At 65.2% G+C, this 56,169-nt stretch carries 53 protein-coding genes and 1 tRNA gene (1 of these 54 only partly in view); 16 read left to right on the top strand and 38 right to left on the bottom strand.

Annotated features, from left to right (window positions below; translation table 11 throughout):
- The 4 genes in view from BJ122_RS09910 to phnG are tightly spaced (at most 2 nt apart) and all read right to left on the bottom strand, a layout consistent with a single transcriptional unit that may run on beyond the window.
- Positions 1–306, bottom strand: partial view of an alpha-D-ribose 1-methylphosphonate 5-phosphate C-P-lyase PhnJ gene (locus tag BJ122_RS09910; RefSeq protein ID WP_027279483.1) — the beginning only. It extends 576 nt beyond the left edge of the window; 306 of the gene's 882 nt are visible here — the first part of the coding sequence; the start codon lies at positions 304–306; its stop codon lies beyond the left edge, outside the window.
- Positions 303–1,409: a carbon-phosphorus lyase complex subunit gene (locus BJ122_RS09905; RefSeq protein ID WP_110780889.1), complete on the bottom strand. Its 1,107-nt coding sequence runs from the start codon at positions 1,407–1,409 to the stop codon at positions 303–305. The genes BJ122_RS09910 and BJ122_RS09905 overlap by 4 nt, the downstream gene beginning before the upstream one ends.
- Positions 1,409–2,020, bottom strand: coding sequence for a phosphonate C-P lyase system protein PhnH (gene phnH, locus BJ122_RS09900; protein WP_110780888.1), 612 nt, complete (start codon positions 2,018–2,020; stop codon positions 1,409–1,411). The genes BJ122_RS09905 and phnH overlap by 1 nt, the downstream gene beginning before the upstream one ends.
- A 2-nt stretch (positions 2,021–2,022) precedes the next feature.
- Positions 2,023–2,481, bottom strand: a complete 459-nt coding sequence (gene phnG / locus BJ122_RS09895; RefSeq protein ID WP_245407683.1) for a phosphonate C-P lyase system protein PhnG — start codon at positions 2,479–2,481, stop codon at positions 2,023–2,025.
- Positions 2,482–2,592: 111 nt separating this feature from the next.
- Here phnG and phnF point away from each other — a divergent pair, with 111 nt between their 5' ends.
- The gene (gene phnF / locus BJ122_RS09890) at positions 2,593–3,321 is read left to right on the top strand and encodes a phosphonate metabolism transcriptional regulator PhnF (RefSeq protein WP_110780954.1); all 729 of its coding nucleotides are present in this window, start codon (positions 2,593–2,595) and stop codon (positions 3,319–3,321) included.
- A 42-nt stretch (positions 3,322–3,363) separates the two neighbouring features.
- Here phnF and phnE (BJ122_RS09885) read toward each other — a convergent pair whose 3' ends face one another.
- From phnE (BJ122_RS09885) to phnC, 4 genes are all read right to left on the bottom strand, one after another.
- The gene (gene phnE, locus BJ122_RS09885) at positions 3,364–4,230 is read right to left on the bottom strand and encodes a phosphonate ABC transporter, permease protein PhnE (protein WP_110780886.1); all 867 of its coding nucleotides are present in this window, start codon (positions 4,228–4,230) and stop codon (positions 3,364–3,366) included.
- The gene (phnE, locus tag BJ122_RS09880) at positions 4,227–5,111 is read right to left on the bottom strand and encodes a phosphonate ABC transporter, permease protein PhnE (RefSeq protein WP_110780885.1); all 885 of its coding nucleotides are present in this window, start codon (positions 5,109–5,111) and stop codon (positions 4,227–4,229) included. The genes phnE (BJ122_RS09885) and phnE (BJ122_RS09880) overlap by 4 nt, the downstream gene beginning before the upstream one ends.
- Positions 5,112–5,175: 64 nt before the next feature.
- Positions 5,176–6,084 (bottom strand): phosphonate ABC transporter substrate-binding protein, encoded by a 909-nt coding sequence (gene phnD, locus BJ122_RS09875; protein WP_110780884.1) that lies wholly within the window; start codon positions 6,082–6,084, stop codon positions 5,176–5,178.
- Positions 6,085–6,203: 119 nt separating this feature from the next.
- Positions 6,204–7,016 carry a phosphonate ABC transporter ATP-binding protein gene (gene phnC / locus BJ122_RS09870; protein ID WP_110780883.1) on the bottom strand — a complete coding sequence of 271 codons (813 nt, stop codon included), beginning with the start codon at positions 7,014–7,016 and terminating at the stop codon, positions 6,204–6,206.
- 168 nt (positions 7,017–7,184) lie between these two features.
- Between phnC and BJ122_RS09865 the strand changes: the two genes are divergently transcribed.
- From BJ122_RS09865 to BJ122_RS09850, 4 genes are all read left to right on the top strand, one after another.
- A complete protein-coding gene (locus BJ122_RS09865) occupies positions 7,185–7,829 on the top strand; it encodes an LbetaH domain-containing protein (protein ID WP_110780882.1) in 645 nt (214 codons plus the stop codon).
- Positions 7,826–9,010, top strand: a complete 1,185-nt coding sequence (locus BJ122_RS09860) for an alpha-D-ribose 1-methylphosphonate 5-triphosphate diphosphatase (protein ID WP_110780881.1) — start codon at positions 7,826–7,828, stop codon at positions 9,008–9,010. Before BJ122_RS09865 ends, BJ122_RS09860 begins: the two co-directional genes overlap by 4 nt.
- A 36-nt stretch (positions 9,011–9,046) precedes the next feature.
- Positions 9,047–9,769: a DUF1045 domain-containing protein gene (locus BJ122_RS09855; RefSeq protein ID WP_110780880.1), complete on the top strand. Its 723-nt coding sequence runs from the start codon at positions 9,047–9,049 to the stop codon at positions 9,767–9,769.
- 40 nt (positions 9,770–9,809) lie between these two features.
- Positions 9,810–10,756 (top strand): IS630 family transposase gene (locus tag BJ122_RS09850; RefSeq protein WP_110780879.1). Its coding sequence is split into 2 segments (ribosomal slippage): positions 9,810–10,148 and positions 10,151–10,756, totalling 945 coding nucleotides; the frame shifts between segments, so codons are not numbered across the junction.
- A gap of 344 nt (positions 10,757–11,100) precedes the next feature.
- Here BJ122_RS09850 and BJ122_RS09845 read toward each other — a convergent pair.
- The 26 genes from BJ122_RS09845 to BJ122_RS09720 form a co-directional block, all read right to left on the bottom strand.
- Positions 11,101–14,559: an ATP-binding protein gene (locus BJ122_RS09845; RefSeq protein WP_110780878.1), complete on the bottom strand. Its 3,459-nt coding sequence runs from the start codon at positions 14,557–14,559 to the stop codon at positions 11,101–11,103.
- On the bottom strand, positions 14,556–15,776 hold the full coding sequence (locus BJ122_RS09840) for a metallophosphoesterase family protein (protein WP_110780877.1): 1,221 nt from the start codon (positions 15,774–15,776) through the stop codon (positions 14,556–14,558). Before BJ122_RS09840 ends, BJ122_RS09845 begins: the two co-directional genes overlap by 4 nt.
- Positions 15,777–15,896: 120 nt before the next feature.
- The gene (locus BJ122_RS09835) at positions 15,897–17,279 is read right to left on the bottom strand and encodes a sensor histidine kinase (RefSeq protein WP_110780876.1); all 1,383 of its coding nucleotides are present in this window, start codon (positions 17,277–17,279) and stop codon (positions 15,897–15,899) included.
- Complete coding sequence (locus tag BJ122_RS09830) at positions 17,272–18,756, bottom strand: sigma-54-dependent transcriptional regulator (RefSeq protein ID WP_110780875.1); 1,485 nt, start codon at positions 18,754–18,756, stop codon at positions 17,272–17,274. The genes BJ122_RS09835 and BJ122_RS09830 overlap by 8 nt, the downstream gene beginning before the upstream one ends.
- A 33-nt stretch (positions 18,757–18,789) precedes the next feature.
- On the bottom strand, positions 18,790–19,836 hold the full coding sequence (hypE, locus tag BJ122_RS09825; RefSeq protein WP_110780874.1) for a hydrogenase expression/formation protein HypE: 1,047 nt from the start codon (positions 19,834–19,836) through the stop codon (positions 18,790–18,792).
- A complete protein-coding gene (hypD, locus tag BJ122_RS09820; RefSeq protein WP_110780873.1) occupies positions 19,833–20,972 on the bottom strand; it encodes a hydrogenase formation protein HypD in 1,140 nt (379 codons plus the stop codon). The genes hypE and hypD overlap by 4 nt, the downstream gene beginning before the upstream one ends.
- On the bottom strand, positions 20,969–21,205 hold the full coding sequence (locus tag BJ122_RS09815; protein WP_103011471.1) for a HypC/HybG/HupF family hydrogenase formation chaperone: 237 nt from the start codon (positions 21,203–21,205) through the stop codon (positions 20,969–20,971). Before BJ122_RS09815 ends, hypD begins: the two co-directional genes overlap by 4 nt.
- 3 nt (positions 21,206–21,208) lie before the next feature.
- On the bottom strand, positions 21,209–23,467 hold the full coding sequence (hypF, locus tag BJ122_RS09810) for a carbamoyltransferase HypF (protein ID WP_110780872.1): 2,259 nt from the start codon (positions 23,465–23,467) through the stop codon (positions 21,209–21,211).
- Positions 23,468–23,471: 4 nt separating this feature from the next.
- Positions 23,472–24,593: a hydrogenase nickel incorporation protein HypB gene (gene hypB, locus BJ122_RS09805; RefSeq protein ID WP_110780871.1), complete on the bottom strand. Its 1,122-nt coding sequence runs from the start codon at positions 24,591–24,593 to the stop codon at positions 23,472–23,474.
- A complete protein-coding gene (hypA, locus tag BJ122_RS09800; protein ID WP_110780870.1) occupies positions 24,593–24,934 on the bottom strand; it encodes a hydrogenase maturation nickel metallochaperone HypA in 342 nt (113 codons plus the stop codon). The genes hypB and hypA overlap by 1 nt, the downstream gene beginning before the upstream one ends.
- Entirely contained in the window at positions 24,927–26,036 is a 1,110-nt protein-coding gene (locus BJ122_RS09795; RefSeq protein ID WP_110780869.1) for a hydrogenase, read from the bottom strand. Before BJ122_RS09795 ends, hypA begins: the two co-directional genes overlap by 8 nt.
- A complete protein-coding gene (hybE, locus tag BJ122_RS09790; RefSeq protein WP_110780868.1) occupies positions 26,033–26,590 on the bottom strand; it encodes a [NiFe]-hydrogenase assembly chaperone HybE in 558 nt (185 codons plus the stop codon). The genes BJ122_RS09795 and hybE overlap by 4 nt, the downstream gene beginning before the upstream one ends.
- On the bottom strand, positions 26,587–27,456 hold the full coding sequence (locus BJ122_RS09785) for a hydrogenase expression/formation protein (protein WP_110780867.1): 870 nt from the start codon (positions 27,454–27,456) through the stop codon (positions 26,587–26,589). Before BJ122_RS09785 ends, hybE begins: the two co-directional genes overlap by 4 nt.
- A complete protein-coding gene (locus BJ122_RS09780; RefSeq protein WP_110780866.1) occupies positions 27,453–27,851 on the bottom strand; it encodes a thioredoxin domain-containing protein in 399 nt (132 codons plus the stop codon). Before BJ122_RS09780 ends, BJ122_RS09785 begins: the two co-directional genes overlap by 4 nt.
- Before the next feature lie 266 nt (positions 27,852–28,117).
- Positions 28,118–28,417 carry a HypC/HybG/HupF family hydrogenase formation chaperone gene (hypC, locus tag BJ122_RS09775; RefSeq protein WP_110780865.1) on the bottom strand — a complete coding sequence of 100 codons (300 nt, stop codon included), beginning with the start codon at positions 28,415–28,417 and terminating at the stop codon, positions 28,118–28,120.
- A 28-nt stretch (positions 28,418–28,445) separates the two neighbouring features.
- Positions 28,446–29,036, bottom strand: a complete 591-nt coding sequence (locus BJ122_RS09770) for a HupE/UreJ family protein (RefSeq protein ID WP_110780864.1) — start codon at positions 29,034–29,036, stop codon at positions 28,446–28,448.
- Positions 29,037–29,061: 25 nt separating this feature from the next.
- Entirely contained in the window at positions 29,062–29,667 is a 606-nt protein-coding gene (locus BJ122_RS09765) for a HyaD/HybD family hydrogenase maturation endopeptidase (RefSeq protein ID WP_245407682.1), read from the bottom strand.
- Between the two features lie 131 nt (positions 29,668–29,798).
- Complete coding sequence (gene cybH / locus BJ122_RS09760; RefSeq protein ID WP_110780862.1) at positions 29,799–30,524, bottom strand: Ni/Fe-hydrogenase, b-type cytochrome subunit; 726 nt, start codon at positions 30,522–30,524, stop codon at positions 29,799–29,801.
- A gap of 80 nt (positions 30,525–30,604) precedes the next feature.
- Positions 30,605–32,398 carry a nickel-dependent hydrogenase large subunit gene (locus BJ122_RS09755; RefSeq protein WP_110780861.1) on the bottom strand — a complete coding sequence of 598 codons (1,794 nt, stop codon included), beginning with the start codon at positions 32,396–32,398 and terminating at the stop codon, positions 30,605–30,607.
- A gap of 17 nt (positions 32,399–32,415) precedes the next feature.
- On the bottom strand, positions 32,416–33,531 hold the full coding sequence (locus BJ122_RS09750; RefSeq protein WP_110780860.1) for a hydrogenase small subunit: 1,116 nt from the start codon (positions 33,529–33,531) through the stop codon (positions 32,416–32,418).
- 236 nt (positions 33,532–33,767) lie between these two features.
- Entirely contained in the window at positions 33,768–35,213 is a 1,446-nt protein-coding gene (locus BJ122_RS09745; RefSeq protein WP_110780859.1) for a nickel-dependent hydrogenase large subunit, read from the bottom strand.
- Positions 35,210–36,211 carry an NADH-quinone oxidoreductase subunit B family protein gene (locus tag BJ122_RS09740; RefSeq protein WP_110780858.1) on the bottom strand — a complete coding sequence of 334 codons (1,002 nt, stop codon included), beginning with the start codon at positions 36,209–36,211 and terminating at the stop codon, positions 35,210–35,212. Before BJ122_RS09740 ends, BJ122_RS09745 begins: the two co-directional genes overlap by 4 nt.
- A 162-nt stretch (positions 36,212–36,373) precedes the next feature.
- Positions 36,374–37,558: an iron-containing alcohol dehydrogenase gene (locus BJ122_RS09735; protein ID WP_110780857.1), complete on the bottom strand. Its 1,185-nt coding sequence runs from the start codon at positions 37,556–37,558 to the stop codon at positions 36,374–36,376.
- Complete coding sequence (locus BJ122_RS09730) at positions 37,558–37,857, bottom strand: antibiotic biosynthesis monooxygenase (RefSeq protein ID WP_110780856.1); 300 nt, start codon at positions 37,855–37,857, stop codon at positions 37,558–37,560. The genes BJ122_RS09735 and BJ122_RS09730 overlap by 1 nt, the downstream gene beginning before the upstream one ends.
- A 66-nt stretch (positions 37,858–37,923) precedes the next feature.
- Positions 37,924–39,315, bottom strand: a complete 1,392-nt coding sequence (locus BJ122_RS09725) for a hypothetical protein (protein WP_146227177.1) — start codon at positions 39,313–39,315, stop codon at positions 37,924–37,926.
- 178 nt (positions 39,316–39,493) lie between these two features.
- Positions 39,494–39,568 (bottom strand) — tRNA-Gln (locus tag BJ122_RS09720).
- 197 nt (positions 39,569–39,765) lie between these two features.
- On the opposite strand from BJ122_RS09720, the gene BJ122_RS09715 reads away from it, so the two are divergent.
- Positions 39,766–41,547, top strand: a complete 1,782-nt coding sequence (locus BJ122_RS09715) for an acyl-CoA dehydrogenase family protein (RefSeq protein WP_110780854.1) — start codon at positions 39,766–39,768, stop codon at positions 41,545–41,547.
- 59 nt (positions 41,548–41,606) lie between these two features.
- Positions 41,607–42,368 (top strand): crotonase/enoyl-CoA hydratase family protein, encoded by a 762-nt coding sequence (locus BJ122_RS09710; RefSeq protein WP_110780853.1) that lies wholly within the window; start codon positions 41,607–41,609, stop codon positions 42,366–42,368.
- Positions 42,369–42,449: 81 nt separating this feature from the next.
- Here the strand turns inward: BJ122_RS09710 and BJ122_RS09705 are convergent, their stop codons facing one another.
- Positions 42,450–42,908: a hypothetical protein gene (locus tag BJ122_RS09705; protein ID WP_347337805.1), complete on the bottom strand. Its 459-nt coding sequence runs from the start codon at positions 42,906–42,908 to the stop codon at positions 42,450–42,452.
- A 167-nt stretch (positions 42,909–43,075) separates the two neighbouring features.
- On the opposite strand from BJ122_RS09705, the gene BJ122_RS09700 reads away from it, so the two are divergent.
- The 8 genes from BJ122_RS09700 (at position 43,076) to BJ122_RS09665 (ending at position 52,669) form a co-directional block, all read left to right on the top strand.
- A complete protein-coding gene (locus BJ122_RS09700; protein ID WP_110780851.1) occupies positions 43,076–44,761 on the top strand; it encodes a bifunctional metallophosphatase/5'-nucleotidase in 1,686 nt (561 codons plus the stop codon).
- A gap of 95 nt (positions 44,762–44,856) precedes the next feature.
- The gene (locus BJ122_RS09695; RefSeq protein ID WP_110780850.1) at positions 44,857–45,786 is read left to right on the top strand and encodes a histone deacetylase family protein; all 930 of its coding nucleotides are present in this window, start codon (positions 44,857–44,859) and stop codon (positions 45,784–45,786) included.
- A gap of 90 nt (positions 45,787–45,876) precedes the next feature.
- The gene (locus tag BJ122_RS09690; RefSeq protein ID WP_110780849.1) at positions 45,877–46,122 is read left to right on the top strand and encodes an exodeoxyribonuclease VII small subunit; all 246 of its coding nucleotides are present in this window, start codon (positions 45,877–45,879) and stop codon (positions 46,120–46,122) included.
- A gap of 448 nt (positions 46,123–46,570) precedes the next feature.
- Positions 46,571–48,496: a 1-deoxy-D-xylulose-5-phosphate synthase gene (gene dxs / locus BJ122_RS09685; RefSeq protein ID WP_110780848.1), complete on the top strand. Its 1,926-nt coding sequence runs from the start codon at positions 46,571–46,573 to the stop codon at positions 48,494–48,496.
- Between the two features lie 72 nt (positions 48,497–48,568).
- The gene (locus BJ122_RS09680) at positions 48,569–49,123 is read left to right on the top strand and encodes a nucleoside 2-deoxyribosyltransferase (protein WP_110780953.1); all 555 of its coding nucleotides are present in this window, start codon (positions 48,569–48,571) and stop codon (positions 49,121–49,123) included.
- Positions 49,120–49,881, top strand: coding sequence for a TlyA family RNA methyltransferase (locus BJ122_RS09675; RefSeq protein ID WP_110780847.1), 762 nt, complete (start codon positions 49,120–49,122; stop codon positions 49,879–49,881). Before BJ122_RS09680 ends, BJ122_RS09675 begins: the two co-directional genes overlap by 4 nt.
- A 95-nt stretch (positions 49,882–49,976) precedes the next feature.
- On the top strand, positions 49,977–51,389 hold the full coding sequence (locus tag BJ122_RS09670; protein ID WP_110780846.1) for an MATE family efflux transporter: 1,413 nt from the start codon (positions 49,977–49,979) through the stop codon (positions 51,387–51,389).
- A 44-nt stretch (positions 51,390–51,433) separates the two neighbouring features.
- On the top strand, positions 51,434–52,669 hold the full coding sequence (locus BJ122_RS09665; RefSeq protein ID WP_110780845.1) for a class I SAM-dependent RNA methyltransferase: 1,236 nt from the start codon (positions 51,434–51,436) through the stop codon (positions 52,667–52,669).
- Positions 52,670–52,680: 11 nt separating this feature from the next.
- Here the strand turns inward: BJ122_RS09665 and BJ122_RS09660 are convergent, their stop codons facing one another.
- The gene (locus BJ122_RS09660; protein WP_110780844.1) at positions 52,681–53,532 is read right to left on the bottom strand and encodes a DUF1194 domain-containing protein; all 852 of its coding nucleotides are present in this window, start codon (positions 53,530–53,532) and stop codon (positions 52,681–52,683) included.
- A 224-nt stretch (positions 53,533–53,756) separates the two neighbouring features.
- Here BJ122_RS09660 and clpS point away from each other — a divergent pair, with 224 nt between their 5' ends.
- Positions 53,757–54,062: an ATP-dependent Clp protease adapter ClpS gene (gene clpS, locus BJ122_RS09655; RefSeq protein WP_027279415.1), complete on the top strand. Its 306-nt coding sequence runs from the start codon at positions 53,757–53,759 to the stop codon at positions 54,060–54,062.
- Between the two features lie 141 nt (positions 54,063–54,203).
- Here clpS and aroC read toward each other — a convergent pair whose 3' ends face one another.
- Together aroC and BJ122_RS09645 are read right to left on the bottom strand one after the other, a co-directional pair.
- Positions 54,204–55,289, bottom strand: coding sequence for a chorismate synthase (aroC, locus tag BJ122_RS09650; RefSeq protein ID WP_110780843.1), 1,086 nt, complete (start codon positions 55,287–55,289; stop codon positions 54,204–54,206).
- Between the two features lie 132 nt (positions 55,290–55,421).
- Positions 55,422–56,027, bottom strand: coding sequence for a histidine phosphatase family protein (locus tag BJ122_RS09645; RefSeq protein WP_110780842.1), 606 nt, complete (start codon positions 56,025–56,027; stop codon positions 55,422–55,424).
- Positions 56,028–56,169: the final 142 nt, after the last annotated feature.

Here is a 56,169-nt window from a genome sequence, read left to right as displayed (position 1 = left end):
CACGCTGGCTTCATCGGTGCGCGTGGTGGTGGCGACGCCCGCGGTCTTGGCAAAGAATTTGCGGATCGAGATCGCGTTGGTGGTGTCGTCAGAGCCCTGGTCGATCACTTTCAGCACATCGCTGGGCCCAAGGATCGCCGCGGTGACCTGCACGCCGCCAGTGCCCCAACCATAGGGCATCGGCATTTCGCGGCTGGCGAACGGCACCTGATAGCCCGGGATCGCGATCGCTTTCAGGATCGCGCGCCGGATCATGCGCTTGGTCTGCTCATCGAGATAAGCGAAGTTGTAGCTCGGCGCGTTCATTCCGCGGCCTCCTGCAATGCGCCGCTGCTACCGGCGTCTTGTTCGAATTCCTGACGCAGCCGCCGCAGCAGGCCGAGTTCGGACTGGAAATCGACGTAGTGCGGCAGCTTGAGATGCTCGACAAAGCCGGTCGCCTGCACATTGTCGGAATGCGACAGCACGAATTCCTCGTCCTGCGCCGGCGCCACCGCGTCCTCGCCGAGTTCGCGCGCGCGCAGCGCACGATCGACCAGCGCCATCGCCATGGTCTTGCGTTCCGATTGCCCGAACGCCAGGCCATAGCCGCGCGTGAAGCACGGCGGCTGGGTCGCCGAGCCTTTGAACTGGTTGACCATCTGACACTCGGTCACATTGATGGTGCCAAGCGGCACCGCAAAGCCGGCATCCTCGGCCACAAATTCCAGCTCCACTTCGCCAAAGCGGATTTCGCCGGCGAATGGATGCGAGCGGCCATAGCCACGCTGGGTCGAATAACCGAGCGCCAGCAAAAAGCCCTCGTCACCGCGCGCCAGATTCTGCAAGCGCAGATCGCGATCGGCCGGAAAGCTCAGCGGCTCGCGCGTCAGATCGCCGACCGGCGTATCAGCGTCGGCCTGCGGCGAGGTTTCGATCAAGCCATCGCGGCCGAGAATGTCGGTGACGCGCGGCATCTCCTCGCGGCTCACCGGCGCGCGCTCCGGCAATTCCGGATCGCAGCCCTGATCGAGCTGCGGATCGAGCAGACGATGGGTGTAGTCGAAGGTCGGGCCGAGGATCTGGCCGCCGGGCACGTCCTTGAAGGTCGAGGAAATGCGGCGCTGCACCTGCATGGCGGCGGTGTCGAGCGGCTCGGTCACCCCAAAGCGCGGCAGCGTGGCGCGGAATGCGCGGAGCAGAAAGATCGCCTCGATCAGATCGCCGCGCGCCTGCTTGATCGCGAGCGCCGCCAGCTCGCGATCATAGAGCGAGCCTTCGACCATCACGCGGTCGACACCGAGCGCGAGCTGCTCGGAAATCTGCGACAAGCTCAGCTCCGGCACCGTGCGATCGCCGCGCCGCCGATCGGCGAGCAGCTTGTGTGCATTGTCGATGGCGCGTTCGCCACCTTTGACTGCGACATACATCACACGGCTCCCTTCGGCATGATCTGCGTGGTGCGGGGAATAGCGACGAGCGCATCGCCCGACACCAGAATGAGATCGAGGCCGCGCGGAAACAGCGGCTGCAGCGCGGCGCGCTGCGCGATCAGCTCCGCCGGCAGTGGCGCGTGCAAGGACGCCCGGCCGTTGATGCCCGGTCCCTGCAACTCGAACGCATCACCGGCTTCGAGGCTGCTAAGCTGCAGCACCAAGGTGGTGGAGCGATCCGGATAGTCGTTGCTGCCGAGCGCGAACTGATCGAGCACCGGCATTTGATCGACGCTAGAAACCAGCGCGAACGCGGCGTCGGCGGTGGCATCGGTGAGCGGCGCTGCGGTGTGGAAGCGCAGCCAGGAGGTCACGGCCGGCGTGGCCTTGAGCGGTGCATCGAGCCAGATCGGCGTATCGTGATCGAACAGCGTCAGCGCGATCGCCGCGGCCGCCGGCATCAGCGGCAAAGGTGCGTGCCGCAGCTTGGCATCGGGCTGCTGCACCGTGCCGGGACGCGCCATTGCGTCCATCACCGCGCGGAACGTCGCCTGCGCCGACACCACCTTGTCAGCAAAGCCGGCCGCGAGTTCACTGGTCATTGTCATCATCAATCCTCGCCACGCACCAAGGTGTAGAAATCGACCTTCGTCGCCGCGATCTGTTCGGCGTGCTGCTCCCGCTCGGCCTGGTGCGCGTCGCGCAGCGGCGCCAGCACTTTGGTCTCCAGCGCGGGCGCGTAGTCGTCGCGCTGCACCAGCGCGTCGCACAGCGCGATCAGCCGCGCTTTGTCGCGATCGCGGCCGAGCGTGTAGCCAAAGCCGCAAGTGCCGTCGGCGAGCCGCACCGCGGCGCGCGTCACCGTTGCTTCGCCGAGATTGAACGGCGCACCATCGCCGCCGATCCGGCCGCGCACCATCACGAGGCCGGCCTCCGGCTCGCGAAGCGTTTCGGCCGAGGGCGGCGCGATCTCTGCAAGTAGCGCTGCGATCTGGTCCGACGCGGCATGAACCAGCACCGCCATCGCCGCTTGGCGCCTGGCTTGCTGGCTTGCGGAAGGAGCGTTCATCTTTTTTGTAGCCTGCTTGAAGTTGTCGATGTTAGTAGACAACTTCATAGGCATCGCCGATGACCCTTTGATGACATCGGCATTGCGATGATCTGCAACGGAGCCGATGCCATGACGCTGGCGGAACCGGAACTCGGCGTCGCGCTGTGGCGCAAGGTCGCCGACTCGATCGAGCGCAAGATCAGCGACGGTAGCTATCTGTCCGGCGAGAAATTGCCGAGCGAAACCGAGATTGCGAACACGCATCGCGTCAATCGTCACACCGTTCGCCGCGCGCTGGCAGCACTCGCCGAACGCGGCCTGGTGCGCGCCGAACGCGGCAGCGGCACCTATGTCGAGAGCGCGCGGCTGGCTTATCCGCTGCGCACGCGCACGCGCTTTTCCGAAATTGTCGGCGCTGGCGGGCGCGAGCCGCGCGGCCGGCTGCTGACGGCCTGCACCGAAGCCGCCAGCAAGGACATCGCGCGGCAGTTGAAGCTGAAACCCGGCGCGCCGCTGCTGCGCATCGACGGGCTGCGGCTCGCCGATCGCATCCCGATCTGTCTTGGCACCACCTGGCTGCCGGCCGAGCGCTTCCCGGATGCGGAGGAGATTTATCGCCGCTCCGGATCGATGACCCGCGTGCTGGCCCATCATGGTGTGCGCGATTATCGCCGCGCCGAAACCAGGATCACCGCGGCGATTGCCGATGCCGGCGATGCGGCGCAGCTTGATCTGCGGCTCGGCAGCCCGGTGCTGATCGTGGAAGCGCTCGATGTCGAAGGCGACGGCCGGCCGCTGCTGGCAATGCGCTCGCGCTTCGCCGCCGACCGGGTGCAATTCGTCGTCGAACAGGATTGAAACTCTGGCGGGCGGCGCACGAGGCGCCGCGCCGCGAAGCCGTTACGCCACCACGCGGCGGCCGATGATCGCAAAGCGCAAGCGGCTCGACACAAAATCGATCACCGCCACCGCGATCAGGATCAGCACGATCAGGAACGAGACCTTCTGCCACTCCAGCACGCGGATCTGCTCGGCCAGTTGCAGGCCGATGCCACCGGCGCCGACGATGCCGATGATGGTGGCCGAGCGAGTGTTGGATTCGAAGAAGTATAGGATCTGGCTGGCCAGGATCGGAATCACCTGCGGCAGCAGGCCGAAGCGCACGCAATGTAGATGCGAGCCCCCGGTCGATTTCACGCCTTCGATCGGGCGGTCATCGGCGGCCTCGAACGCTTCGGAGAACAGTTTGCCAAAGCTGCCGAAGTCGCTGCACATCACCGCCAGAATGCCGGCGAACGGGCCGAGGCCGACCACGCCGACCCAGATCAGCGCCCAGATCAAGGTATCGACGCCGCGCACCGTGTCGAGGCTGCGCCGCGTGAACAATTGCAGCACGCGGTTGGCGACGACATTGCGCGCCGCCAGGAACGACACCGGGAACGCCAGCAATGCGCCGCCGAGCGTGCCGAGAAAGGCGATCGCCAGCGTTTCGCCCATGGCGTGCAGATAGAGTTTGGCCTGCTCCCAGGAGCCCGGATCGGGCGGCAGCATCAGCCCCATGAATTCCACCAGCCGCACGCTGCCGCCCAGCATGCGATCAAACGGGATGTCGAGCCTGATCAGGCCATAGACGAACAGCGCCGCGGCAATCACGATGCCGCCGATCAGCTTGGCGCGCTGCAGCCAATCGGCCTTGAACTGCGCCGGATAGCGCTGCGCAATGGCGGTTTCGTCGGCGAAGCTCAAGGTTCTGCGTGCGTCGCTCATCGGCTCGCCTCCCGTCCAATCAGGCGGCGGCGCACGCCTTCAGTGATATAGTCGATTGCCATCACAGTGACGATGATCAACACCAGAATGGCGCTGACGTCGCTGTAGTAGAATTTGCGCACGGCTTCGATCAGGTCCTGGCCGATGCCGCCGGCGCCGACAAAGCCCATCACCGCCGCGCCTCTGACATTGATCTCAAAGCGCAGCAGCGCATAGCTGACGAAATTCGACACCACCTGCGGCACCACCGCGTAGCGCACCATCTCGACCCAGCTGCCGCCGCTGGCGACCACGCCCTCGACCGGGTTCTGATCGATGTTCTCCACCACTTCGGCAAACAGCTTGCCGAGCGCGCCCGTGGTGTGGATCGCAATCGCCAGCACACCCGGCAGCGGGCCGAGGCCGAACGCCAGCACAAACACCAGCGCGAACACGATCTCCGGCACGGTGCGGCAGAATTCCAGGAAACGCCGGGCGATGAACACGATGGTGCGCGAGCGCACCAGATTGGCGGAGGCCAGAAAGCACAGCGTAAAACCCGCGACAGCGCCGAGCAGCGTGCCGACATAGGCGATCAAGAGCGTGTCGAGCAACAGCCCGCCCCAGCGCTTGATGCCCCACATCCATTCGGCAAGATCGTGCCAGAGCGTTGCCAGCGATAATTGCGGCGTGATCGCCACGAAATAGGACGGGAAGCGCCAGAAGTTTTGCGCGAATTTGGTGAGGTCAACCTCGCCCATCCAGGCTGCGGCCACAGTGGCGGCGAGCAGGATGACAAGGCCGAGCGCAGTGCGGCGGCGCTTGACCGCGACAGCCGCGCGATAGTCTGCCGCAAGGCCGCGCAACTGTGCCTCGGGCAATTCCGAAACGGCTGATGGCATTGTGTGGTCCGGTTCTGGTCGCGGGCGGCTTGGCACCGCCCGCGAATCTCAGTTCAGTCGGGCGTTACGACTTCTGCTTGCGCAGCGAGTCGACGAACTTGATCAGCTCCACCACCGGCTCATAGGCCTTGTGGTCCACCGCGGCGTAAGGCTTCGACTTGCCCTCGTAGATCTTGTTGAAGGTCTCCGGATCGTTGGTGGCGAGATCAAGCACAGCCTTGCGGATCGCGGCTTTCAGATCGGCTGGCAGGTCCGTCAGATAGGCCATCGGCGAGTTCACGATCTGATCGGACTTGAGGATAATGCGGAAATCAGCGGCCTTGGCCATGCCCTTGCGGTCCATCCGCATCAGGTTGGATTCGTCCTCGGTGTTCCACCAGTTGAAGGCGGCATCGCAGGTGCCCTGCGTCACGCCGATCACGGCGTTCTCGTGGCTGCCGGCATAGATCACCTTGCCGAAGAACTTGTCCGGCTCGATCGACATCTTGCTCATCATGAAGCGCGGCACATTGTTGCCGGAGGTCGAGTTCGGATCGACCAGGCAGAGATTCTTGCCCTTGAGGTCCTCAATGGTCTTGTAGGACGAGTCGGTCTTCACATAGAGCACCGAATGATAGCCCTTGGAGCCGTCGCTGTTCACTTCGATCGCAAACGGCTCGACCTTGGCGCCGACCAGATAAGCGCGCGCATAGGACGCCGGGCCATACATGCCGATATGGATGTTGCCGGCGCGCTGCCCTTCGATCACCGCGGCGTAGTCATTGGCGATACGCAGCGTCACCTTCACGCCGAGCTGCTTGGACAGATAGTCGGTCAGCGGCGTCCAGCGCGAGGTGGTGCCGGAGGCGTTCTCGTCGGGAATCTTGCCGAACACCAGTTCCGGATATTTGGCTTTCCAGTCCTGCGCCGTCGCCGCGGACGCGGTCAGCAACAGGCCGAGAGCACCGGCAACGAGAGAACGAATTTTGCTCATGGAAGATTTGCCTTTCTGGAAGGGCTTGAGTGAACGCCAAAAAGAATTCGGTCGGACCAGGCCCGATCGATGCAAGAAACTCGCGACAATTTGTCTGTTTCTGGAGCGACCTGTCTGGATCAGGCCGCAACTGTTCCAACCAACCCCGGCACCGAAACCGGCGGCGGCATCACATGCTCTCCACCAAGCACTTCATTGGCTTCGAGGTCGTAAAGATCGCGGGCGATCTGTTCGGTGAGTTCGGACGGCGCGCCGTCGAATACGATCCGGCCGGCGGACATGCCGATCAGCCGATCGCAATAGCTACGCGCCAGATCAAGCGAATGCAGATTGCACAGCACCGTTATGCCGAAATGCTTGTTGATGCGTAGCAGCGCGTCCATCACGATTTTGGTGTTGCGCGGATCAAGCGAAGCAATCGGCTCATCAGCCAGCACGATGTCGGGCTGCTGCACCAGGGCGCGGGCGATCGCGACGCGCTGCTGCTGGCCGCCCGACAATTGGTCGGCGCGCTGCGCGGCATAGGACGCCATGTCGAACTGATCGAGCGCCGACATCGCCAGCGCCTTGTCGCGCTCCGGCCACAGCTGCACCAGCGAGCGCCAGCTCGGCACCTCGGCAAGCCGGCCCATCAGCACATTGGTCAACACGTCGAGACGGTCAATCAGATTGAACTGCTGAAAGATCATCGCCGAGCGCGCGCGCCACTGCCGCAATTCACGGCCGCTGAGCGCGGTGACATCCTGCCCCTGAAACACGATACGCCCGTCGCTCGGCTCCGCCAGACGGTTGATCAGACGCAGCAGCGTCGATTTGCCAGCGCCGGATCGGCCGATGACACCGACAAAGGCGCCCGGCGCGATCGAGAACGACGCATTGTCAACAGCGGTCTTGGTGCCGAAGCGACACGTCAATCCATCAACCATCAGCATGGCCCACTCCCTCGTAAAAACCACACAACCGCTATCGCCGCTCTATAACAGTCGTATGACGTTCATTCGGGAGGTCGTGCACAGCGTCACAGCGCCGTCATCGCCATGTCATCAACAAGCAGGAAAGCACTCGCTTCGTTCGAGCTAACAGCTGCTATCGGAGCTTGCATGGTTGCGTCGCCCCTGTCCCCAACGCCCACGATCTCACCGACCGCCTGCGTGCGTCACACGACGATCGGGCGCTATTGCGAGGTCGGCGAGCGCACCCAGCTGCTCGAAGTTGCGATGGGCGACTACTCTTATGTCGTCAATGACAGCCAGATCGCTTATGCGACCATCGGCAAGTTCTGCTCGATCGCGGCGATGACCCGCATCAACCCCGGCAATCATCCGATGGCGCGCGCCACCCAGGCGCATTTCACCTATCGCGCCAGCGCCTATTTCCCCGGCGAGGCCGACGAAGCCTCGTTCTTTGAATGGCGGCGCCAGCATCATGTGACATTTGGTCACGATGTATGGATCGGACATGGCGCGATCGTGCTGCCCGGCCGCAATGTCGGCACCGGCGCCGTGGTGGCGGCCGGCGCGGTGGTCACCAAGGATGTCGCGCCCTACACCATCGTGGCCGGCAATCCGGCGCGGGTGATCCGGCGCCGCTTTTCCGAATCGATTGCCGAACGTCTGGTGGCGCTGGCCTGGTGGGACTGGGACCACGAAACGTTGCGGCGCGCGCTGCCGGATTTCCGCGCTTTGCCGATCGAACAATTCATCAACAAATATAGTGCGGCTCAACCGCAGCAGGCCGCCCAATGAGCAAGCTTCGTATTGATGGCGGCCGGGTGCTGCTTGGCCAGCAATTCGCTGATGTGTCGGTGCATGTCGATGGTCATCACATCGCGGCGCTCGATGCCGCGACCTCGGCCACGCAGCAATTCGACGCGCGTGGCCTGCTGGTGCTGCCCGGCATTGTCGATATTCACGGCGACGCCTTTGAACGGCAGATGATGCCGCGGCCCGGCGTCGATTTCCCGATCGACGTGGCGCTGGCCGAAAGCGACCGGCAAGCGATCACCAACGGCATCACCACGGTGTTTCACGCCACCACTTGGTCGTGGGAGCCGGGGCTGCGCAGCGCCGACAATGCCGAGCGGCTATTGTCCGCGATCGAGACCATGCGGCCGCAGCTGTTGGCTGATACCCGCTTTCACCTGCGGCATGAGACCTTCAATCTGCAGGCTGAATTCACCATCAAGCAATGGCTGGTGGCGGGCCGGATCGATCTCTTGGCCTTCAACGATCACACCGATTCCACCGTCGCCAATCTCGATCATCCGCAGAAACGCAACCGCATGGTGGAACGCGCTGGCGTCAGCGAAGCGGAATTCGACCGGCTGGTCGCTGAGGTGGTCGCGCGCCAGCATGAAGTGCCGGATTCGATCATGCGCATTGCCGAAACGGCGCGCGCGGCTGGCGTCACCATGCTGTCGCATGACGACGACACGCCCGAGCTGCGCCAGGCTTTCCGCGCGCAAGGCGTGTCGATCGCCGAATTTCCGATCAACGAGCCGACTGCGCGCGCCGCGATCAATGGCGGCGACTTCACCGTGTTCGGTGCGCCCAATGTGCTGCGCGGCGGCAGCCACACCGGCTGGACCAAGGCCGCTGACATGGTCGCCAAGGGCCTGTGCTCGATCCTGGCATCCGACTATTACTATCCGGCGCCGCTGCTGGCCGCGTTCCGGCTGGTACATGACGACGTGCTGACGCTGCCGGAAGCCTGGGCGCTGGTGTCAGCCAATCCAGCGGCGGCGGTGGGCATGACGGATCGCGGCGCGATCGCCGCGGGCCAGCGCGCCGATCTGTTGTTGGTAGATGATCAAGTGCCGACCCGGCCGCGGATCGTGGCGGTGATCGCTGGGGGCCGGCTGGTGCATCTGGTCGGCGCCGAGCGGTTGCAGCAGACGGCGACGCCGAGCCGCTTGTCGGCGGCGTGATCCTGTCCTATCGCAACGGAAACGATGTCAGGGATCATGCAGCATCACTCGCGCTTTGCCATCTACTACGTGCCGCCGCGCCACGCCCCGCTGTACCAGTTTGGCGCGGCGTGGCTCGGCTATGACGGCTATTCCGGCGAGCCGCTGCCGCCGGTGGGCGATGTCGCCGATTGGCGCGCGATCACCGAGGAGCCGCGCGGCTATGGCTTCCACGCCACGCTGAAGCCGCCATTCGCGCTCGCCGAAGGCGCCACTGTGGATCGCCTGATCGACACGTGCCGCGTGTTCGCCGCAAAGCCGCGCGCGATTCCACTCATCACCCCCAAGGTCGATGCGATCGGCGGCTTTCTTGCCGTGGTGCCGTCGGCACCCAGCGCCGAGCTGCAGCAGCTCGCCGCTGACTGCGTGCGCGACTTCGATGGCTTGCGCGCGCCGTTGACGGAAGCCGATCGCGCGCGCCGGAGGCCGGAGGCGCTGTCCGCGCCGCAGCGCGATTATCTGGAACGCTGGGGCTATCCCTATGTGATGGATCAGTTCCGGTTTCACATGACGCTGACCGGGCGGCTGCCCGAATTGCAGCGCGCGGCGCTGCTGGCGCAGCTGCAACAGCGTTTTGCCGAGCTGGCGCTCGACCACTGCGCGATCGATCGCATCGTGCTGTGTCAGCAGCAGGATCACGCGCCATTCCGCGTGATCGGCGAATTTCAGCTAGAGCGGGATGATTTGAGGCTGCGTCGGCTTGGATTCCCGAATCGGTAATGTTCTGATTCAACATGCTGGCTGAAGGAGGTCAGCATGGATGGGACGAGCCTATTCGACTGATTTGCGCACGCGGGTGGTTGCGGCGGTGATCGATGGTGGCCTGTCGTGCCATCAGGCAGCGGCGCAATTTGGGGTCGGCATCAGCACGGCCATTTTGTGGGTGCGGCGGTTCCGCCGGACCGGCAGCGTGGAGCCGGACAAGATCGGCGGCTACAAGCCGCGCAAGATCGCTGGCGCGCATGAGGAATGGCTTGTGCGGCGCTGCCGGGAAGCGGACTTCACTTTGCGCGGCCTGGTCGCCGAACTCGGCGAGCGCGGTCTGAAGGTGGACTATCGGTCGGTGTGGGAGTTCGTCCACCGCGAGAAGCTCAGTCATAAAAAAAGACGCTGATCGCCGCAGAGCAAAACCGCCCCGACGTCGCCCGCCGCCGCGCGCAATGGTGCAAATATCGCGACCGGTTCGATCCCGCCCGGCTGGTCTTCATCGACGAGACTTGGACCAAGACCAATATGGCGCCGCTCCGGGGGTGGGCACCGCGCGGGCAGCGGCTCAAGGCCAGCGTGCCGCATGGTCACTGGCAGACATTGACCTTCCTGGCGGCCCTGCGTTGCGATGGCGTCACCGCGCCGTGGCTGCTCGATGGGCCGATCAACGGCGACAGCTTCCGCATCTATGTCGAGCGCGTCCTCGTTCCAACGCTTCGGCCGGGTGACATCGTCATCATGGACAATCTCGGCTCACACAAGGGACCCGCCATACGCCGCGCCATCCGTGCCGCCGGCGCACGCTTGTTGTTCCTGCCAAAATACTCGCCCGACCTGAACCCGATCGAGCAGTTCTTCTCAAAGCTCAAGCATTGGCTTCGCAAGGCCGCAAAACGATCCGTCGAAACCGTCTCCAGCGCGATCGGCGAGATCCTCAAAATCACCTCACCAACAGAATGCTCAAATTACTTCGTAAATGCAGGATACAGGCAAACGTAAATGCATCACGCTCTATAGTTCGTTCTCCCTCCCCCCGCGTAGCGGTGGGGAGGGTCGGCGCGAAGCGCCGGGGTGGGGGGCTGTGCGCCCGGTGTCACTCGAAACTTCAACTTTGTGTTTCGGTGCGTGACGCCAAAAGACTTTGCTCGCAGACGATAGTCGGTTGCCACAGACTCCAACCGCGCGCCGGATCCCCCCACCCGTCCGGCCCGATTAACATCGGGCCGGCCACCCTCCCCACAAGGGGGAGGGAAACCAGGGAGGTTTGTAGCGACCTCATCAGTGCCCGATACGTTCCCTCAAAACCTGAAATGCTCTACGCGCTGTCTGAGCTACGCGGCGGCTCACAACGCGATGATATCGGCCGCGGCATTCGGCAGCGCGGCCGCCAGCTCCGCGACATGGCGGTGATGGGTGAACACAATGATCTGCTGCCGCGCGCCGGCAGCCGCCAGCAATTGCAGCATCGCTGCGGTGCGCGGCTCATCAAAACTCGCCAGCAGATCATCGCCGATGAAGGGCAGCGGCTCGCCGTGGCGCCCTTCCAACATCGCCAGCCGCAGCGCCAGGAATAGCTGATCACGTGTGCCTTCGCTCAGCCCCGCGACCGGCACCCGCTCGTCATTGCCGCGCCTTGTCACCAGCACCGGCCGGTCATCATCGTCGAAATCGACGCCGAGCCCGGCAAAGGCGCCCGCGGTCGCCAGCGCGAACAATTCACCGGCGCGGGTGATCAAGGGATCTTGCACGCGCTGCCGATGACGCTCGACCGCGCGGCCAGCGAGCTTGGCCGCCGCGGCTTGTAGCAGCCAGCGCTCGGCAATGCCGAGCAGTTCGGCGTCGGCATCGGCGCGCGCCGCGGCAGCGGCGGCGGCATTGCGACCCCGGCTGAGCTGATCGCGATCGGTACAGGCCTGATGCCAGGCGGCTGACGCGGTTTCGATCTGCTTGAAGAGCAGCTTCTGCTGCAATTGCTCGCGGTCGATCTCCGCTGGCAGCGTATCGAGATCAAGGCCGATCCGTTCCTGGCGCAACTCACTCTCGTCGCGGCCATCGCCGATCTCGTGCAGATCGCGGCGCAGCCGCGCCTGTTCGAGCTCCAGCGCCTGACGGGCGGCGGCACGGCGCAGCGGCTCGGCCAAAGCCGCAATGTCATCGGCGGCGAAGATGACGCGCGCTTGATCCAAGACCTGCGCCGCCACCGCGCGTTGCGCCTGCAACTCGCGGCGCTTGCCGGCCCGCTTCTCCTCATTCCCCGCGAGCCGCTGGCAATGATCATCGGCGCGGCGCGCGGCCGTGAGCCGTTCGATCAGTCGCGATAGCGCCTGCTGCGCCGGAACGCTCGCCAGCTCCGGCGCGATGCGGGCAGCGAGCGCGGCGACATCACGCTCGAACGCCGCCAAGTCCGCTTCGATCGCGGCGACGCGGTGCTGCTCGCTCTCATAATTGGCTTTTGGCGCAGCGACCGTGCTCCAGACCTCGAGCGCCGCCGCGGCCTGCGCCGCGGTGGCCTGCTGATCAACACCGATGGCACGCATCGCCGCGGGCCAGGCAGCGCGATCAGCCGCGAGCGCGGCCTGCGCCGCGGCGCGTTCACTCTCCGCCTCGCGCAGATCGCGGGCGATGCGCTGCCGGGTGGCATCGCGGCTGCGCGCCTCGGTCCAAGCGTCTTGCAGACTGTTCAGCCGCGCTTTGGCTTCCTGATACAGCACCTCGGCCGGAAGCGCCGGATCGCCAGCCCGGCCGCTCCATTCAAGAAACGCGATCACCGCGGTCTTGGCACTGGCGATGCTAGCCGCGAGCGCATCGAGCGCCGTCTTTTGCTGATCGCAGCGCCCCAGGCGCTCCAGCAAACCATCGACGCGCTCGCGCCAGCTCTGCATCTCGGCAGGCGTGCGCGGCTTGATCGCAGACGAGCGCCACAGCGCGAGCCAATCCTGCTGCAGCTCATCGCAGCGCTGACGCAGCTCATCGAGCTTGCGCGTCCGCGCGGCGCGCTCAAGATGGCCTTGCGCAAGCCGCTGCTGGGCATCCTCGCGCCGGGTGGCGCGTTCGGTATCGCTGAGCAGCCGGTCGGTGACGTCATCGACATGCAGCGCGGCGCGTTCGAGCTGATCGAGCAGCTGGGCGCGCTGCTCGCGCTCGGCATCAAGGGCCGCGCGCGACGCGGCGATCTGGTCATTGCGGCCGCGGCGCGCTTCGATCAGATCGGTGCGGGTCGGCACGCTGGCTTCGCCGGCGAGCTTGGCCAGATCATGTTCAAGGCGCGCGATCTCATTATCCTGACCGGCGACCTCGTCCTGCAGCCGCTGCAGCTCGGTTTCGCGCAGCGCGAATTCGCGGACAAAGCGCGCAATCGCGGCACCATCGGGTAATGGCAAGGCGCGCAGCTGCGCCGCGCTGCCGGGACAGGGATCGAGCGCGGCAAGCTGCGCGGCGATCAGGTCGCTGTCGCGCTGCCAGGTCGCAGAGTCGAGATGATAACGCTCGACTTTGGCGGATAGATCGCCCAGCGCCTCAAAGCGCTGCCGCGCCTGCTCGATATCGACCACGATGGTCGCGGCCGCCTCGCTCGCGAGCGACTCGTCATGTTCGCGGCGGGCCCGTTCAGCGCGCTCCTCAGCGCGGGCCAGCTGTTGCTCGGCGCTGCGCCATTTGTCGATCAGCTCGCGCGCCCCGGCCAGCGCCAGTTCGGTCGGCAGCTTCTGCAACAGCTCGACGTGAGACGGCAGGCCGAGCCGGCGCGCCGCGCCGTTCAGCGCCGTCTGCGCGGACTCGCGTGCCTGCTGGCGCCGCGGCAGATCGTCGATCGCCTTTCGCACCGCGCCCAGCCGCTCGCGTAATGCATCGATCAGCGCGCCTTCGGCCAGCACGCGCTCATCGCGCGATGCGGCCGCGATCTCGGCGGCATCGGCGGACGCGGCTTCATCGAGTGCCGCTACTTGCTGATCGATTTCAGTGCACGACGCCAACGCCGCCTGCCAGCTCTCAAGCTGCGCGGCGCTGATCTCCGGCAGATCGGCCAGTGCCATGAGTTCAGCGGTAATGCCATCGAGCCGCGCGAGCTGCGCCTTGGTGCGTAGCACGCGCTGCCAGCGCGCCAGCGTGGTACCGGATTGCGCGTGCGCGGCGTTGAGATCATCAAGCTGCTGGCGCGCGGCGGTGACGGCATCCTCGGCCTGGCGCAGCGCATCGCGGGTGACGATCGCCTCGCGCAGCGCCCGGTCAGCGCTATCGCGGCGCTCGGCCGCGACATAGAACGGTTTGCCGGCTGAGCGGCGCGCGGTGAACAGCTCATCCGCGCGGTCCTGCAATTGCTGCCGCAGCCGCGACAGCGCCGTCATGCCGGCCGAACTCGCCGCCAGCGTTTCCGCCAGCCGGCCATCGGCTTTCAGCAGCTCATGGCCGCCGTCGCGCAAGGCGCGCGCGGTCAACCCGTATTCGGCATCGAATGTCGGCCGCGTCAGCCCCGCGAGCAGCGGCGCCAGCAATTCATCCGGCAAGGGCTGATCATCGCCATCGACCAGCGTGTTCTTGTTGCCCTTGCGGCGCCGCGCGGTGAGCACGCCGCCGTCGCTGCGGATGAGCGTAGCACCGATGCGCAGCGTCTTGCTGTCGTGGCGAAACGCATGATCGGTGCGCGCGCCAAAGCCGAACAAAAAATCGCCGATCGCGGTCAGCGCGGTGGTCTTGCCCGCCTCATTGGCGCCGAGCACGACATGGAGCGCGGCACCCGGCCGAAAGCTCAGCACGCGATCGGTGAACGCGCCGTAGCGCTCCAGCGTGAGCTGCTCGAACCTCACGACAGCTCTCCCGCCAGCAAGGCCGTGGCGTCTTGCGCCAGGCGCTGCGTCAGCTCCGGCGTCGCCAAGGCATCATGGAGATCCTTGGGCAGCTTGGCCTTCACCGTTTCGAGTAGTTCGCCGATCGTCACTGCGAATTCCGGATCGGCGGCGACCTCGGCGAGCAGCGCGCTGACGTCGAGCGCATCAGTGCCTTGCAGCACCGGGCGCGGCGGCGGCGCGGTGCGTACCTTGAGCTGTTCGACCCAGCAATCGGCCGCGAGCTGAAAGCCGAACGCGCGCAGCTCGTCCTGCAGCGTGTCGCGTTTCGCGATCAGATGATTATGCAGCGGCGTGGTGCCGGTCAGCGTCAGCCGCGCCGCCAGCGGCCGGCCATCGCATTGCGCGTGGCTGGCGGCAAGCGCGTCGTGCAGACGGACCTGCAGCGCCGTGTCGTCGCTGATGCCGGTCAGGTCGATCTCAAGATGCGCCCAGCGCGCGCCATCGAGCACCAGAGGCGTAACTTCCACCACCCGGCCATCTTCGACCGTGACGCGCATCGCGCCCTTCGGCCCGGTCTCGCGCACGCTGCGGCCCTGCAAATTGCCGGGATAGACGATCCACGGCTCGCGGCTGACGATCTCGGCGGCGTGCACATGGCCGAGCGCCCAGTAATCATAGCCAAAGCGCCTCAGATCATCGACGCTGCACGGCGCATAGCCTTGATGGCCGCGTGTGCCGTCGAGCGAGGTGTGCAGCACGCCGATATTGAGCCAGCCGTCGCGCCGCTCCGGATAGCTGTCGACGAAATCGGCGGTCAGCCGATGCGGAAAACTGCGGCCATGCAGCGCGACCCGGCAATCATCGAGCGCAAAGGTCTCGGCCTTAGCGGAGCGGAACGCGCGCACCGTGTCCGGATAGGGCAGATCGCGCGACATCACGCTTTCGGCGTCGTGATTGCCCTTGACCTTGAAAACCGGAATGCCGGCGCGGTGCAGCGCGCCCAACGCGCGCACGAAGAACAGCCCGGTCGAGACGTCTTTCCAGTCGCCATCGAAAATATCGCCGGCCAGGATCAGGAACCGGGCCTCGCTAGCGATGGTCTGCTCGATCAAGGCTTCGACCGCCTGCCGGCCGGCCTGCGCAAAGCGCTGCGCCACCGCGGCGTCCTTCAGGCTCAGGCCGAGCAGCGGACTGTCGATGTGCAGATCGGCGGCGTGGATGAACGAGAAACGCATCGCTTCAGACTGCGCCGTGGAGACGCGCGCCGTGGCGTGCGCAGATTCGCGTGGCGCGGGAGGTCGAACAATACGCTCTTATAGAGAGAGTCGGCAGGTGCGATCAAGGTGCCGCGCTGGCTAGCCGGCCGGCAAGGTCAGCACGAAGGCCGCGCCGCCCTCAGGGCGGTTGGCGGCGCTGAGCGAGCCGCCATGTTCGCGCGCGATGCCATAGCTGATCCACAGCCCAAGCCCGGTGCCCTCGCCGACCGGTTTGGTGGTGAAGAACGGCTCGAACAACAGGTCGATCGCGGCTTCCGACAGGCCATGGCCGTTATCGGCGATGGTGATCGTGATGTCATCACCCTGGCGGCGCGCGCTGATGGTGATGCTGGGCGCCACCTGGCCGCGCACCGCATCGATGGCGTTGTCGATCAGATTGACGATGATCTGATGGAACTGGCCTTCATGGCCCATCACCGCCAGCTCTGGTTCGAGATCGAAGCTCAGCGCAACATGGCCGGGCTTGGCGCGCGTCGCCCACAGCGCGGCGGTGCGCAGCACCCGCTCGACATCGATGCTCTGCATCTCGCCGGGCTTGGAAAAGCTCAGCCGCCGCAGATTTTTGACGACATCCGACACCCTTGTGGCACCTTCCAGCGTGCCTTCGATCAGCGAGCCGTAATCGTCGAGCAGCGCATCGATGCGCAGCTCGCGGCGCAGCGCGGCGATCTCTTCGGCATCGGCGTCGCCATGCAGCGCCTGCAGATAATTGCTGAGCCGTTTGCGATAGCGCTCCAGCGTATGGATGTTGCCATAGATGAAGCTGATCGGGTTGTTCAGCTCATGGGCGACACCGGCCACCAGCCGGCCGAGGCTCGCCATCTTTTCCTGCTCGATCAATTGCCGCTGCGCGCGCTGCAGCTTGCTATGCGCGGCATGCAGCGCCTCATAGGCGCGGCGCAGCTCGCCGATTGGCCGCGCGGTCAGCACGGTGCCGACCCGCACGCCCGTCGGATCGTGGCGGGTGGCAGCATTGACGGCATAGAGATCGGACGGGCCATGCGCGGTGACAAAGCGCACTTCGAGATTGACGACGTCGCTTGAAGCCTGCGCGCCAACCAGCGCAGCGGCCTGACGCCGATCGGCCGGATCGAGCAGATCGGCCAGCGAGCGCTGCGCGACATCCTCGCTGCGGCAGCCGAGCAGTTGCATCGCGGCGGGGTTGATCTGCAGCACCCGTCCGTCGCGATCGCACACGATCAGCACATCAGACACCGCCTCGATCACGCTGGAAATGAACGCCTGCGCTTCCTCGAGCGCGGTGTTCTTGTCTTCAAGCTCGGTCTCGTAGCGCAGCAGGTCGGCGTACACTTCGTCCATCTTGCGGATCACTTCGATCCACGCCGTTTCCTGATCGCTGGCGAGCGCGAACGGCAGCCCGGCGCCGGCCCGATCGAGCAGCCCGGTCTTGAGCCCGATTTCGGCTCCGACCTTGGACCCGCTCTCGCCGCGCTCAGCCATCACGGCTCACGCCCTTGCGCAGATCATAGCGCCCGAGCTTGTTGCGCAGCCCGACGCGGGACAGCCCGAGTTCGCCGGCGACGCGGCTGATATTGCCGCCATGGCGATCGAGCGCCTCGGTGATCATCAGCCGTTCCAGCGCTTCGATCTGGGTCTTGAGCGTCGCGCCGACGCTGTGACCATTGCCATGACCATTGTGATGTCCGTTGCCGTGTCCATTACGCAGCGTGATCGGCGCGCCGCTGGAACGAATGCGCGGCGACAGATCGCGGTCCTCAAGCTGGCCATTGTCGGCCAGCACCACCATGCGCTGGATCTCGTTCTGCAATTCGCGGACATTGCCCGGCCAGTCGTAGCACTGCATGCGCGACAGCGCGTCGGGCGCGATGCCATGTACCGCGCGGCCATAGGCCTTGCTGACTTCATCGAGCACGCGGCGCGCGATCAGCGGAATATCCATCGGCCGTTCGCGCAGCGCCGGCATGTGCAGCGGAAACGCCGCCAGCCGATAATAGAGATCGCGCCGGAAACGGCCGGCGCGCACCTCGGCTTCCAGATCGCGATTGGTGGCGGCGACCACGCGCACATCGACCTTGCGCACCCGCTGCGCGCCGAGCGGGCGGATTTCGCTCTCCTGCAGCACGCGCAGCAGTTTGACCTGAAATGCCGGCGAGGTCTCGCCGATTTCGTCGAGGAAGATGGTGCCGCCGTCGGCGACCTCGAACAGCCCGATGCGATCCTGATAGGCGCCGGTGAACGCGCCCTTCTTGCAGCCGAACAATTCGCTTTCCAGCAATTCGTCCGGCAGCGCGCCGCAATTCTCGACCACGAACGCTTTCGCGGAGCGGCTGGAGCCATAGTGAATGGCGCGCGCCAGCAATTCCTTGCCGGTGCCGGACTCGCCAGTGATCAGCACCGAAATGTCGAAATCGGCGGCGCGTCGGCCGAGCTCGATCACGTCGCGCAGCGGGCTGTCCGGCGCATGCACAATCCGGTCGAAGTCGAATAATTGCTGCGCGGCGCCGCGCTTCTCCGTCACCACCCGCTTGACGCGCTCCGGCGTCAGCTTCATGTCGATGCCGGCGGTCTCGGTCTCTTTCTGCAGCCGGAACAGCTGCACCGCGCCGCGCACGCTGTCGAGCAGCTTGTCGGGATGCCAGGGCTTGGCGATGTACTGATAGATGCCGGCCTCGTTGATGCCGGCGATGATGTCCTCTGAATCCGAATAGCCGGAGATGATCATCCGCACCGGATCGGGCCACACCTCGCGCACATGTTTTAGAAAATCGACGCCGGTCTCGTGCTGCATGCGCTGATCGCACAGGATGGCGTGCACGATCTCGCTTTCCAGCACGCGCCTGGCTTCACCCGCGTCCTTGGCGCAGATCACCTCGAACTCTTCGCTCAACACCCGCTTCAGCGATTCGAGAGATCGGATCTCGTCGTCGACGACGAGCACGGTCGCCTGTCCACTCATCGCATCACCTCGCTCACGCAACGTCATCCGTCCTCAGCAGATCCGTGGCAATTGCTCGCCCGACAACCAATCGACAATGCGGCCGCCGCCGAAACTCGTCGTCATCTGCACAAAGCGATGATCATCCTCGACCACCTCGCCGATCAGCGCGGCATCGCGGCCGAGCGGATGGGCGCGCATCGCTGCCAGCACGCTATCGGCGGCGTCAGCGGCGACGACCGCGACCAGCTTGCCTTCATTGGCGACATAGAGCGGATCGAGCCCGAGCAACTCGCACGCCGCCGCCACTTCCGGCCGCACCGGCAGTTGCTGCTCATCGAGCCGGAAGCCGGCGCCCGATTGCTGCGCCAATTCGTTGAGCGTCGCGGCGAGCCCACCTCGGGTCGGATCGCGCATCACGCGCAGCGCTTGCGGCGCGGTCGCCACCATCGCCGCCACCAAGCCATGCAGCGCCGCGGAGTCCGACACGATCGAGGTTTCGAACGCGAGGTTCTGACGCTGCGACATCACCGCGACGCCGTGATCGCCGATCGTGCCCGACAGCAGCACCTTGTCGCCGACCTGCGCCTGCTGCGCCGACAGATCGAGACCGGCCGGCACCACGCCAACGCCGGTGGTGGTGATGAACACGCCATCGGCCTTGCCGCGTTCCACCACCTTGGTATCGCCGGTGACCACCGGCACGCCGGCCGCGCGCGAGGCGGCGCCCATGCTGTCGGCGATGCGCTGCAGATCGCTCAGCGGAAACCCTTCTTCGATGATGAAGGCCGCCGACAGATACAGCGGCTTGGCGCCGGACATCGCAATGTCGTTGATGGTGCCGTGCACTGCCAGCGAGCCGATGTCGCCGCCCGGGAAGAACAGCGGCGACACCACATAGCCATCGGTGGTGATCACCATGCGCCCGCCCGCGACATCAAACGCCGCCTGATCATTGCCGCGGCGTAGCCAGTCATTGTCGAGCGAGGGCTGGAACAGCTCAGCGATCAGATGCGCCATCGCCCGGCCGCCGGAGCCATGGGCAAGATCGACGCGGCCGTCCTTGAGATCGAGCTTGCGATGCTTGATGCGGCTGCTCATGCCACTCTCCTGGCGTGATCGCGGAACCGGCCATAGGTCCAATGCGCGGCGCAGGCGCCTTCCGAGGACACCATGCACGATCCCATCGGCGTTTCCGGCGTGCAGGCCGTGCCGAACAATTTGCAGTCGGTCGGCCGCTTCACGCCGCGCAAAATCGCGCCGCATTCGCAGGCGGGATTATCAGGCGCCGACACTTCCGCGATCTCGAACCGCCGTTCGGCATCGAACGCTGCATACTCGGCCTTGATGCGCAGACCACTGGCCGGCACCCGGCCAAAGCCGCGCCATTCAAAACTGTCGCGCAGCTCGAAATAGGTCGCGACTTCCGCTTGAGCGATCAGGTTGCCCTCTGGCGTCACCGCGCGCACATATTGGTTCTCGACCTGATGGCGACCGTCATTGACCTGCTGGATCAGCATCAGGATCGCCTGCATCACATCGAGCGGTTCAAAGCCGGCGACCACCACCGGCTTGCGAAACCGTTCGGCGAATTCCGCAAAAGCATTGGAGCCGATCACCGCGCTGACATGCGCCGGGCCGATGAAGCCATCGAGCTGTGGCACCGCGCCGGCATCGACATCGGGATGATCGAGGATGCCGCGGATCGCCGGCGGGGTTAGCACGTGATTGCAAAACACGCTGAAATTGCTGAGTTGCTTGCGGCTCGCGATCCGGATCGCCAGCGCGGTCGGCGGCGTGGTGGTTTCAAAGCCGATCGCCAGAAACACCACCTGGCGCTGCGGCTCGGCTTGCGCGATCGCCAGCGCATCGAGCGTGGAATACACCATGCGGATATCGGCGCCGGCCGCCCTGGCCCGCAGCAGCGAGCTGCCGCGCGAACCAGGCACGCGCATCAGATCGCCATAGGTGCACAGCGTCACCGCCGGCCGCGACGCGAGTGCAATCGCCATGTCGATCCGGCCGATCGGCAACACGCAGACCGGGCAGCCGGGGCCATGTACCATGCGCACATTGCCGGGCAAGAGATCTTCCAGGCCATAGCGCGAGATCGCGTGGGTGTGGCTGCCGCAAAATTCCATGAACGAATAGCTGCGCTGCGGATCGGCGGCCGCCGCGATCGCCGCCGCTACTTTGCGCGCCAGCGCGCCGTCGCGATATTCATCGACATATTTCATGCCGCGGCTCCCTGACTGTCGCTGCCCAGTTCAGCCAACAGGTCGAGCGTGCGGCGCGCTTCCTCCGGATCGATGCGGGCGAGCGCAAAGCCGACATGCACCACCACATAATCGCCGACCTGCGGGTCCTCGATCAGCGCCACCGACACCGCCTTGCTGACGCCATCGAGCGACACCCGCGCCATCTGCTCGGGCAGCAGTTCTGTGATTTCGGCAGGAATGGCGAGACACATCGGTTACGCTCCTGAAGCTTGTTCAATCACAGTGAGGCCGGCGACCCAGGCCTGGCCGAGGCTGAGCCCGCCATCATTGGGCGGCACGGCCCGCGCGACGAGCGGCGTCAGCCCGCCCGCACGCAGCCGTGGCATCAGCTCCGTCATCAGCACGCGGTTGAGACAGCAACCGCCGCCGAGCGCGACGGTGCTGAGCCCGGCTCGCTCGGCCGCCTGGATCACCCAGTCGGCGAGCGCGGCGGCGAGCGTGCCGTGGAACAGCTCGGCGCCGTGGCGCGCATCAATGCCGGGCGTCGCCAGCCGCGCCAGCAGCGGCGAGAGGTCGAGCTGATCGCCAGCGATCCGCCAGAGCGCGCTATCGAATCGCGGTCGATTGACCAGCGCTTCCAGCTCCATCGCCGCCTGGCCTTCGTAATGCTGCACGGCGCAGACTTTGAGCAGCCCGGCCGCGGCGTCGAACAACCGTCCCGCGCTGCTGGTGGACGGGAAGGTGCCGCGCGCCAGCAATTGCGCCAATAGCGGCGCCGCTTTCTGATCGGCAAAGCGCTGGCCAATCTCATCGGCCCGCTGCAGCACAGCCAGCGCCGCCGCTGCCATCCGCCACGGCTCGCGTGCCGCGACATCGCCGCCCGGCAATGGCAATGGCTGCAGATGGCCGATCCGCTGAAAGCGCGCGCCATCGACGCGCAGTAATTCGCCGCCCCAATTGCCGCCATCGCTGCCAACGCCGTGACCATCGAGCACCAGCCCGAGCAGCGGCGTGGTGACGCCGTGTTCGGCGGCGATCGCCGCGACATGGGCGTGATGATGCTGGACGCCGAGCAGCGGCAGACCGAGACTCTCGGCAAAGCGGGTCGAGGCGAAATCGGCGTGCAGATCATGCGCGATCAGCACCGGCTGCGTGTCCAGCATCGCCAACAGATGCGCGACCATCTCTTCAAAGAACCGCAACGTCGCGGCGCTGCCGAGGTCGCCGATATGCTGCGAGACAAAGGCTTCCCGGCCGCGGGTTGCGGTCACGGTCGCTTTCAGCAATCCGCCGACCGCCAGCACCGGCGGCAGTTCATGCGGCAACTGCACCGGGCGCGGCACATAACCGCGCGAACGGCGCAGCAGATAGGGCTGCTCGTCCAGCACCATCGCCACGCTGTCATCGGCGCGCACCACGATCGGCCGATCATGATCAACAATGACATCGGCAATGCCGGCGAGCTGGCGCTCGGCCTCGCTGGTGACAATCGGATCGCCGCCGAGATTGGCGCTGGTCGCGACCAGCACCAGATCGACCGGCGCCTGCTGCCAGGCGCGGCCGTGCGGCGCGCCAGCGGCGGCGTGAAACAGCAGATGATGCAGCGGCGTATAGGGCAGCATCACGCCGATCCGGTCGAGCGACGGCGCGATCGCAGGCGCCAGCGTGCCGCGGCTGTTGAGCAGCACGATCGGCCGCTCGACCGAACGCAGCAGCGCGCGCTCGGCGGCGCTCGCTTCGGCGACCGTATCAAGCGAGGCTTCGGAAGCGATCATCACCGCAAACGGCTTGGCGTCGCGGCCCTTGCGCCGGCGCAGCTCGGCGACAGCATTCTGCTGACGCGCGTCGCACAAGAGATGAAAGCCGCCGAGGCTTTTCAGCGCGACGATCTCACCGCGGCGGAGACGAGCCACGATCTCCGGAATGTCATGGCTGAGCTGCGGCCCGCACTCCGGGCAGGCGATCGGCTCGGCATGAAAGCGCCGGTCATGCGGACCTTGATAATCGCGCTGGCAGGCGGCGCACATCGCAAAGCCGGCCATCGCGGTGTTGGCGCGGTCATAGGGCAATTGCCGGGTCAGCGTGTAACGCGGCCCGCAATGCGTGCAGTTCACGAACGGATAGAGATGAAACCGGCTTTCGGGATCAAACAGCTCATCGAGACACGCTTCGCAGGTCGCGGCATCGGCGCCGATCCGGGTCGCTTGCCGGCCGGCGCGGCTGCTCGCGATCTCAAAGCCGCGCTCGCCGAGCGGCCGCAGCGGCTCAGTCTCGACCGCTTCGACCCGCGCCAGCGGCGGCGCTTCATCACGCAGCGCCGCGACGAATTCCGTCAGCGCCGCGCCCTCGACTTCGATCAGCACGCCCTCGGCATCATTGGCGACATAACCGCCAAGCTGATAGCGGCTGGCGAGCCGATACACGAATGGCCGAAACCCCACGCCCTGCACGGCGCCGCGCACCCGCACCCGGGCGCGGCTGGCCGAGCTGGCGCTCGTGGGGCTCGGCGCCATCGCGTTACTCCGCCGCCTTGGCCGCCGCGCGGGCCGCGGCGGCGCGCTTGTCGATCCAGGCATAGAACGCCGGCAACCCCTCGCCGCTGCGCGCCGACACGGTCAGCACCTCGATCTTGGGATTGACGCGGCGCGCATATTCGATGGTCGACGCCAGATCGAAATCGAGATGCGGCAACAGATCGATCTTGTTGAGCAGCAACAGATCGGCGGCCGCAAACATGTCGGGATATTTGATCGGCTTATCTTCGCCTTCGGTGATCGACAGCACCACCACCTTGTGCGCTTCGCCAAGATCGAACGCCGCCGGGCAAACCAGATTGCCGACATTTTCAATGAACAGCAGGCCATCGGTGAGCGGCGGCAATTGCTCGAGCGCATGGCCGACCATATGCGCGTCGAGATGGCAGCCCTTCCCGGTGTTGATCTGGATCGCGGGCGCGCCGGTGGCGCGAATGCGCTGCGCGTCATTGGCGGTCTGCTGATCGCCTTCGATCACTGCGATCGGATAACGACCGTTCAGGTCGGTGATGGTCTTGACCAGCAGCGAGGTTTTGCCCGAGCCCGGACTGGACACCAAATTGAGCACGAACACGCCGCCCGCCGCGAACCGCGCCCGGTTGCGGCGCGCATAATCGTCATTCTTGGCGAGGATATTGCGCTCGATCTGCACCACGCGCGCCTGGGTCAGCCCCGGCACATGCACGCCGGCCAGCCCGCCGCCGAAATCGATGCGGCCATCGGCGCTCGGCGCCGGGTGATCGTGATCCGCGTGGCCATGATCATGGTGGCCATGATGGTGGTGGTCATGATCATGGTGGTCATGGTCATGATCGTGACCGTGGTGATGGGCGTGATCGTCATCGGCGTGGTGATGATCGTGGGAATGATCGCCGTGGTGATGATGATCATGGTCATGGCTATGAGCATGAGCGTGGGCATGCGCGTGCGCATGGCTGTGGCTGTGGCTGTGACTATGGCCATCACCGTCATGATGATGGTGATGATCGTGGTGATGCGTGTGATCATGGTCGTGAGCATGGTCATGATCATGCGGATGGTCATGCTGATGACCGTGTTGGCCTTGCTCGACCTTGGCGCTGCCGCAGCCGCACACCGTACACATCAATCGACCTCCAATTCCTTGACGCGCAGTTCTTCGCCTGCGGTCACCTGCAATTGATGCCCGCCGCAACGCGGGCACGGTTCATAGCGCTGCGCCAAAGGCACCGTGGCCGCGCATTTCATGCACCAGGCTTCGCCGGGCACGCCGATGATCTCGAAGCGCGCCTCGGCGGCGATGGTGTTGCGGCTGACCGCGGAAAAGCAGAACCGCAGCGCCTCGGGCTCGACATGGCTGAGCGCGCCGATCTCCAGCCACACCGCGCGCACCTTGGAAAAGTTCTGCTGCTGCGCTTCGCGCTCGATGATTTCGATCACGCTTTCGCAGAGCGCCATCTCATGCATCGGCGGCCTCCGTCAGCTTGACGCTGAATGCCACGCAGGGGTCAAACGCCGCCACCAGCCGTTCGACGCGCTGTTGATCGGCGCCGTCGCCGCGCAGTTGCAGCGCGCTCAAGGCGCGGCACAGCGCGCCCTGCGGATGGAAATTCCATTCGGTCGGCGCCAGCATTTCCAGCCGGCTGACGTGGCCGTGCGGATCAAGCGCCACCAGATGATGCAGCCGGCCGCGCGCGCCCTCGACCGCGGCGATGGCGTCATTCGCGGCGAGCGACGCTGTCATCACCAGATCGCCGGGCAGCTCGCCGCGCAGCACGGCGCGGAGCTGATCGGGCGTTGCGCGGATTTCGATCAGCCGCGCCACCAGCCGCGCGCCGAGTCCAGCGCCGAGTTCCTTGATGAGCGGGTGCGCCGCCTGCCGGGCCAGCGCGCCGGTTTCCGGCAATCGGCCGCCGAGTTGCGGGCGCGCGGCAAACAGCGCGCCTTGCTGCCACAGCGCCGCGCCGATCGTGGCATCGTCGCTCGCGGCCAGCGCATCGATGGCGACCGCGCCGAACGCTGCATCGCTGGTCAGCAGCCCAGCATGCAGCGCCGCCAGCGGGCCATCGGCAGCCAGCCAGTGCTGATAGTTCGCGAGATCGTCCAAGCAGTGCGGCGGCAGACCGATCGCCGCAAGCCCCGCATCGATGGCGTCGATCGCCGCCGCATCCGGTAGCGCCGCGCCGTCAAACCGCCGCGCCGCTTCGCTGATCTGGCGCAGCGCCGGCGCGAGGGACGGCAGCGCCGGCCCCGCCAGCGCGAGCACCGTGCCGCGCAGCAATTCGCTCATCCGCTCGGCCAGCACCGCGGCGCTGTGCGCAAGCCGCGCGCGCTCGGGCAGCGCCGAGCCGCGCGCCATGGCGCAGGCCGCCGCAAAGGCCGCGCTATGGGCGCGGCCGCATAGCGCGAACAGGCGCGGCAGCAGCGCCGCCACCGCATCGCCATCGCGCCCTTCCGCCAGCCGGCCGATCCCGACCGGACGGCGCGCGCTGATCTTCACCGCAACGACGCGATTGGCCGCCACGGCCAAACTCACCTCGATGCGATCATCGCGCGGCGCGGCGTTCATCGCGGCCGCTCCCGGAGCTCGCCGCGCAGGAATTTGCGGCGATCGAGCGCCACCTTGGTGGGCGACGGCGGCGGCTGCGCTGGCGCGTCCACAGGCGAGGTAAACTCCGCATCGAGCACCGCCGCCAAGGCCGCCGCGGCCGCCTGTTCGGCGGTCGGCTGATCGGCAAAGCCGAACATCGGCGAGAACAGCGAGCAGCTTTCGATGGTGCCAAAGCCATCGAGCTGGCCCACCGTGAATTCCAGCGTACCGGCCGGCAGCGTCCGCGCCACGCCGCTGCCATGGGGCAGATCGCCGGCCACAGCGTCGAGCGGAATCCGCACCAGATTCATGAACCAGGGCGTGACCATCACCCCAAACGCATGATCATCGCGGGCGTGGAAACCGATCGCAGCGACCTGCAGCGCGGGATTGAAAACCGGCAGATCGCGCATGCCGCGCTCGGCGGCATGGTAGAAGGCGGCGAGCGCCTCGCCCGCGGCACGCGCTTCCGGATCGCGGTCCGCCGGGCTCTGCGGCGGCCCGGTGCAGATCGAATGCGGCGCGTCGGTCATCGGAAATACGCCTCGATGATCTCGTCGAGCCGTTCTGCGGAATCGTGAAAATCCTCATTGGCGGCGCACACCGCCGCCGGCACGTCGCCGATTTCGATGGTGTCGAGGATCGGCGTTTCCATCGAATTCAGGAACTGCACCGACCAGACGTGACGAACCCCGGTGGCCAGCACCCGGCAGCTGCCATAGCCGCGCGAGAACAATTGGATCGGCCCATTGCCGAGCGTGTCGACCAGATGCGCCATGTCGGCGGCGTTCATCGGCAGCAGCGTGAAATTGATGACATGCGAGGCTTGGCCAGCGCGATGCGACGACACCCGCTCGCGGATCTCGGCCAGCACCGGCATGACGTTCATGATGCCGTCCGGCGGCTCGCCGACCGAAAATTCCGTCACGGTGAAATCGCGCGCGGCGTACGCCACGATGCCGGGCACATCGCCGATCTCGAGATAATCGAGCTGCGGCTGTTCGGCATCGGCCTCGATCCGCACCCGCCACAGCCCGGTCATCACCGATTCCTGGATCTGGGCGACGCGGCGATCGGGCAGCGCCACGATGCCGGACACTTCGCCTTCGCCCAAAATGTCGAACAGCAATGCGCGCTCGGCCGCCGACAGCTGATCGGTGCTGACGATCTGGTTGCCGCCATCGGCCGATTGGATGGCGAGCGCTTCGGCCAGCTGCGCCAAGGTGGAAGCCAGCAGCGGGCATTGCTGACGCAGTTCCTCGCCGCTGCTTGTCGCCAGCGCCGAGACCGCGCCCGAGCCGGTCCGGCCGTGCCGCGCGCCGCCGCCATCATGACCGACCGGCAGCAGCGTCATTTCCACGTCATCGCCGTCCGGCGAACTCCAATAGCCCACTCTCATGATGGCAACTCCGCAGTCGGCAACGCATCGGCGATCAGCATCGCGTTGATGCGCGCGAGGTAGTTCGACCAATCCTGCAGCTTGGCAATCACACCCAGAATGCGGTCCGGCCGCGCCAGCACCAGGCTTGGAAACACCGTGACGCCGAACCGCTTCATCAGCAGCTTTTCGGCATCGCTGGCGACCACGGCGGGCACCAGCGCGCCGCCAAACGCCGCAATCAGCTCGGGCAGGATCACCGCAACATCAGCCGTTTCCGGCCAGCGCTCCGGATCGCCACGGAAAAACAGCACGGTGATACGACCGGATTCGGCGAGAACGCCGTCCACCGTCCCGACGTCAACGACAGGCATTTGCGGATCACCAGTGACATCGGTCGCGCGCGTAGCACTCATCACTCCTCCCCATCTCTGCCGTCGCCACTGTTGTTGTCGTCACTGTTGTTATTGTGACGTTTGTTGTGACATTGCTGTCGCGACGGCCTTGCGTCTTAACTGGCAGCAAAGCGCGTGCCAGTCGCGCGAACCTGACATCAATTTGATTGATGGTTGTTGATGTCCGGCCGCTCAACGCAGAGTCAATTGGAAGCACAAATCCCTCGCGCTGGAAAGTTCGATTCCATCGATCGCACTACTTTTTGGCGATAGCAAATAGCGTGCAACTAATCCGTTGCGCGCAGATGTGCCGGCAGTTCCGGCTCGCGATCGATCAGATCGGCGAACAGATGCTCAAACGGCCGACCCTCGAGCGCCGCAGCGACGCCATCGAGCGCGTCGTCGATCAAACGCGCTTCCTCCGCGTCGAGCTTGCGTACCGCACTGTCGATAAACACTAATAAATGTTCGCCTGGTGCTACATCGCCAACTAACACCGTGGACACGCTGCGGTGCTCGCCGCGGCGCACGCAGAGCGCCGAGCTTGCTTCGCTGGACAACACCGTCATCGGCAGCCCGACACACATCCGCAGCGCTCCACTTGTCGGTTGCGCGTTACAGCGGCAACGCCAGCGTGACACCGGCCAGCGCGATCGCGCCGCCCGCCATGCCGACCGCGCGCTTGGGCGCCAGCCGCGGCAGCACGGTGCCGAGCGACAGGCCGACGCCGTGCAGCAGCGCGGTGGCGGCGACGAAGCCGAGACCATAGCCGAGCGGCTGCGCCATCGCCGGCATCTCGGCGCCATGAGCGTGACCGTGTAGCAAACCGAACAACGCCACGATCGCGGCCGCGGCGCCGACCGGCACCTTGACCTGCAGCGCGACCAGCACGCCGAGCGTGATCACCGACAGCGCGATCAGCGATTCCGCCGCCGGCAGCGTGACGCCATAGGCGCCGCCGACCGCGCCGAGCGCCATCAGCGTGATGAAGGACGCCGGCACCAGCCAGCGCGCCGCGCCGCCGAGCGAGGCCGCCCACAGACCAACCGCCACCATCGCCAGCAGATGATCGAGCCCGCCAAACGGATGGATGAAGCCGGCGGCGAGACCGTCGAACTGCGTTGCGTGCCCGGTGTGGGCTTCGGCGATGCCCGGAATGGCGAGCAGCGCGATCGCAACGGCGCCGATGCGGAAATGCTGGGTCATGACGTCTCCTCGTTCAATTCGTTGTTCAGGCCACGGCGCCCTGTTGCCGTTCGTAATGGTCGTGATCGATATCATTGCCGAGCAGCCGCTCGGCCGGGTCGAGCGGCACGGCGCGCGGCGTCAGCACCACGCCCCATTCGGCCAGCACCTCGCACGACAGCGCCAGCGCATCGGCAATCCGGTCCTTCACCGGCGCCGTCAGCGCCCCGCCCCAATTTTCCAGATCCTGCGGCTGGCAGCCGATCAGCGCTAGCGCGCGCGGCGCGGCGCCGAGCAGATCAGCGGCGCTCAGCACGTCCTGAAACCCGGTCTGATGCAGGCTCATCTTCTTGGCGCCGGTGAATTTCGGCACCTCGTCGTCGCGCACCAGTTTCAGCGTGCCGGGCGGCAGGCCGTAATCGATGGCATCGAACACCAGCAGCAACTCGTGCTCCTGCAGGAAATTGACCAGATACAGGCCCTGGGTGCCGCCATCGAGCACGGTGACATTGGCAGGCACTTGATATGTGCGATGAAACGCCTCGACGGCACGGACGCCAAAGCCCTCGTCAGCCCACAGGATGTTGCCGATGCCAAGCACCAGAACCCGGGGCGGCGACTGCGGCTGCGGCGTCATGAGGGGTTCGGACATGTCGTCAACGTCCTCGAAAGCTGCGTGAAAGAGTAGTCGGAGCAGCGCAACTCACCTCTCCCCGCGCGCGGGGAGAGGTGAGCTTTGTGCTCGCAAAGTGTGTTGGGGCGCTGTCACGGTCGTTCTCTACCTCAATCCGGCAGATCGTCGCGGAACAGACGTTCGCCGGACACGATCGACGAGATCATGCTCTGGCGACTGAGAATGTCTTCGCGCACCGCGGCGTAGATGTGCACCATCGCAAACACCACGATCGCCCACATGCCGAGATGATGCAGCGTATGCAGATCCTGGCTGTTTGGGAATAGCGTGAACATGAAGGCGAACATCTTGTACTGCCAGCTATCGATGCCGAGCCCTTCGCCATACATCGCCATGCCGCTGCAGATCATGAACACCATGAACAGCATGAAGGTGAACATCGCGACATGGGCCAGCGGATTGTGGCCGATATATTTCTTCGGATCGCGCACCAGGAACATGTACCATTTCAGCTCATAGATCATGCCCCACCACCAGGTGCGGTTGGTGACCGGCATGTAGAAGATCTGCTTGGAGTATTTGTTGCCGAACAGCGCCCAGATCGCGCGTAGCAGGAAGAACACGATCAGCGCCTGGCCGCAGAAGAAGTGGATGAAGCGGATATAGCCGAACTGGAACGACGCCGAGGCCTCGCCCTGCACCGAGGGCGGCGGCGAGCCGATCAGATAGCCGGTGATGCAGAGCGCGACGATCAGCAGCGCATTGACCCAGTGCCATAGCCGCACCGGGGCCTGATAGACATAGACGGTCTGCAGCGACCGGGCGCGTTCGCCGGCCGAGTCGAGAGCGCCTTGGACCCGCGCGATCTCCGTCATCTTGCTCTCCCTGCGGCCGCAGCCGTGTTGTTGCCAGGATCGTGCGGCGATGATGCCGCCGCACGACGCCGCCGCTTAGCTCAGCGCACCGTCACCCGGGTCATCTCCTGGCCGTCCTCACTCATCACATGGGTCGAGCAGGCCAGGCACGGATCGAACGAGTGCAAGGTGCGCAGGATTTCCAGCGGCTGGTTCGGATCGGCCATCGGCGTGTCGAGCAGCGCCGCTTCAAACGCGCCGATATTGCCCTGCGGATCGCGCGGGCTGCCGTTCCAGGTGGTCGGCACCACGCATTGATAATTGTCGATCCGGCCGTCCTTGATCTTGATCCAATGCGCCAGCGCGCCGCGCGGTGCCTCGGTGAAGCCGGCACCCTTGGCCTGGCTGGCCCAGCTCGACGGCTGCCATTTGTCGACATTGGCGGTCGAGCTGTCGCCGGCCTTGATGGTAGCGACCAGCTTGTCCTGGGCGGCGCGCAGCTTGTGCACGGCCCATTGGCATTCCAGGCCGCGCGCCGCGGTGCGGCCGAGCGTCGAGAACAGCGCGGTCACCGGCACATCGAGCGCCTTCAGCAGTTTTTCGGTCGGCTCCTTGAACTCCGGCTTGCCTTGCGCATAGCCGATGATGTAGCGCGCCAGCGGCCCGACCTCGACCGCATTGCCCTTCCAGCGCGGCGCCTTCAGGAACGAGTACTTCGCCGCCTCGTCAACCGCCTCGATATTGGTCTTGGTGCCCTTGGCATTGGGGCCGAGCGCAAAGTTCGGCTCGGTGATGCCGTCATAAGGATGCAGGCCGCGCTTCTCGTCCGGATATTTGTACCAGGAGTGCGTGACGTATTCCTGGATCTGATCCGGCGCATGCAGATCGACCGGCAGCACCTCGTTGAGATTGCCGTTCAGGATCACGCCGCGCGGCAGCTGCAGGCTCTTGTCGGAGTAGTCATTGGCGTATTCCGGAATGTCGCCATAGGACATCACCGATTTCGAGGCCAGCCCGCCGCCATAGAGCCAGTCCTTGTAGAAGCCGGCGATCGCGATCAGGTCCGGGATATAGACCTGCTCGATGAAGGCGATCGACTGATCGATGATCGAGGAGACCAGATTCAGCCGTTCCATGTTGACGGCCCCGACCGCGCCGGCGCCATCGACATTGATGGCGCAGGGCACGCCGCCGACCAGCCAGTTCGGATGCGGGTTCTTGCCGCCATAGACCGCGTGGATCTTGACGATCTCTTTCTGGAAATCGAGCGCTTCCAGATAATGCGCGACCGCCATCAGATTGGCTTCGGGCGGCAGCTTGTAGGCCGGGTGGCCCCAATAGCCGTTCTTGAACGGCCCGAGCTGCCCTGACTCCACAAACTTCTGCAGCCGCAGCTGCAGGTCCTTGAAATAGCCCGGCGACGACATCGGCCAGGGCGAGATCGACTGCGCCAGCGCCGAGGTCGCTTTCGGATCGGCCTTGAGCGCCGACACCACATCGACCCAATCGAGCGCGTGCAGGTGATAGAAGTGCACGAGGTGATCGTGCACATACAGCGCGAGCTGCATGATGTTGCGAATGGTGTTGGCATTCTCCGGAATGGCGATGCCAAGCGCATTCTCGACCGCGCGCACCGAGGTTAGCGCGTGCGTGCCGGTGCAGACGCCGCAGATGCGCTGGGTGAACGCCCAGGCGTCGCGCGGATCGCGGCCCTTGAGGATCACCTCAATGCCGCGCCACATCGTGCCGGTCGAGACCGCGTTGCGGATCACATTGTTGGAGTCGACATTGACCTCGACGCGCAGGTGGCCCTCGATCCGGGTCACCGGATCGACCACGACGCGGCGGCCGGCATTGTCGAGCTTAAAGCCATTGGGCGTGGTGACATTGGTCATGATGCTGCGTCCCTGACTTAAGCCGACTTGCCGTTGGATTTGCCGTTGCTGCTATCGGGCACTTCCTTGCGCCGCGCGAGGTTGCGCACCGTGGTCACCGCGGCATGGGCGGCGATCGCGACGCCGACCGCGCCGGCCACCGTGGCACCGATCTTGTCGGCATTGGCCTCGATCCCGAATTGCTGGATGGTGGTGAGCCGTTCGTAGAACGAGCCCTTGTCCCAGAAGCCGTCTTCCGAGCAGCCGATGCAGCCATGGCCGGACTGGATCGGGAACGACACGCCGCCATTCCAGCGCACGGTCGAGCAGGCGTTGTAGGTGGTCGGGCCCTTGCAGCCCATCTTGTATAGGCAGTAGCCCTTGCGCGCGGCGTCGTCGTCCCATTCCTCGACAAACTGCCCGGCGTCGAAATGCGGGCGGCGATAGCACTTGTCGTGAATGCGCTGCGAATAGAACATCTTTGGCCGCCCCTGGCGGTCGAGTTCGGGCAGCCTGCCGAAGGTGATGATGTAAGTGATCACGCCGGTCATCACTTCGGCGATCGGCGGACAGCCCGGCACCTTGATCACCGGCTTGTTGCGGATCACCTTGTCGATCGGCGTCGCCTGGGTCGGGTTGGGCTTGGCGGCCTGCACGCATCCCCATGAGGCGCACGAGCCCCAGGCCACCACCGCCATCGCGTCCTCGGCCATTTCCTTGAGCTTTTCCACGAACGGCCGGCCGCCATCGATGCAGAACATGCCGTCTTCGTTCAGCGGCGGATTGCCCTCCACCGCAAGCACATACTGCCCCTTATGTTTCTTGCGGGTCTCTTCCAGGATCGCTTCGGCCTGATGGCCGGCCGCGGCCATCAGCGTGTCGTCATAGTCGAGCGAGATCATCGACAGCACGACATCCTTCACCAAGGGATGCGCCGAGCGGATGAAGCTTTCCGAGCAGCAGGTGCATTCCAGCCCGTGCATCCAGATCACCGGCACGCGCGGCTTCGATTCCAGCGCCTGCGCGATCTGGCTGGCGCCCATCGAGCCGAGGCCCAGGCTGGTCGCGGTCAAGCTGCAGAATTTGATGAAGCTCCGGCGGGTAATGCCCTGTCGCCGGATCACCTCGTAAAAGGTCTCTGTGGCTGTGCCCATACTGGTTCCTCGGGTCCTCGACTGCCGCAACTCTCGTTGGAGCTGCGTGATGATCCGAGGCTCGCAAGAACCGTGCCAGGCTACTGGGGCAGGGTGCCGGGGCGCCAACTACTTGATGTGAAGTGCTGATGGTCGTTGGCAGCGATGTCACGATTGCGCGGTCGTGACCGTTTTGAGTGACAACTCGCTTGCTGTGCTGCCAAGCACGTAACCGCATGGTTACGACATCGTTGTCGTTAGTGTGCGGTGCACACCATACAGGGATCGAATGAGCGCACAATATGCTGCACTGCGACAGATTGCGCGCCGTCATCACCAACCACGGTGCCCACCAGCGCCTGCTCGAGCGGCCCGGCCTGCCCAAGGCGATCACGCGGCGAGAAATTCCAGGTGGTCGGCGCGATGATCTGATAGCGACGGATGCGGCCATCGCCGAGTTCGATGAAATGACCGAGCGTGCCGCGCGCGGCCTCGACAAAGCCGACACCGCAGCCTGTCAGGCGACGCGGCGTGTGATCAAGAAACAGCTGGCGCAGATCGAGCTGCGTCGCCCAGTGCTGCATTGTGATCGCGAGCCGCGCGGTTTCGATCAGCCGCGCGATCACCCGCGTCGCCACGTTGGGTCCCGCGCGTTGCAGCAGATCGCGGATCATTGGCTGGCCATCGACCGCCTGCCGCGCCAGCGCGCCGACCTCGGCGGGCTGGCCGTCCAGCCGCGGCGCCTTGCACCAGGAATAGCCCGCGATCTTGTCGGCATCGGGTAGCGTCTCGGCGCTGGACGGCATCAGCGCCGTGTCGAGCATCCAAGCGCGGGTGACGTCTTCAGTGATCAATGACGGATCGAAGGCACGCGGCGAGGCGCTTGCGGGGTCAAACACCCCGGCGGCGAACAGCGGCGCGTCGAGACCTTGATAACCGCCTGAGCTGAGCAGCGGCAGTGCTATCCGGCCGAGCTGATCAAGCTTCAGATCATCGGCGATCGCCAGAAAGCGCGCCAGATCACTGCTGCGTCCCTGGCGCCAGGCATCGAGCGCATCGGCGCTGTCCAGTGCCAACACATTGTCCAGCGTATCGCCCAGCAGCGTGGTTTCCAGAAAACCGCGCAGATCGGCGATGATCGACAAGAGCTGCACCCGATCGCCAAGATCGATCGCGCGGGTGGTGCCGCCCGGCTGGAACGCGAGGCTATGCGGCCATTTGCCGGCGATCAGCCCCATGATCTGCAACAGCCGCGCCCGCGCGGGCAGCATCTGCGCCAGCGCGCTGCCCTGCTCCGCCTTGAAGCGCGCGGCGATCTCGTCATGCCAGGGCCGCGCCGCGTAGCTGGCACGCGCAAAGTCCGGCATGAAGAACAGATAGAAGTGCGTGAGATGATCGGCGACATTCTCAGCCGCGTGGGCGAGATTGGCGGCGATCACGCCATTTGGGGCGGCCGCGATGCCGTCGACCGCGCGCAGCGCCGCCACCGCGGCCAGCGATTGCGACACCGAGCAGATGCCGCAGATCCGCGGCACCAGCGCCAGCCCGTCGAGCGCCGGGCGGCCGAGCAGCATCTGCTCAAAGCCGCGATAGAGCGGCGCGCTCACTTCGGCGGACGCCACCGCGCCATCCGCAATATCAAGCCGCAGCTCGAGATCGCCCTCGACGCGGTTGAACGGACCGATGATCAGACGGCGGCTCACTTGCGGCGCCCGGCGCCGGAACTGGGCGGCACGATCACTTGATCGGCGGTGGCGTTGGCACGCACCCGCGGCGGCGTCGCCGATTTCGACAGCGCCGCCAGCGCCACGAACCAGGCTTTTGGCATATCGAGCGGCAGCCCGACCGGAATGCCGGCGACCTTCGCAGTTTCGAGCAGGTTATGCGCCGCCTCAAAACCCGGCGAGGTGCAGGCGATGCATGGATAGCCGCCGCGGGTGCAGGAGCCGCCGCCGTTCCAGCCGCGCTGATTGCAGTCGCCGACCGCCTGCGTCGCCTTGCAGCCGAGATGCTCCATCAGGCAGCCGCGCTGCGCCAATTGCTCGGCGCTGGCCTTGAATTCGTAGAACTCGTTGCGGGCGCAGCCATGATGGGCGAGATGCGCCGCGAAGAATTTGGGCCGCGCAAAGGCGTCGAGATCGTCGGCGTTCAGTTCGCCGAGCGCCAGCGCCGCCAGCGTGGTGCTGATCCAATCGGGATGCGGCGCGCAGCCGGCGATATTGACCACCGGCAGGCCGCCGCGCGACCGGAACGAGGCGCCGAGCACGCCGCCGCGCTCGGTTTCTAGAAATTGCAGGCCGCTGGCCTCAGTCGGATTGCCGCCTGCGGCAGCTACGCCGCCAAATGCCGCGCAGCTGCCGACCGCCACCACCACGCCGGCATGCGGCGCAAGGCGCGTGACCCAATCCTGCATCGAGCGCCCGGTGCCAGACAGCATCTGAAAGCGGCCACTGCCCTGCGGGCCGCGCAGCACCGCGCCTTCCAGCACCAGGCCATCGAGCGGCAGCTGCCCGGCTTCGATCGCTTCGAAAATGGCGATGGTCTCGGCGCCGGTCGCTTCGCTGAATGACGGATGCCACAACAAATGCACGCCGAACGACTTAAGCTCGGTGAACCAGCCGTGCGGACCGCGGTCGAGCGCGGCCATGGTGCAGCCGCCGCAACTCGCCCCCTGCAGCCATAACAGATTGAACGGATCCATCCCGGCGCGCTCGCTCCCACCCTGTGCTATCGCGCCTGATGACAGCGCCGCCGAATTGGGCAGCGATCAGGGCAGCGTTGGCCCAAGGCTGACCACGCTGGACGGCAAGGTTAAGCGGCTTCGGCCCGGCGCCGCAAGCGGCAGCGCCGGCCGTGCTTTGGCTTAAAGGCGCGCGCTCAAAATGCTAGCGATCTCGTCGTCGCCAAGCGCGATCGGGTTGGTTTTCATGCTGGAACCGCGGCTGCCGGCCACGATGCGGCCGATATCAGCGGCACTGACGCCGAGCGCCGACAGACTCGGCATCGCCAGCTGCTCGGTCCAGCGCTGCAACAGGCGTAGCAGCGCGGCGCGGTCTTCGGCATCGTCGCGGCCGTGCGCGCCGGTCAGCAACCGGCCGACCTCGGCATAGCGCGTAAGGCCCATACTCTGCGGGTCGCGCTGCGCCATCGCGGCGATGTTGACCTCGGTTGCGGCCGCCAGCAGAGTGCCGCACACCGTGCCATGCGGAATCGGGAAAAACGCGCCGAGCGGCGAAGCCAGCCCGTGCACCGAGCCGAGCCCGGTCTGCGCCAAACAGATGCCCGATAGCAGCGCGGCATAGGCCATCTGCTCGCGCGCCGCCGACGCCGCCGCGCCGTCCTGATGCCAGGCCAGCAAGCCGCCGCGCGCGGCTTCCAGCCCGGAACGCGCCAGCGCCGCGCTGAATGGGCTGCTCTTGGTCGAGACATATGACTCGATCAGCTGGGTCAGCGCATCCATGCCATTGGCGGCGATCAGCGCCGGCGAGCAGCCGGCCATCAGATCGGGATCGACCAGCGCGAGCTGCGCGACCAGCTCGTCGTCGCGGAACGATTTCTTGAAACCATCAAAACCTTGCCGCGACAGCACGGCGTTCTTGGTGGCCTCCGCGCCGGTGCCGGCGGTGGTCGGCACGGCAATGAACGGCACGGCCGGGCCGCGATAGGGCAGCTCCGGGCCAACGCCTTCGAGATGATCGAGCACAGACTGGCCGGAGATCAACAGACCGGCGATCGCCTTGGCCGCGTCGATCGCGCTGCCGCCGCCAAGGCCGATCACCACCGAGATGTTGTCCTGATGATGGGCGCGCACCGCATCATCGACCAGTTCCGGCGACGGCTCGCCCTGCACCTTGACGACCTCGGTGCTGCAGCCCTTGGCGTGCAGCGCCTGCAGCAGCGCCGGTCCATAGGACGAGTTGTCAAACGAGCGCGCCCCGGTGACCAGCAGCACGCGCGGACCATAGCTCGCCGCCAGTTCCGGCAGCTTGCGGATGGCGCCGGCGCCGAATTCGACGCGCGGCAGCCGGCCGACCGAAAACGCCGTCATCACGAGGCGCTCGGCAACAGGCCGTGCATCGGCACGCCGCGGCGCGGCTCGGCCATCATCTCCGCCACGGTGTCGCGCCAGCGCGCATAATGCGCGGTCTGCTTATGGGCGGCCGCGGCCTCTGCGCTGACATAGGCTTCATAGAGCACAAACCGGGTCGGATCGTCCGGCTGCTGCAGCACGTCGAACCGAAGGTTGCCGGGCTCCTGCACCGAGGCTTCATGATTGGCGCGGGTGGCGGCGATGAATGCCTCCACCGCCTCCGGCTTGACGACGACATGAACCAGCGTGACGTGCATAGGGGGCTCCCGAGCGGATCCCTTTGCATATTGCGGTTCGCCGCAGGTGCCAATCGGCAACTGCAATCAAGCAGCCGATGCTTCTTTCGCTGGAACCAGGACCGGCGGAATCGCCTGTTTGACACGATCACGGTTGATTTCGCGTGCCGCGAGCAGAACCAGGAAAGCCACGATGGCAGGCGACAGAGAGAAAACTGTATCTCCCGAGATCAAAGCGTAGGGCATCGCGGATATCGCGAGGAAGGAAGCCCCCGTCTCAATACCCGTTCGGCCGGCTTGGATGATCAGAACCGCAATCGAAGCAAAAAGACCTAACGCAAGAAGGAATCCCGCCAAACCGAAGGCGATCCAGTGAGAAATCAGAGGGGCGTGCGGATAATCGATGAATTCGCAGTTCACAAACCGGCAGGAAAACTCCTTATGATAGGAGAAACCACGACCCAGCAAGTAGCCATCTTGCTGAATCATCTGCCATCCGAGTTTCCACCGCTCCTGTCGGGTATCAAAGCCATAAGCTTTGTCTTGCGTCATGGTGGTACTCATGGCCTCGGGCGTGACCTCGCGAGCTTTCAGATTGTCGGAGTTCAAGCCGAGCTCTGCAGAAGAACGCGACGCCAACGGAGCACTCAGCTCAATCACTTGCACGCCGGCGGTCGCAGGCTCCAGTTTATTGATTGCGAATGGCAATAGAAGCAGGAGAGAAAATACAAAAACGAGAGAAGCGCGAAGGACAGTAGTCTTCCATTGCTTGTTAACGATTGTTGCAGCCAACCACATGGTGGGGATGAGCGCCGCAACGAAATAGTAGCGACGGGATCCGGCAAAGACGCCGCTAACAAAACAGGCGGCCAGCCCGAATGAAAACACGACAATTTGCCATCGAACAAGATCCGTCCTAAGCAACAGAGCAACAAAACCAAACGCCGCGGCGGCCATGAAGTAGCCGTAGATATTATAATCTCCGCAGAACGTCGTGCCTTGCGGGTACATATCGGAGCAGACGCCAACCAAAGATTCAAAGACAAATCCATTTAGTTGCAGCCAATACTTCACCAGTCCGGCCAGCGCAAATATAGCCCCCGCGGAACAGAGCGCTGCGAAAAAGCCCTGAATCAGTCTTGCTTGAGCGTAACGGTCTGGAGGCACCACGAGATAAATACCAACACATCCGAGTGCGACAATGACTCGTGTGACAGTGTCTTTTGCAAAAGGTGATCCGGAAAACAGTAAGCCTGCCAACACCAAGACGACGTTCAGATAAATGAGCGCCAGCAGCCAATCAAACCGCAGCAGCTGACGGATGCTGAAACGGTGGATCGCCAAGTGGACCAACAAAGGAATAAGGGCCGGGGTCGCCGCCAGAAAACCTGGCAAGGGATTGAGAAGGAACGGAGCAGTCAGAGCGACGCCAACCCAGAAGCCGCGCATGTCTGCGCGCATTAGGTTCTGAGAAAACATTAACTTCTTCCTCAACGCAAATATGACCAGACATCATAGATGCAACTGAAAAACACACGGTGAAATGGCCGCGCTACGCAACTATCGCGCTAACAACTTTCTGGCTACAAATTTCTGGCGATTTTGTACGAAAGGCGAATTCCCCAATTTCTCCCTACGAGAACTGCCTTGAAAAACCTGGCTGGGGCGGGAGGGATCGAACCTCCGCATGGGGGAATCAAAATCCCCTGCCTTACCGCTTGGCTACGCCCCAATACCAGCTGCAGGCCGCGCGGCCGCATTGGCCGGCGCGGAATCCCGCGAAGCGCTGCCGGTCTATCGACTGTGCCCGGCGATTTCAACCACTTCCGCTGGCCATCCCCTACCGATCGTTACGCCTGCCAGTTGAGAGCCGTGCGGTTTCGTGGGATGACGGCGCCCAGCAATTTCCCAAGTGAGCGAGACAACGCCATGACCTACCGCGCCCCGATTAACGACATGCTGCTGGCCCTGAACCATGGCGCCGGGCTGAATGCCGCGGTGGCGGCCGGCCATTATGGCAATTATGACAGCGAGATCACCGCAGCGGTATTGGAAGAAGCCGGCCGCTTCGCCTCGGAAGTGCTGGCGCCGCTGAACCGGGTCGGCGACAGCAACGGCATCAAGCTTAAGGACGGCAAGGTCACCACCTCGCCCGGCTGGCCCGACGCCTATCAGCGCTGGATCGCCGCCGGCTGGAACGCGGTGTCGGGCGCCGAGGCCTATGGCGGCCAGGGCCTGCCGCTGGCGCTGAACGCGGTTTGCACCGAGATCTGGGCGGCCTCGAACGTCGCGTTCGGCCTGTGCCCGCTGCTGACGCTGTCGGCGATCGAGGCGCTCGACGCCCATGGCAGCGAGGAACTGAAGAACATCTATCTGGAAAAGCTGATCTCCGGCGAATGGACCGGCACCATGCAGCTCACCGAGCCGCAGGCCGGTTCCGACGTCGGCGCGCTGCGCGCCCGCGCCGAACGTGCCGATGACGGCAGCTACCGGGTGTTCGGCACCAAGATCTTCATCACCTATGGCGAACACGACATGACCGATAACATCGTGCATTTCGTGCTCGCGCGGCTGCCCGATGCCCCGGCCGGCACCAAGGGCATCTCGCTGTTCCTGATCCCGAAATTCCTGGTCAACGCCGACGGCTCGCTCGGCGCCCGCAACGACATCTATTGCTCGGGCATCGAGCACAAGCTTGGCATGCACGCCGCCCCGACCTGCACCATGACCATGGGCGATAATGGCGGCGCGATCGGCTATCTGATCGGCGAAGAAAATCGCGGCATGCAGTGCATGTTCACGATGATGAACCAGGCGCGGCTGTGCGTCGGGCTGGAGGGCGTCGGCCTTGCCGACCGTGCCTATCAGCAGGCGCTGGCCTTCGCCCAGGAACGCAAGCAGGGCCGCGCGGTCGGCGAGAAGCCGAGCAAGTCCGATCCGATCATTGTGCATCCGGACGTCAAGCGCATGCTGCTGCAGATGCGCGCTATGACCGCCGCGGCGCGCACCATCAGCTACGCCACCGCGGTGGCGCTCGACGTGTCGTTCCGCGCCTCCGATCCGGCGGTGAAGGCCGCGGCCGCGACCCGCGCCGCGCTGCTGACCCCGATCGCCAAGGCGTTTTCGACTGACATCGGCAACGAGGTCGCCTCGCTCGGCGTGCAGATCCATGGCGGCATGGGCTTCATCGAAGAAACCGGCGCCGCCCAGCATCTGCGCGATGCCCGCATCACCCCGATCTATGAGGGCACCAACGGCATTCAGGCGATCGACCTCGTGACCCGCAAGCTGGCGCCCAATGGCGGCGAAGCGGTGTGGGCGCTGATCGGCGAATTGACGGCGATCGTCGATGAGGTCGAAGCCTCGAACGATCCGGCATTCGGCTCGACCGCGGCCAAGCTGCGCGAGGGCCTGGCCGCGCTGGAGCGCGCCTCGAACTGGCTGCTGCAGCGGCTGCCGAACCAGCCCAATGACGCGCTGGCCGGCGCCACGCCCTATCTGCGGCTGTTCGGCTCGGCGCTCGGCGGCTGCATGCTGGCCAGCGAAGCGCTGGCGGCGCGCACGATGGAGGGCATCGGCGATGCGCAGCGTTATGTGACGCTGGCGCGGTTCTTCGCCGAAAACGTCACCGTGCAGGCCACCGCGCTCGAACGGACCGTGACCGAGGGCGCCGACGCCGTCACCGGCGCCGACGCGGTGCTCTTGGCTTGATCGACCCCGACCAACGCCTTCAACACCCGGCGCAATGCCGTTCTTTAGGAGGAAGACCGATGCCAGGCCACCTCACCGTCACGGATCAGGACGCGACGCGGTTCATCACGCTGCAACGTCCTGAGAAGAAGAACGCGCTGACCCAGGGCATGTACCGCATGATGAGCGACGCGATCGACGCCGCTCAGGAAGACAGCTCGATCCGTTGCCTGGTGATCACCGGCTCGAACGGCATCTTCACCGCGGGCAATGATCTGGAAGACTTCATGAAGGCCGGCATTGCCCAGGGCAGCATGCCGCGCGAGACCACCGCGACCCAGTTTTTGTACGCGCTGGCCAACAACACCAAGCCGCTGGTCGCCGCCGTCGACGGACTGGCGATCGGCATCGGCACCACCATGCTGTTCCACTGCGACTACGTGCTGGCGTCGAGCAACGCCTCGTTCTCGACGCCGTTCGTCAAGCTCGGCCTGGTGCCGGAAGGCGCCTCCAGCCTGCTGATGCCGCATTCGCTCGGCCACCATCGTGCCTTCGAAACGCTGGTGATGGGCCGTTCGATCGACGCCGAGGCGGCGCGCACCGCCGGCTTTGTCAACGAGGTGGTGGCGCCCGATCAGCTCGAGCAAGCGACGCGCAAGGTTGCGGCAGAAATCTGCGCGCTGCCCGCCGAAGCGGTGGCAATCTCGCGCAGCCTGCTGCGGCCGGCGCCGGATGAGATCACCCGCCGCATTGACGAGGAAGGCCAGTTGTTCAGCGAGCGCATGCGCTCCAAGGAAGCGATGGCGGCGTTCACGCAGTTCTTCTCGCGCAAGCGCGGCTAACCGCGTGCGGTTCTGAGCCCATCAGAACCGCAGCGCCATCGATCAGCGTGGCACGCGGCCGATCGCCGCGCGCCGCTGCGCTTACTTCTTGTACTCGAACACCTGGTTGCTGAACGGCGGCGCGGTCGGCCGTTTGATGGTGATGAAGCCGCGACTGCTGGCGTCGTGACAGGCATTGCAGGCGCGCGTCACATCATCGAACGTGACTTCAAAGCGCTTGCCGTCCTTGGCTTTGACCGCCTCCGCCAGCGCCCGCAACGGACCGGCCATGGTGGTGAGATCGGTAACCGGCAGGCCGGGATACAGCGTCGCGGCATCTTCGAGACGGGATTGAATCTGCTTGATCTCGTAAGCGGCGAGATGCCAGTTGCCGGCCTTGCCCGCGAACCACAGTTTGGCATGACGGGTCTGCGCGCGCTCCATCAGATCGGCAAGGCGCGGGCCATTGTCGTTCATCAGAGGAATTTCGGGCTGCTCGGCCAACGCGATCGACGCCGAGCCGGCGAGTGCGACCAAACCAGTAACGATCCATCGATACATCATGTGGAATCCTGCAACGCTCCCTTCGCCGCCGGTCCACAACCAATGCTGGTTTGCGAAACCGGACAAATCGAACGACACCCCGCTGCCTGCGGCGCGGCCTCAGGTTAGTGCAGGATGGTCCGCGATACCATCGCGGGACGCAAGATAGCTGGATTGAAACGGATATGATCCGCAACGGACGAAATTTCGTCGCATGGCTCAGCGCCGCGCTGCTCGCCAACACCTTGTCGCTGGCGCACGCGCAGCCCGCGCACGCCGATTCCGCGGCGATTGACCTGCGCATCCTCGCCATCAACGATTTTCACGGCTATTTGCAGCCGCCGCCGGGCGGGCTGACGCTGCGTGATCCGGCCGATCACGACAAGAGCATCACCATTGCCGCCGGCGGCGCCGAACATCTGGCGACCGCGGTGAAGCAGCTCCGCGGCGCTCGGCCGCACGCGATCTTTGTCGCAGCCGGCGATCTGATCGGCGCCAGCCCGTTTTTGTCGGCGATGTTTCACGACGAGCCGACCATCGAGGCGCTGTCATTGATGGGGCTAGCGCTGAGCGCGGTCGGCAATCACGAATTCGATGAAGGCCGCACCGAATTGATGCGCATGCAGAATGGCGGCTGCCATCCGGTTGACGGCTGCAACGGCCCGCAGCCCTTTGCCGGCGCTAGCTTCAAATACCTCGCGGCCTCCACCATCGACACCAGCACCGGCAAGCCGATTTTGCCGCCGTATGAAATTCGCGAATTTGGCGGCGTCCCGGTCGCCTTTATCGGCCTGACATTGAAGGCCACGCCGAAAATGGTGTCGCCCTCTGGCGTCGCCGGGCTGGAATTCCGCGACGAAACCGAGACCGTGAACCGGCTGGTGCCGGAGCTGAAGGCGCGCGGCGTGGAAGCGATCGTGGTGCTGATTCACGAGGGCGGCTTTCCCGCCGGCGGCCGCAATGAGTGCCCGAACATTTCCGGCCCGATCGTCGAGATCGTGCAAAAACTCGACCGCGCCGTCGATCTGGTGATCAGCGGCCACACGCATCAGTCCTATGTCTGCCGGATCGACGGCCGACTGGTCACCAGCGGTGAGAAATACGGCACGCTGGTCACCGCGATCGATCTGCAGCTCGATCCACAGAGCCGCGACGTGGTGAGCGCGAAGGCCGAGAACATCATCGTCAGCACTGCTGACTACGCCAAGGATGCGGCGCAGACACAGCTGATCGAGACTTATAGCCGGATCGCCGGGCCGCGCGCCGCACGCCGCGCCGGCACCATCACCGCATCACTGCTGCGCGAGCCGAACGACGCCGGCGAAAGCACGCTCGGCAGCATTATTGCTGACGCGCAGCTTGCCGCCAGCAGCAACGCGGCGCAAGGCGGCGCCGAACTGGCCTTCACTAATCCGGGCGGCATCCGCAACAGCATCATGCTACAGAGCGATCGCCCGGTCAGCTATGGCGACGTGTTCGCCAGCCAGCCATTCCGCAATCAGCTGGTAACGGTGACGCTCACCGGCGCGCAGATCAAGCGCGCACTCGAGCAGCAATGGGCCGACCCGGCGCGGCCGCGCGTGCTGCAGGTGTCGCGCGGCTTCAGCTATGCGTGGACCGCGAGCGCGCCGCTGGGCCAGCGGATCGCGCCCGATACCATGCGGCTCGGTGATCAGCCGATCGATCCCGACAAGAGCTATCGCGTCACCATCAACAGCTTCCTGGCCGAGGGCGGCGACGGCTTCACCGTGTTCAAGGAAGGCACCGATCCGCATGTCGGCAGCTACGACGTCGACGCGCTCGATGCATATTTTCGCGCCAACAGCCCGCTGTCGCCACCTGCACCGCAGCGCATCCACCGGATCGACTGACGACAGACTTACGTCTAGCTCCCCTTTCGGAAGGCCGTTTTCCCAATTACATTGATCATAGCGCATTGCGCACCCGCCGCGGCAGGTAACCATTGATGGCCACGCTGTATCTATCGCATTCCGCCTGTATGGAGCACGACACGCCCTACGGGCATCCGGAACGGGCCGATCGGCTGCGTGCCGTTAATCAGGGTCTTGCTGAGCCGCGTTTTGCTGCATTGCAGCGTGCGGAAGCGCCGGAAGGCGATCTCGATGTGATCGCGCTCTGCCATACTGATCACCACATCGTCGAGCTGCGTCAGATGGCGCCGCAGAACGGTTTGGTGTTTGTCGATAGCGACACCTCAATGTCGCCGGGCACCTGGGAAGCCGCGCTGCGCAGCGTCGGCGGCGCAGTGACCGCTACCGACGCGGTGATGACCGGGCAGGTCAACAACGCGTTCGTCGCCACCCGTCCCCCCGGTCATCACGCCGAGATCGGCAAGCCGATGGGGTTTTGCTTCTTCGGCAATGCCGCGATCGCGGCGCGCTATGCGCAGCGCAAATACGGCATCGCCCGCGCCGCGGTGGTCGATTTCGACGTGCATCACGGCAATGGCACCCAGGAGATTTTCTGGGCCGACCCCACGGTGATGTATTGCTCGACCCATCAGATGCCGCTGTTTCCCGGCACCGGGTCCGCGAGCGAGCGCGGCGAGCACGACACCATCGTCAACGCGCCGCTGCAATCGGAAGACGGCACCGAGAAATTCCGCTCGGCTTTCGATGACCTGATTTTGCCGCGGCTGCGCCAGTTCGCGCCGGAATTGATCGTGATCTCGGCCGGTTTTGACGCCCATTGCCGCGATCCGCTGGCCAGCCTCAATCTACAGACCGAAGACTTCGCCTGGGTGACCCGCAAGCTGATGGAGGTCGCCGATGGCTGTGCCGGCGGCCGCATTGTCTCGGTGCTCGAAGGCGGATATGACCTGCAGGGCTTGAGGGAATCGGTGAATGCTCACGTTCTGGCCCTGATGGGTTCGTGATCGTCAGTTGCCTCGCCACCCGCACCACGGCGCGCCGCCGCCGTGTGCGTAATCTTGTCCCGGAAACGAACCTTATCCCGGAATCGAACGATGGCTGACACTGACGACGTCAAGACGCTGAGCTTTGAGCGCGCGATCGAGGAGCTCGAGTCGATCGTGCGGCGGCTCGAGGACGGCAAGGTGCCGCTGGAAGAGTCGGTGACGATCTATGAGCGCGGCGAAGCCTTGAAGCGGCGCTGCGAAGAATTGCTGCGCGCCGCCGAGGCGCGCGTAGACAAAATTACCACCGACGCCCAAGGCCAGCCGACCGGCACCGCACCGCTCGATATGGAATAGAGCACCGCTGCGCCGCGCGCCGTGCGGGTCGGGCGCCACCGCCCATTTATTCCTGAACTCGCTACTAATTGGGATGCAATTCCTGCGTCCGGTTGCCGCGGACTCGCCAAACGTCTCATGGAACTATGGTTCCACCGACCAACTGGCGAGCCGTTGCCCGTTGGCTTTGGCGCCATCCTTGTGTAATGGTACGGACTTATGCGCGAAACGCTCGCGGGTTCGGCGACGGCGCGCATCGGAAATTTGCTGCTACGTTGCGCTGCAAGAAGTGATTTTGTTCACAGTTACGACCGAAAACACATTCTCGGCCTCGGGCGGGTTTTTCAGCTTGTCGAAAGTCAGCCAGGCCAGAACAGCGCACGGTGCTTGTGTCTTTCCGAGCAGAACCTGATCGAGACCGTTCGTCACCGGGGACAGAAATCCCCCAATAGCGAGACTGGACATCACCGTGACCGACTTCAGTAAAACGCCGCTTCTCGACACCATCCGTACGCCCGACGATCTGCGCAAAATGCGGGTCGACCAGCTTCGGCAGGTCGCTGATGAACTGCGCACGGAGATGATCGACGCCGTCTCGGTAACTGGGGGCCATTTCGGCGCAGGTCTCGGCGTGGTCGAACTGACCACGGCGCTCCATTACGTGTTCGACACCCCGCGCGATCGCCTGATCTGGGATGTCGGCCATCAGGCCTACCCGCACAAGATCCTCACCGGGCGCCGCGACCGCATTCGCACGCTGCGCATGGCCGGCGGTCTGTCCGGCTTCGTCAAGCGCGCCGAGAGCGAATACGACCCGTTCGGCACCGGCCATTCCTCGACCTCGATTTCGGCGGGCCTGGGCATGGCGGTGGCCCGCGACCTCGCCAAAGGCAAAAACAACGTTATCGCCGTGATCGGCGACGGCTCGATTTCCGCCGGCATGGCCTATGAGGCCATGAACAACGCCGGCGCGATGAACTCTCGCCTTATCGTCATTCTCAACGACAACAATATGTCGATCGCGCCGCCGGTGGGCGCAATGTCGGCCTATCTGTCGCGGCTGTACTCCGGCAAGACCTATCGTTCGCTGCGCGAAGCCGGCAAGCAGATCGGCAAGCACCTGCCGAAGCTGATCGCCGACCGCGCCGCCCGCGCCGAGGAATATTCCCGCGGCTTCATGATGGGCGGCGGCACGCTGTTCGAGGAACTGGGCTTCTATTATGTCGGCCCGGTCGATGGTCACAATCTCGACCACCTGCTGCCGATCCTTGAGAACGTGCGCGACGCCGACACCGGCCCGTTCCTGGTCCATGTGGTCACCCAGAAGGGCAAGGGCTATGCCCCGGCGGAAGCCGCGTCCGACCGGTACCATGCCGTGGTGAAGTTCGACGTCGCCACCGGCACCCAGGCCAAGGCAAAGTCCAACGCCCCGTCCTATCAGAACGTGTTCGGCCAGAGCCTGGTCAAGGAAGCCGAGAAGGACGACAAGATCGTCGGCATCACCGCCGCCATGCCGTCCGGCACCGGCATCGATCTGTTCGAGAAGGTGTTCCCGAAGCGCACTTTTGACGTCGGCATTGCCGAGCAGCACGCGGTGACTTTCGCCGCCGGTCTGGCCGCCGAAGGGTTCAAGCCGTTCTGCGCGATCTATTCGACCTTCCTGCAGCGCGGCTATGACCAGGTGGTGCACGATGTGGCGCTGCAGAGCTTGCCGGTGCGCTTTGCGATCGACCGCGCCGGTCTGGTCGGCGCCGACGGCGCGACCCACGCTGGCGCGTTCGACAACGCCTATCTCGGCTGTCTGCCCAACATGGTGATCATGGCCGCTTCCGACGAAGCCGAGCTGGTCAACATGGTCGCGACCCAGGTCGCGATCAACGATCGGCCGAGCGCGGTGCGCTATCCGCGCGGCGAAGGCCGCGGCGTCGAGATGCCGGAAGTCGGCACCCCGCTGGAAATTGGCAAGGGCCGCATTGTCCGTCAGGGCAACAAGGTGGCGCTGCTGTCGTTCGGCACCCGCCTCGCCGAATGCGAGAAGGCCGCCGATGAGCTGGCCACGCTCGGCCTGTCCACCACCGTCGCCGACGCGCGCTTCCTGAAGCCGCTCGATGTCGAGCTGGTGCTGAAGCTGGCCCGCGAGCATGAAGTGCTGATCACCATCGAGGAAGGCTCGATCGGCGGTTTCGGCAGCCATGTCATGCAGTGCCTGTCGGACAACGGCATGCTCGACGGCGAAGTGCGCGCCCGCTCGATGGTGCTGCCCGACGAATTCATGGACCACGACTCGCCGAACGCGCTCTATGCGCGCGCCGGGCTCGACGCCAAGGGCATCGTCAAGAAGGTGTTCGAGGCGCTCGGCAAGGAGCACCAGGGCGAAGTCGGCAAGCTGGCCTGATCCAGCATCGCTGTTGCGAAATCACGGCGGCGGCGCGACATTCGCGTCGCCGCCGTTTTGTTTGTGGACGTCATGAAGATCTATCTCGCCGGCCCCGACGTGTTTTTGCCCGATGCGCGCGAGATCGGCCGGCACAAGGCCGAGCTATGCGCCCGGCATGGCTGCACCGGGCTCTATCCGCTCGACAATGAACTAAGCGCCGACAGCGAAGCGGCCTCGCTAAAAATCTTCCGCGCCAATCAGGCGATGATGATCGCAGCCGACGCCATCATCGCCAATCTGACGCCGTTTCGCGGCCCGAGCGCCGACGCCGGCACGGTGTACGAACTCGGCTTCATGGCCGGGCGCGGCAAGCTGTGCCTCGGCTATTCCAACGATCCGGCGCCCTACCCGCAGCGCGTCGCGGCGCGCGGCGCGGTGCAGCAGCAAGGCGGCGCGCTGCACGATGCCAATGGTCATCTGGTCGAGGATTTCGGCCTCGCCGACAATCTGATGATGATGCACGCGCTCGATCTCTATGGCTGCGCGCTGGTGACGCCGGCGCAGGCGCCCGATGATCTGTGGCACGATCTCACAGCCTTTGAGCGCTGCATCGAACTCGCCGTCTCGCGCTGGGCAGCGCGATGACCACGCCGACCCAGCCAACGCCCGCGCCACGCAAACGCGCCGATGTCACCTTGGTGGAACGCGGCGTGTTTGAAAGCCGCGCCCGCGCGCAGGCGGCGATCGCGGCCGGCCTGGTGTTCGCCGACGGCAAGAAGATCGCCAAGCCATCGGAGCCGATCGCCGCGGATGCGGTGATCGCAGCCGAGCCGGCGCACCCTTATGTGTCGCGCGGCGGCGTCAAACTGCAAGGCGCGCTCAAGCACTATCCGATCGAGATCGCCGGCCGGGTCTGTCTCGACGTCGGCGCTTCCACCGGCGGCTTTACTGACGTGCTGCTGCGCCACGGTGCCCTGCAGGTATTGGCGGTCGATGTCGGACACGATCAGTTGCACCCCTCGCTGCGCGGCCATCCCAACATCGTATCGATGGAAGGCACTGACATTCGCGCGCTCGCGGCGGGTTCGCTGCCGAGCGCGCCCGAGGTGGTGGTGATCGACGCCAGCTTCATCTCGCTGGAACAGGTGCTCCCGCCGGCGCTGGCGCTCGCCGCCCGGCCGGCGTCGCTGCTGGTGCTGATCAAGCCGCAATTTGAAGTTCATGGCGGCCACAACAAGCGCGGCATCATCAAGGACGGCAACGTCCATGACGCGGTCTGTGCCAAGATCGAAAGCTTCGCCGCCGCGCTCGGCTGCCGCGACATCACGATTTTCCCCTCATCGATCGAAGGCGGCGACGGCAACCGCGAGTTCTTTCTCGGCGCCCGCTACCAAGGCCCGTAGCCTCGCTGGGCGGCGAGCAGAGCCAGCCCGCGCTGTGCCATCATGCCCGCAGATTTGGTCATGCTGTCGCCGCGACTCGCCTTTATGGTACCGCGATGACATCCCCTGCTTTTAGTCTTGCCGCCGACGCTCGCGCGTCGGCGAAATTGTCTGCGTGGCGCACGGAAATTGCCGAGACCTTTACGCTGGCGGTGCCGATGGCCCTGACCCAGCTTGGCCAGGTCGCGATGATGACCACTGACCTCGCGCTGATCGGCCGGCTCGGCGAAACCGCGGTCGCAGCTGCGGCGCTGGCGCATATCGTGCTGTTCGCGACCTTCACCATGGGCATCGGCCTGGTGTCGGCGGTGACGCCGCTGGGCGCGCAGGCCTTTGGGGCGCGCGCGCCGCGCCGCGTGCGTGCCGCGCTGCGGGTCGGGCTGTGGGCGTCGATCATGCTCGGCCTGCCGCTGACCGTGCTGCAGCTCTACAGCGATGAGCTGCTGCTGGCGCTCGGCCAGGACCCGGCCTCGTCGCAGCTGGCTGGCCGCTATCTTGAGGGGCTGGCCTGGTCGCTGGTGCCGTCCTGGGTCTTCATCGCATTCCGCGGCTTCATGGGCGCGGTCAACGCGCCGGGACCGGCGCTATGGATCACGCTCGCCGCGATTCCGACCAACGCCGTGCTGGCCTATGCGCTGATCCACGGCGCGTTCGGCCTGCCGCAGCTTGGTATTTTCGGTGCCGGCCTCGCCACCACTTTGGTGGCGGTGGCGATGTGCATCGCGGCGGCGGTGATCTCCGCGACCTGCCGGCCGTTTCGCAAATATGCGGTGCTGCAGGAATTGTGGCGCCCGGACTGGCTGCTGATGCGCCGGCTGCTGGCGCTCGGCCTGCCGATCTCCGGCTCGTCGCTGCTCGAATACGGCATGTTCGCCGCCGCGGCGCTGCTGATGGGCCAGATCAGCACCAGTGCGCTCGCTGCGCACCAGATCGCGCTGCAGATCGCCGCGGTGATGTTCATGGTGCCGCTTGGCATTTCGCTGTCGGCCACGGTGCGGGTCGGCCATGCGATCGGCCGCGACGACCAGCTGTCGGCACGGCGCGCCGGTTTCACCGCGATCTGGCTCGGCCTATTGTTCATGGCGGCGATGACGCTGCTGGTGGCGCTGACCCGGCACCAGATCCCGGTGCTGTTCCTGGGCGACACCGGCGCGGCCAACGAAACCGCGCAGATCACCGCCGCGCTGCTGGTGGTCGGCGCCAGCTTCTTCATGGCCGATGGCATGCAGGTGGTGGCCAATGGCGCGCTGCGCGGCCGCAACGACACCCGCATTCCGCTGCTGTTCGCCGCGCTCGGTTTTTGGGGGATCGGCTTTCCGTGCTCGTATCTGCTCGGCTTCCCGGGCGGGCTCGGCCCTTCCGGTGTCTGGATCGGGCTGGCGGTCGGTCTCACCGTCTATGCGGTGCTCTTGGTGTGGCGTTTCCATCTGCTCAGCCGCGATGCGCTGACGATTTCGGCGCGGCGCTGAGCGGTTCGCTTTACGCCCCAGCGGCCGCAGGCTATCGCAACGGCATGACCGAAGCTCTCGTCATCGACCATGTCGGCCACCGCGGTGATGGCGTCGCCATCCGCAATGGCGCCGTGATTTACGTTCCGTTTACCCTCGGCGGCGAGACCGTCGAGGGCGCACCGGTGCCGGGCCATCCCGACCGCCGCCGCCTGGTCAGCGTCCAGCAACCGAGCAGCGAGCGCATCGAACCGCTGTGCCGGCATTTTGGCGTGTGCGGCGGCTGCGCCATTCAGCATTGGCAGGCCGATCGCTACCAGGCCTGGAAGCGCGACATCGTGGTGGAAACGCTGCAGCAGGCCGGGATCGCCTGCGAGGTGGCACCCTTGATCGACGCCCATGGCGCCGGCCGGCGCCGCATCACCGTGCATGCCCGCCAGGGCACCCATGAGGTGGTCAAGGTCGGGTTCGCCGCGGCCGGGCAGCACGACATCGTGCCGATCGACCGCTGCCCGATCCTCGATCCGGCGCTGGACGGCGCGCTCGACGCCGCCTGGGCACTGGCCGAGCCGCTGATCAGCGAAGGCAAGCCGCTCGACATCCAGGTCACCGCCGCCGGGGAAGGGCTCGACGTCGATATCCGCGGCTCGGGGCCGCTGCTGCCGCGCCATATCACGCTGCTGTCCAAACTCGCCGAACAGCACAAGTTGGCGCGGCTGACCCGGCATGGCGAAATGGTGCTGATGCGCACGCCGCCGACCATCCGGATCGGCAATATTCCGGTGGCGCTGCCGCCCGGCAGCTTTCTGCAGGCGACCCGCGCCGGCGAGGAAACGCTGGCCGCGTTGGTCAGCGAACGCTGCGCCAAGGCCAAAACCATCGCCGATCTGTTCTGCGGCGTCGGGCCGTTTGCGCTGCGGCTGGCCGGCAAGGCCCGGGTCCGGGCCTATGACAGCGAGGCCGGCGCGATCGCCGCGTTGAAAAAGGCGACGGGCGCGCCCGGCCTCAAACCGATGACGATCGACACCCGCGACCTGTTCCGCCGCCCCTTGGTGCCGCAGGAATTGCAGGACATCGACGCGGTGGTGTTCGATCCGCCGCGCCAGGGCGCACAGGCGCAGTGTCAGCAGCTTGCCAAAAGCAAGGTGCCGCTGATCGTGGCGGTGTCATGCAATGTCGCGACCTTCGCGCGCGACGCCCGGATTCTGCTGGATGGCGGCTACACCATCGATCAGGTGACCCCGGTCGATCAGTTCCGCCACACCCCGCATGTCGAACTGGTGGCGCGGTTCCGGCGCTGAACCGCTGCCCCTCATTTGCCCCAGCGATCGTCCCAGATCTTTTCGCCGACCAGGCACGACACCCGTGGCTCGCGCCTGGTCTCGGCGACCGGCTGCACCAGGCGTTCAGGGCTCAGCCCCGCGACTTCCATCACCAGCTTGGAACGGATCGCGTCCTTAAACCTGTCGCGATGCTTGATCGCAATCGCAAATGAGCCGGGGCCGCCGATCACGCAATCCTCGTAGTAGACATCGAGGTCATTGATATCCATGGTCGAGTAGGACGGCTCCTTGACCATGATCGGCAGCCCGTTGATGACGATGCCAAGCTGCAGCGCGGCGTCGCGCGCACTGGTGACCGGCGCGCCATTGTTGTTGGGTCCATCGCCGGAAATATCGATCACGCGCCGCAGGCCGTGATAGGAATTGTCCTGCAGCAGCGGCACCGCAAAACTGATCGCCCCGGAAATCGAGGTGCGCGACGCGCGGCGGATCGGCGTATTGAGGATCACGGCGGCGACCGCATCGGCCGATTCCGGCCCATCGATCACCTGCCACGGCACCACCACCTTCTGGTCGCTGGACGCTGCCCATTCAAAGTACGTGATGGCGATCCGGCCGGTCGGGCCGCTTTTCAGCGCCTGCAGGAACTCAGATGATTGTAGCGCCTGCGCATATCCCTCGCGCTGCAGCGCCAGTTCATCGATATCCATCGAGTAGGAAATATCGACCGCCAGCACCAATTCGACATCGACGGTGTTGGGGTCGCGGGCGCCGGCGGAGTTGATCGGCGACACGGTGCTGGGGGTGGGCGCGGCATCCGCGCTCAGCAGCGCCGCTGCGCTGGTCAGCAGCACGGCGGCAAACGAGGACCAGCAGTTCATGCGGCTCTCCCGTCGTCGTCGCGCGCGCAACGCGCGCTGATCGACGCGATGCTGACACGGAAATTTCAGCCGCAGTATGGATCAACGCCGGTTCCCGATCACAATGCAGTTAAACGGCGCGATACTGTGCGCTGCAGCGACGATCAGTGCTCACCGCGCTGTTGCTGATCGCGCCGGAGCGCGTAACAATCGCGCCGCTTCGTCGATCCATGAGGGACCATTGCATGAGCCCTGTCATCGTCAAGCGTGCCCGCACCGCCAAGCCGCAGATCGAGCGGCCACGGCTGCACAAAGTCATCCTGATCAATGACGACTACACGCCGCGCGAATTCGTGGTGCAGGTGCTCAAGGCCGAGTTCCGCATGAGCGAGGATCAGGCCACCAAGGTGATGCTGACCGCGCATCAGCGCGGCGTATGCGTGGTCGCAGTGTTCAGCCGCGACATCGCGGAAACCAAGGCGACCCGCGCCAGCGACGCCGGCCGCGCCAAGGGCTATCCGCTACGCTTCACCACCGAGCCGGAGGAATAGTGACCCGAACACGCGTCATGGCCGGGTTCGTCCCGGCCATCTACGTCTTTCATGTTGCAGGTCCCTCAAGACGTGGATGCCCGCGACAAGCGCGGGCATGACGGGTCACCCTTGAAGAACGTTGGTATCACGCAAGACTGACTAACCGACCTGACCGCGGTGGCGCAGCCAGTGATCAGCCAGCACGCAGGCGATCATGGCTTCGGCGACCGGCACCGCACGAATGCCGACGCAGGGGTCGTGCCGGCCCTTGGTCAGAATCTCAGTGTCCGTGCCGCTGCGGTCGATGGTCTTGCGCGGCGTCAGGATCGACGAGGTCGGCTTGACCGCAAACCGCGCCACGATCGGCTGTCCGGTGGAAATCCCGCCCAAAATGCCGCCGGCATGGTTCGACAAAAACAGCGGCCCCTGATTGCTGGCGCGCATCTCATCAGCGTTCTGTTCGCCGGTCAATTCGGCGGTGGCAAAGCCGTCGCCGATCTCGACGCCCTTGACCGCGTTGATGCTCATCAGCGCCGCGGCGATATCGCTATCGAGCTTGCCATAGATCGGCGCGCCGAGCCCGGCCGGTACGCCCTCGGCGACCACTTCGATCACCGCGCCGATCGACGAGCCTTCCTTGCGGATATCGTCGAGATAGTCGGCGAAGAACGCGGCCTTGTCCTTGTCCGGGCAGAAGAACGGATTGTTGCCGATTTCGGCCCAGTCCCAATTGCCGCGGTCGATCTTGTGCGGCCCCATCTGCACCAGCGCGGCGCGCACCGTCACGCCTGGGATCACCTTGCGGGCCACCGCGCCAGCGGCAACCCGGCTCGCGGTCTCGCGCGCCGAGGAACGGCCACCGCCGCGATAGTCGCGGATGCCGTATTTGGCCTCATAGGTGAAATCGGCGTGGCCGGGCCGGTACTTGTCCTTGATGTCGGAATAGTCCTTGGAGCGCTGATCGGTGTTTTCGATCATCAGCGCGATCGGCGTGCCGGTGGTGACCTGGGCGCCGCTCTGCGGATGCGCCATCACCCCGGACAGGATTTTGACCTGATCCGCCTCCTGGCGCTGGGTGGTGAAGCGCGATTGCCCGGGGCGGCGGCGATCGAGATCGCCCTGAATGTCGGCCTCGGTCAGCGGGATCAGCGGCGGGCAGCCATCGACCACGCAGCCAATCGCCACGCCATGGCTCTCGCCGAAGGTCGTGACCCTGAACATATGGCCGAAGGTATTGAACGACATGGAGCAGCCCAACCTGTGAGAGAACCAGCAGCGACAATTACAGTTTATTCGCTATTGGCTCTCGTACCGCGCGGCAAAAGCAGGGTCAAACAGCGCGCGGCGGTCTCGCCCACCCCTTGCGGCCAGAGGGGGTTAGACGCCCTCGCCGCGGAAGATCGTCAGGCCGCCGTCCTTGAACTCGTAGACCGCGCCCTGCAGAATCGGGCCTTCCAGCGCCTCGGCCGGGGTTTTCAGCCCGAGCGCCACCATCAAGGTGCGCGCGGTGCCGACATGGCCGACCGCCACAGTATCGGTGCGCAGCGAGCGGAGCCAATCCTGGATGAACGGCAGCCGGTCGGCATAGCTTTCGCCGCGCAGCGGCGCCACGTTCCAGCGGTCAAGGTGGCGCGCTGCAAAGATTGCCGGATCGGAGCGCTCCATCTCCTTGAGCGTAAAACCCTCCCAGGCGCCATAGGTGATCTCGCGCAAGCGGTCATCGACCGCATAATCGGCGGCATCGAGTTTCAGCTCGCGGCGCAGCAATTCCATGGTGAGGCGGGCGCGGCCGAGCGGGCTCGCGACATAGGCCAGCGACGCCGGATCGCGCTGCTCCTGCTTCAGCAGTTCGCCGAGCAACTGGCCGGCGGCGACCGCCTGCTGGCGGCCTTTGTCATTGAGGGGAATATCCTGGGTGCCCTGAAAGCGCCCGGTAGCGTTCCAATCGGTCTCGCCGTGGCGGATGTAATAGATCGTGGGCATGGCCAGTCAGCTTGCTCTAAAATGGTGATGCCCGGGACCAGTGTTTGGCCCGGGGACATCCCTGACGGGTGTTCAGGGACATAGCGGACACATCACAATGGCTGGAATGGCTCTTTTTGGGGAGGCGTTCCATGCCGTTTCG

This window comes from Rhodopseudomonas faecalis, assembly GCF_003217325.1.
Taxonomy (GTDB): Bacteria; Pseudomonadota; Alphaproteobacteria; order Rhizobiales; family Xanthobacteraceae; genus Rhodopseudomonas; species Rhodopseudomonas faecalis.
Note: the sequence above shows the minus strand (reverse complement) of the source record. Positions and strands in the feature narration are given on the sequence as shown.

Excerpts from the sequence above, each read along its gene's own strand:
- BJ122_RS09905 (WP_110780889.1), bottom strand. The coding sequence starts at position 1,409 with ATGTATGTCGCAGTCAAAGGTGGCGAACGCGCCATCGACAATGCACAC.
- phnH (WP_110780888.1), bottom strand. The coding sequence starts at position 2,020 with ATGACAATGACCAGTGAACTCGCGGCCGGCTTTGCTGACAAGGTGGTG.
- phnG (WP_245407683.1), bottom strand. The coding sequence starts at position 2,481 with ATGAACGCTCCTTCCGCAAGCCAGCAAGCCAGGCGCCAAGCGGCGATG.
- phnF (WP_110780954.1), top strand. The coding sequence starts at position 2,593 with ATGACGCTGGCGGAACCGGAACTCGGCGTCGCGCTGTGGCGCAAGGTC.
- phnE (WP_110780886.1), bottom strand. The coding sequence starts at position 4,230 with ATGAGCGACGCACGCAGAACCTTGAGCTTCGCCGACGAAACCGCCATT.
- phnE (WP_110780885.1), bottom strand. The coding sequence starts at position 5,111 with ATGCCATCAGCCGTTTCGGAATTGCCCGAGGCACAGTTGCGCGGCCTT.
- phnD (WP_110780884.1), bottom strand. The coding sequence starts at position 6,084 with ATGAGCAAAATTCGTTCTCTCGTTGCCGGTGCTCTCGGCCTGTTGCTG.
- phnC (WP_110780883.1), bottom strand. The coding sequence starts at position 7,016 with ATGCTGATGGTTGATGGATTGACGTGTCGCTTCGGCACCAAGACCGCT.
- BJ122_RS09865 (WP_110780882.1), top strand. The coding sequence starts at position 7,185 with ATGGTTGCGTCGCCCCTGTCCCCAACGCCCACGATCTCACCGACCGCC.
- BJ122_RS09860 (WP_110780881.1), top strand. The coding sequence starts at position 7,826 with ATGAGCAAGCTTCGTATTGATGGCGGCCGGGTGCTGCTTGGCCAGCAA.
- BJ122_RS09855 (WP_110780880.1), top strand. The coding sequence starts at position 9,047 with ATGCAGCATCACTCGCGCTTTGCCATCTACTACGTGCCGCCGCGCCAC.
- BJ122_RS09840 (WP_110780877.1), bottom strand. The coding sequence starts at position 15,776 with ATGCGTTTCTCGTTCATCCACGCCGCCGATCTGCACATCGACAGTCCG.
- BJ122_RS09835 (WP_110780876.1), bottom strand. The coding sequence starts at position 17,279 with ATGGCTGAGCGCGGCGAGAGCGGGTCCAAGGTCGGAGCCGAAATCGGG.
- BJ122_RS09830 (WP_110780875.1), bottom strand. The coding sequence starts at position 18,756 with ATGAGTGGACAGGCGACCGTGCTCGTCGTCGACGACGAGATCCGATCT.
- hypE (WP_110780874.1), bottom strand. The coding sequence starts at position 19,836 with ATGAGCAGCCGCATCAAGCATCGCAAGCTCGATCTCAAGGACGGCCGC.
- hypD (WP_110780873.1), bottom strand. The coding sequence starts at position 20,972 with ATGAAATATGTCGATGAATATCGCGACGGCGCGCTGGCGCGCAAAGTA.
- BJ122_RS09815 (WP_103011471.1), bottom strand. The coding sequence starts at position 21,205 with ATGTGTCTCGCCATTCCTGCCGAAATCACAGAACTGCTGCCCGAGCAG.
- hypF (WP_110780872.1), bottom strand. The coding sequence starts at position 23,467 with ATGGCGCCGAGCCCCACGAGCGCCAGCTCGGCCAGCCGCGCCCGGGTG.
- hypB (WP_110780871.1), bottom strand. The coding sequence starts at position 24,593 with ATGTGTACGGTGTGCGGCTGCGGCAGCGCCAAGGTCGAGCAAGGCCAA.
- hypA (WP_110780870.1), bottom strand. The coding sequence starts at position 24,934 with ATGCATGAGATGGCGCTCTGCGAAAGCGTGATCGAAATCATCGAGCGC.
- BJ122_RS09795 (WP_110780869.1), bottom strand. The coding sequence starts at position 26,036 with ATGAACGCCGCGCCGCGCGATGATCGCATCGAGGTGAGTTTGGCCGTG.
- hybE (WP_110780868.1), bottom strand. The coding sequence starts at position 26,590 with ATGACCGACGCGCCGCATTCGATCTGCACCGGGCCGCCGCAGAGCCCG.
- BJ122_RS09785 (WP_110780867.1), bottom strand. The coding sequence starts at position 27,456 with ATGAGAGTGGGCTATTGGAGTTCGCCGGACGGCGATGACGTGGAAATG.
- BJ122_RS09780 (WP_110780866.1), bottom strand. The coding sequence starts at position 27,851 with ATGAGTGCTACGCGCGCGACCGATGTCACTGGTGATCCGCAAATGCCT.
- hypC (WP_110780865.1), bottom strand. The coding sequence starts at position 28,417 with ATGTGTGTCGGGCTGCCGATGACGGTGTTGTCCAGCGAAGCAAGCTCG.
- BJ122_RS09770 (WP_110780864.1), bottom strand. The coding sequence starts at position 29,036 with ATGACCCAGCATTTCCGCATCGGCGCCGTTGCGATCGCGCTGCTCGCC.
- BJ122_RS09765 (WP_245407682.1), bottom strand. The coding sequence starts at position 29,667 with ATGTCCGAACCCCTCATGACGCCGCAGCCGCAGTCGCCGCCCCGGGTT.
- cybH (WP_110780862.1), bottom strand. The coding sequence starts at position 30,524 with ATGACGGAGATCGCGCGGGTCCAAGGCGCTCTCGACTCGGCCGGCGAA.
- BJ122_RS09755 (WP_110780861.1), bottom strand. The coding sequence starts at position 32,398 with ATGACCAATGTCACCACGCCCAATGGCTTTAAGCTCGACAATGCCGGC.
- BJ122_RS09750 (WP_110780860.1), bottom strand. The coding sequence starts at position 33,531 with ATGGGCACAGCCACAGAGACCTTTTACGAGGTGATCCGGCGACAGGGC.
- BJ122_RS09740 (WP_110780858.1), bottom strand. The coding sequence starts at position 36,211 with ATGGATCCGTTCAATCTGTTATGGCTGCAGGGGGCGAGTTGCGGCGGC.
- BJ122_RS09735 (WP_110780857.1), bottom strand. The coding sequence starts at position 37,558 with ATGACGGCGTTTTCGGTCGGCCGGCTGCCGCGCGTCGAATTCGGCGCC.
- BJ122_RS09730 (WP_110780856.1), bottom strand. The coding sequence starts at position 37,857 with ATGCACGTCACGCTGGTTCATGTCGTCGTCAAGCCGGAGGCGGTGGAG.
- BJ122_RS09725 (WP_146227177.1), bottom strand. The coding sequence starts at position 39,315 with ATGTTTTCTCAGAACCTAATGCGCGCAGACATGCGCGGCTTCTGGGTT.
- BJ122_RS09715 (WP_110780854.1), top strand. The coding sequence starts at position 39,766 with ATGACCTACCGCGCCCCGATTAACGACATGCTGCTGGCCCTGAACCAT.
- BJ122_RS09710 (WP_110780853.1), top strand. The coding sequence starts at position 41,607 with ATGCCAGGCCACCTCACCGTCACGGATCAGGACGCGACGCGGTTCATC.
- BJ122_RS09705 (WP_347337805.1), bottom strand. The coding sequence starts at position 42,908 with ATGTATCGATGGATCGTTACTGGTTTGGTCGCACTCGCCGGCTCGGCG.
- BJ122_RS09700 (WP_110780851.1), top strand. The coding sequence starts at position 43,076 with ATGATCCGCAACGGACGAAATTTCGTCGCATGGCTCAGCGCCGCGCTG.
- BJ122_RS09695 (WP_110780850.1), top strand. The coding sequence starts at position 44,857 with ATGGCCACGCTGTATCTATCGCATTCCGCCTGTATGGAGCACGACACG.
- BJ122_RS09690 (WP_110780849.1), top strand. The coding sequence starts at position 45,877 with ATGGCTGACACTGACGACGTCAAGACGCTGAGCTTTGAGCGCGCGATC.
- BJ122_RS09680 (WP_110780953.1), top strand. The coding sequence starts at position 48,569 with ATGAAGATCTATCTCGCCGGCCCCGACGTGTTTTTGCCCGATGCGCGC.
- BJ122_RS09675 (WP_110780847.1), top strand. The coding sequence starts at position 49,120 with ATGACCACGCCGACCCAGCCAACGCCCGCGCCACGCAAACGCGCCGAT.
- BJ122_RS09670 (WP_110780846.1), top strand. The coding sequence starts at position 49,977 with ATGACATCCCCTGCTTTTAGTCTTGCCGCCGACGCTCGCGCGTCGGCG.
- BJ122_RS09665 (WP_110780845.1), top strand. The coding sequence starts at position 51,434 with ATGACCGAAGCTCTCGTCATCGACCATGTCGGCCACCGCGGTGATGGC.
- BJ122_RS09660 (WP_110780844.1), bottom strand. The coding sequence starts at position 53,532 with ATGAACTGCTGGTCCTCGTTTGCCGCCGTGCTGCTGACCAGCGCAGCG.
- clpS (WP_027279415.1), top strand. The coding sequence starts at position 53,757 with ATGAGCCCTGTCATCGTCAAGCGTGCCCGCACCGCCAAGCCGCAGATC.
- aroC (WP_110780843.1), bottom strand. The coding sequence starts at position 55,289 with ATGTCGTTCAATACCTTCGGCCATATGTTCAGGGTCACGACCTTCGGC.
- BJ122_RS09645 (WP_110780842.1), bottom strand. The coding sequence starts at position 56,027 with ATGCCCACGATCTATTACATCCGCCACGGCGAGACCGATTGGAACGCT.